The sequence below is a fragment of the uncultured Porphyromonas sp. genome (assembly GCF_902489635.1).
Lineage (GTDB): Bacteria > Bacteroidota > Bacteroidia > Bacteroidales > Porphyromonadaceae > Porphyromonas.
In genome coordinates this window covers 1-40,621 of record NZ_CABUAN010000019.1, presented here as the reverse complement: position 1 = coordinate 40,621, position 40,621 = coordinate 1, and the positions used below count along the sequence as shown (strand labels likewise).

32 protein-coding genes and 1 other RNA gene are annotated in these 40,621 nt (G+C 53.7%); 17 read left to right on the top strand and 16 right to left on the bottom strand.

Annotation, left to right across the window (positions count from 1 at the left end; genetic code table 11):
* Positions 1-202 precede the first annotated feature (202 nt).
* The 14 genes from tgt to pyrB form a co-directional block, all read right to left on the bottom strand.
* Complete coding sequence (gene tgt / locus RDM37_RS05155; RefSeq protein WP_308555590.1) at positions 203-1,333, bottom strand: tRNA guanosine(34) transglycosylase Tgt; 1,131 nt, start codon at positions 1,331-1,333, stop codon at positions 203-205.
* A gap of 12 nt (positions 1,334-1,345) precedes the next feature.
* On the bottom strand, positions 1,346-2,728 hold the full coding sequence (locus tag RDM37_RS05150; RefSeq protein WP_308555587.1) for a DUF3078 domain-containing protein: 1,383 nt from the start codon (positions 2,726-2,728) through the stop codon (positions 1,346-1,348).
* A gap of 90 nt (positions 2,729-2,818) precedes the next feature.
* The gene (gene priA, locus RDM37_RS05145) at positions 2,819-5,422 is read right to left on the bottom strand and encodes a primosomal protein N' (protein WP_308555585.1); all 2,604 of its coding nucleotides are present in this window, start codon (positions 5,420-5,422) and stop codon (positions 2,819-2,821) included.
* Positions 5,423-5,447: 25 nt separating this feature from the next.
* Complete coding sequence (gene gltA / locus RDM37_RS05140) at positions 5,448-6,923, bottom strand: NADPH-dependent glutamate synthase (protein ID WP_308555583.1); 1,476 nt, start codon at positions 6,921-6,923, stop codon at positions 5,448-5,450.
* A 31-nt stretch (positions 6,924-6,954) separates the two neighbouring features.
* Complete coding sequence (locus tag RDM37_RS05135; protein WP_308555580.1) at positions 6,955-7,740, bottom strand: sulfide/dihydroorotate dehydrogenase-like FAD/NAD-binding protein; 786 nt, start codon at positions 7,738-7,740, stop codon at positions 6,955-6,957.
* A 91-nt stretch (positions 7,741-7,831) separates the two neighbouring features.
* Positions 7,832-9,529, bottom strand: coding sequence for an alpha-amylase family protein (locus tag RDM37_RS05130; RefSeq protein WP_308555578.1), 1,698 nt, complete (start codon positions 9,527-9,529; stop codon positions 7,832-7,834).
* Positions 9,530-9,532: 3 nt separating this feature from the next.
* Positions 9,533-10,450, bottom strand: a complete 918-nt coding sequence (locus tag RDM37_RS05125) for a patatin-like phospholipase family protein (RefSeq protein ID WP_308555576.1) — start codon at positions 10,448-10,450, stop codon at positions 9,533-9,535.
* An 11-nt stretch (positions 10,451-10,461) separates the two neighbouring features.
* Positions 10,462-11,916: a YihY/virulence factor BrkB family protein gene (locus RDM37_RS05120; protein WP_308555574.1), complete on the bottom strand. Its 1,455-nt coding sequence runs from the start codon at positions 11,914-11,916 to the stop codon at positions 10,462-10,464.
* 92 nt (positions 11,917-12,008) lie between these two features.
* An RNA gene (gene rnpB, locus RDM37_RS05115) (RNase P RNA component class A) lies at positions 12,009-12,404 on the bottom strand.
* Positions 12,405-12,600: 196 nt separating this feature from the next.
* On the bottom strand, positions 12,601-13,623 hold the full coding sequence (locus tag RDM37_RS05110) for a calcium/sodium antiporter (RefSeq protein WP_308555572.1): 1,023 nt from the start codon (positions 13,621-13,623) through the stop codon (positions 12,601-12,603).
* 30 nt (positions 13,624-13,653) lie between these two features.
* Positions 13,654-14,943, bottom strand: a complete 1,290-nt coding sequence (locus RDM37_RS05105; protein ID WP_308555570.1) for a TPM domain-containing protein — start codon at positions 14,941-14,943, stop codon at positions 13,654-13,656.
* Positions 14,944-15,047: 104 nt separating this feature from the next.
* A complete protein-coding gene (locus RDM37_RS05100; protein ID WP_308555568.1) occupies positions 15,048-15,668 on the bottom strand; it encodes a LemA family protein in 621 nt (206 codons plus the stop codon).
* A 35-nt stretch (positions 15,669-15,703) separates the two neighbouring features.
* Positions 15,704-16,189, bottom strand: a complete 486-nt coding sequence (pyrI, locus tag RDM37_RS05095) for an aspartate carbamoyltransferase regulatory subunit (protein WP_293964089.1) — start codon at positions 16,187-16,189, stop codon at positions 15,704-15,706.
* A 13-nt stretch (positions 16,190-16,202) separates the two neighbouring features.
* On the bottom strand, positions 16,203-17,117 hold the full coding sequence (pyrB, locus tag RDM37_RS05090) for an aspartate carbamoyltransferase (RefSeq protein WP_308555592.1): 915 nt from the start codon (positions 17,115-17,117) through the stop codon (positions 16,203-16,205).
* A 1,003-nt stretch (positions 17,118-18,120) separates the two neighbouring features.
* On the opposite strand from pyrB, the gene lysS reads away from it, so the two are divergent.
* From lysS to RDM37_RS05005, 17 genes are all read left to right on the top strand, one after another.
* Positions 18,121-19,860 (top strand): lysine--tRNA ligase, encoded by a 1,740-nt coding sequence (gene lysS / locus RDM37_RS05085; RefSeq protein ID WP_308555565.1) that lies wholly within the window; start codon positions 18,121-18,123, stop codon positions 19,858-19,860.
* Positions 19,861-19,921: 61 nt separating this feature from the next.
* On the top strand, positions 19,922-20,929 hold the full coding sequence (locus tag RDM37_RS05080; RefSeq protein WP_308555563.1) for an NAD(P)H-dependent glycerol-3-phosphate dehydrogenase: 1,008 nt from the start codon (positions 19,922-19,924) through the stop codon (positions 20,927-20,929).
* 59 nt (positions 20,930-20,988) lie between these two features.
* Positions 20,989-22,356 (top strand): glucose-6-phosphate isomerase, encoded by a 1,368-nt coding sequence (locus tag RDM37_RS05075; RefSeq protein ID WP_308555561.1) that lies wholly within the window; start codon positions 20,989-20,991, stop codon positions 22,354-22,356.
* Positions 22,357-22,376: 20 nt separating this feature from the next.
* On the top strand, positions 22,377-23,063 hold the full coding sequence (locus RDM37_RS05070; protein WP_308555559.1) for a DUF4290 domain-containing protein: 687 nt from the start codon (positions 22,377-22,379) through the stop codon (positions 23,061-23,063).
* Positions 23,064-23,105: 42 nt separating this feature from the next.
* Positions 23,106-24,416, top strand: coding sequence for a UDP-N-acetylglucosamine 1-carboxyvinyltransferase (gene murA, locus RDM37_RS05065; RefSeq protein WP_299369826.1), 1,311 nt, complete (start codon positions 23,106-23,108; stop codon positions 24,414-24,416).
* Entirely contained in the window at positions 24,409-24,954 is a 546-nt protein-coding gene (gene rimM / locus RDM37_RS05060) for a ribosome maturation factor RimM (RefSeq protein WP_308555557.1), read from the top strand. The genes murA and rimM overlap by 8 nt, the downstream gene beginning before the upstream one ends.
* Positions 24,955-24,987: 33 nt before the next feature.
* A complete protein-coding gene (dxr, locus tag RDM37_RS05055; protein ID WP_308555555.1) occupies positions 24,988-26,133 on the top strand; it encodes a 1-deoxy-D-xylulose-5-phosphate reductoisomerase in 1,146 nt (381 codons plus the stop codon).
* A 288-nt stretch (positions 26,134-26,421) separates the two neighbouring features.
* Entirely contained in the window at positions 26,422-27,945 is a 1,524-nt protein-coding gene (locus RDM37_RS05050; protein WP_308555553.1) for a LysM peptidoglycan-binding domain-containing protein, read from the top strand.
* A 9-nt stretch (positions 27,946-27,954) separates the two neighbouring features.
* The gene (locus RDM37_RS05045; protein ID WP_308555551.1) at positions 27,955-28,632 is read left to right on the top strand and encodes a porin family protein; all 678 of its coding nucleotides are present in this window, start codon (positions 27,955-27,957) and stop codon (positions 28,630-28,632) included.
* Positions 28,632-29,321, top strand: coding sequence for a CPBP family intramembrane glutamic endopeptidase (locus tag RDM37_RS05040; protein ID WP_308555549.1), 690 nt, complete (start codon positions 28,632-28,634; stop codon positions 29,319-29,321). Before RDM37_RS05045 ends, RDM37_RS05040 begins: the two co-directional genes overlap by 1 nt.
* Positions 29,311-32,334, top strand: a complete 3,024-nt coding sequence (locus tag RDM37_RS05035) for a PD-(D/E)XK nuclease family protein (protein WP_308555546.1) — start codon at positions 29,311-29,313, stop codon at positions 32,332-32,334. The genes RDM37_RS05040 and RDM37_RS05035 overlap by 11 nt, the downstream gene beginning before the upstream one ends.
* 26 nt (positions 32,335-32,360) lie before the next feature.
* Positions 32,361-33,746, top strand: coding sequence for a gliding motility-associated C-terminal domain-containing protein (locus tag RDM37_RS05030; RefSeq protein WP_308555544.1), 1,386 nt, complete (start codon positions 32,361-32,363; stop codon positions 33,744-33,746).
* Between the two features lie 17 nt (positions 33,747-33,763).
* Positions 33,764-34,378, top strand: a complete 615-nt coding sequence (locus tag RDM37_RS05025; protein WP_308555542.1) for a YigZ family protein — start codon at positions 33,764-33,766, stop codon at positions 34,376-34,378.
* A gap of 137 nt (positions 34,379-34,515) precedes the next feature.
* On the top strand, positions 34,516-35,247 hold the full coding sequence (rsmI, locus tag RDM37_RS05020; protein WP_298886131.1) for a 16S rRNA (cytidine(1402)-2'-O)-methyltransferase: 732 nt from the start codon (positions 34,516-34,518) through the stop codon (positions 35,245-35,247).
* Positions 35,244-36,095 (top strand): hypothetical protein, encoded by an 852-nt coding sequence (locus RDM37_RS05015; RefSeq protein WP_308555540.1) that lies wholly within the window; start codon positions 35,244-35,246, stop codon positions 36,093-36,095. Before rsmI ends, RDM37_RS05015 begins: the two co-directional genes overlap by 4 nt.
* 100 nt (positions 36,096-36,195) lie before the next feature.
* Positions 36,196-36,924: a YjjG family noncanonical pyrimidine nucleotidase gene (locus tag RDM37_RS05010; RefSeq protein WP_308555538.1), complete on the top strand. Its 729-nt coding sequence runs from the start codon at positions 36,196-36,198 to the stop codon at positions 36,922-36,924.
* Positions 36,921-37,652, top strand: a complete 732-nt coding sequence (locus RDM37_RS05005) for a recombination protein O N-terminal domain-containing protein (RefSeq protein ID WP_308555536.1) — start codon at positions 36,921-36,923, stop codon at positions 37,650-37,652. The genes RDM37_RS05010 and RDM37_RS05005 overlap by 4 nt, the downstream gene beginning before the upstream one ends.
* A gap of 168 nt (positions 37,653-37,820) precedes the next feature.
* Here RDM37_RS05005 and RDM37_RS05000 read toward each other — a convergent pair whose 3' ends face one another.
* Positions 37,821-38,339, bottom strand: a complete 519-nt coding sequence (locus RDM37_RS05000) for a hypothetical protein (protein ID WP_308555534.1) — start codon at positions 38,337-38,339, stop codon at positions 37,821-37,823.
* Positions 38,340-38,438: 99 nt separating this feature from the next.
* Complete coding sequence (locus RDM37_RS04995; protein WP_308555532.1) at positions 38,439-39,950, bottom strand: hypothetical protein; 1,512 nt, start codon at positions 39,948-39,950, stop codon at positions 38,439-38,441.
* Positions 39,951-40,621 lie beyond the last annotated feature (671 nt).

Sequence of the window (40,621 nt, the reverse complement as noted above, 5' to 3'; positions counted from 1 at the left end):
CCCTTCAGACCTCACCCTCAGCGCCTTGCGCTTCATCCTTTCTGCAAAGTCTAGACAATCTTGCTTGCAAGATTGTGAGACTGTTGACTTTTGCAACAGTCTCTTCTTGCTGAACTATTCGGGATTTCCGGATAGTTCCCTCTTCGGACAATTCCCCCGAGAGAAAGATATTGCGTAAGTGATCATTGACTGTACGCACGGGCTAGAGCCGGCGGGTGAGGGCTGGCAGGACGCTGCGCATCCAATCAGTGTAGTCGCCTGCCACGATGTGGTCGTGCGCTTGGTTGACCAGGTCGAGGTAGAAGGCGATGTTGTGGATACTAGCCAGTGTGAGCCCCGTGATCTCCTGCGCCTTAAAGAGGTGGTAGAGGTAGGCGCGGGTGTAGCGGTGGTCGGTCGATGCGGTGCCCTCGGGGTCTATTGGCTCGTGACAGGTGCGCCACTTGGCATTGCGTATGTTGATGGTGCCTTGCCAGGTGAAGAGCTGACCATTGCGGGCGTTGCGTGTGGGCATGATGCAGTCAAACATGTCGACTCCACGTGCGATGCCCTCTAGTATGTTGGCTGGTGTACCGACGCCCATGAGGTAGCGTGGCTTATCCTTGGGAAGGATGCTATTGGTCAGCTCGATCATCTCGTACATCTTGTCGGTAGGCTCGCCGACAGCTAGTCCGCCGATGGCATTGCCGGGGGCGCCTAGCGAAGCTATATGCTCGGCCGCTCGACGTCTGAGGTCGGGGTAGACACATCCCTGCACGATTGGGAAGAGAGCCTGCTCGTAACCATAGAGAGGCGGGGTATGCTCGAGGTGCTTGATGCAGCGGTCGAGCCACTGCTCGGTGGTGTCTAGTGACTGCTTAGCATAGGCGTAGCTGGCATCTCCTGGGCAGCACTCGTCGAAGGCCATCATAATGTCTGCCCCTATGGCACGCTCTATCTCCATAACCCGCTCGGGGGTGAAGAGGTGCCTGGAGCCGTCGATGTGCGAAGCGAAGGTGACGCCTTCGGGTGTGATGCGTCGCATGGCTGCTAACGAGAAGACTTGGTAGCCTCCACTATCCGTCAGGATGGGCTTGCTCCAAGTGCCAAAGCGGTGCAGACCGCCTACCTCTTTGAGTATCTCTATGCCGGGACGCAGGTAGAGGTGGTAGGTATTGCCGAGGATGATCCGCGCATCGGTCTCCTGCTCCATCTGCTCCATCGTGACCGCCTTGATGGCTCCAGCGGTACCCACGGGCATGAAGACGGGGGTCTGTATATCTCCGTGGGCGGTCTTGATGACTCCAGTGCGTGCGTCGCTATGGGGACAGTTGTGGTCTATGGTAAACTGCATGAGGCCAGCTGGTTAAATCTTCAGGTCGAAGCCGATGGTCAGCATCTCGTAGATCTGTAGACGAGATCTATTCTCAGGGGTGAGCGGTACGGCATCGTCGTAGCGTAGCAAGACGTTGATACGGGTGGAGATGTAGCGACTGAAGGCGAAGACGAGTGAGTTCTCAAACTCGGTCTCGATACGCTTGTAGCTGGTATTGTAGTAGAGTCGCGACTCCCATGCAAAGGTGTCGGTGAAGTCCCAGATCATATTGGCGCGGAGCATAGAGCCGATGGCGCTGTAGATGTTTTTGCCCTCCTCAAAGCCATGTCGGGTCATATCTATATCCTTGCGTGCAGACCACTTGAAGTCATAGGCGAGGGGAGCGATATTGAGATCTAGTCGGAAACGACGCCCGTAGTAGGTCTTGGACTTGTTGTCTACGACCCACTTCATACCGAGACCCGCGGTGAGTGTGAGTGGTGAGGCGAAGGCGGAGTAGACCACGGTCTTATCTTCAGATCGCTGCTCGAAGGCTTGCGTGCGAGCCTCTACATCTAGTGAGTAGTACCACCCCTTGAAGGCTTTGATACCTAAGTTGCTACGTAGGCGGAGGAGGTCGTCAGAGACGTTGTACCCCTGGAGCGAGTCACGTATCTCAGCGTTGAGTCCGAGACGCCACTCTAGCTCGTTGAGCCAGTTGACCTTGTCCTTTTCGTAGCTCAGACGGAGGAGCTGCTTGCTATGGAGGGCGAGCGCGCTGTTACCACCCTTGTGCCAGTTGGGCGAGATGTAGGTCTGGCTAAACTGTATGCTACTCTCTAAGCCTGGGAACCAGTATTTTCGCCCGAGTGTTACCCCGTGGAGCTGGTCTGATGCATTAACGCCTGCAAAGGGAGTATCGACGGCTGCTGCGACGATGGGCTTCGAGCTCCCAACGGTGGTCATATCTATGCGGTGTGCTAGTAGGTCGCCCTCTCGACGTGTGATGAGTGTGGGGGTGGCAAGCTTGAGCTGGTTGACGCTTTGCAAGCTACGCTCGTAGTATTGCTGTAAGAGGGGGAGCTGTAGCTCCTCGTTTTGCAGTGCTGTGGCAATTGGACTGCTTTTGCTTACTAAGCTGATGGGTAAGTCTAGAGATAGCTCGGGAGCTTGGTCAGTAGAGATGACGCTCACGGCCGACGAGAGGGGAGCTTGCAGCAGTAGGGTGGTGGGGAGTACCTCTTTGGGTAGTGGTGCCACGGGGTTGGAGCGATTGAGGAGGTACTGCACCTTGAGGGTCGTGAGCTCGACGGGCGCCGTGACGCTGTCAGCCTCGCTCTGGAGGCTTGCCGAGTGATCTGCCTGTGCTGCTAAGGGGTATGCCCCGATAAGGGCGATGAGTGATAATAAGAAGGTAAAGCGATAGTAATGCATGGATACTACTTATATAGGACTCGAATGAGTATAATCTAAAAAAAGCTCACATCCCCACACAATAGGCTGAGCGTCTAGCTCTTTATGGTGCTAGAGTGGATCTACGTCGCAGTAGATCTGCACCCTCCGAGCTTGGATAGCACTCTTCTGTATCGTGGAGATAATATGAGAAATCTGCCTTCGCACCTCCCGCCAAGGGCTAGAGGGACGAATTTTCATGCAAATATAGCGAATATGGCGCATACGCACCCAAGAGACGTAGGGCGCGTTGGACTCAGAAGCCTGCCAGAGTGACTGAAACGGCTCCGTCTGCATCGTACGTGCTAGTGCTGCAGCGGTGTAGCAGACATCTCCCTCGGAGGCTCCTCGTATGTAAACGTAGATGAGGCGCACATAGGGAGGAAAGCGGAGGTACTCACGCTCTGCTAGCTCGCCTATGCCATAAGGCTCTGCCGTGTCACCGCCCTGCAGGCTCTCGAGGAGAGGTGTGTCGGTCTGGTAGCTCTGTATGTAGAGCTGCGCTGAGGGGTAGTTGCTCCCGAAGCGACTGAGTGCGGCATAGGCCCGCTCGTTGGCTCTGAAGTCATCGCCCACGATCAGCTGGTCTAGATTTGCCAAGCCAATGAGCCCTACATTGCGGATAGCATCTAGATAGATAAGACTTGAGGTGCCGACCAGTATGGCTGGCTCGTCGCTACGTATCAGCTGACGCATCCGTTGCTGCGCCTCCTTATTATAGTATTGCGAGGCACTGAGCTCTAGGATGGGAACCTCTGTCGGGATGAAGAGCGTGAGCTCCTCGGCGATACGCTCTACACCGTAGCCCTGTATGCTAAAGGCCCCCCGGCTGTTGTCTATCGCAACTTCACTCTTGTCTAGTGGAACCTGGTCACTCTGATGACAGTGAGGACAGATGCGAGGAGCAGGCGCTGTGAAGCAGCAGTAGCTACAGCTGACGCTCTGTGTGGACTTGTGGTAGACCAGTCCTACATCGCAGTTGGGACACTGGAGCGTCTTCTGACAATGTCTACAGACGAGGTGCGGAGCGTAGCCCCGACGATTGAGTAGGAGGATGCTTTTGTGTCCTGCTTGGCACTGCTCGAGGAGGGCTTTGCGTAGCTCGATGGAGAGCATTTGTCCCCATGGGAGCTTGCCCTGCTTGCGCTGAAGGGATAGGTCGATCAGCTCGAAGGGGCGTGGTGCTCTGGGGGTGGTAGTGGTCGATGTATCAAGCTGATTGAGCGAACGGTAGTATCCCCGCTCGACGTTGTATAGTGCCTCGGCAGAGGGGGCGACGGTAGTCAGTAGGAGAGGCGTCTGGCTGCTCTTGCAAGCGACGACAGTCAGGTCACGCGCATGATAGCGCGGGGCTGGCTCGGACTGCTTGTAGCGACTGCTCTCCTCGTCGGTAACGATGACGAGGTCACAGTGCGAGAGGGGTAGGAGGCTACCCATGCGAGAGGTGAGGACGATGAGTCCACGCTCTCGGTGTGTCAGCCCGAGGAGTCTAGCACGTAGCGCCATCCGCTCAGCGTCTGTCGTGGAGGAGCTGTAGAGGACGAGGTCAAAGGGCGTCGCTCGTCGTCTCTCTCCGCTGCCTCTGGCTAGCTGCTGCAGGGCACTGTAGAGCAGGCTTTGGTCAAAGAGGAAGAGCTGTGGCACATAGATAGTTACCTGTGTTGCGGGGTTGCGCTGGAGCATCTGCTCGACCATCGAGACGACCAGTTCTATTTGCTCTTCATTGCTTGTAGCTTGGTAGAGTACGGGTTTGGTCGTTTCGCCGATGAGACTCTCGAAGAGCTGACTCTGTCGCTGCTCTCCAGCTGCTGAGGCGGTGCGCTGTGCCGTGGGGCGTATGAGCGGGTCGGCGAGTGTCGCCGTCTCTCGTAGTATGCCTCGCTTGATGAGCGTACGGAGTGTGGCCTGCCGATTGGTGTCTCTCCCGACGAGTGTCTCTCGGAGTAGGGGCGTGTCGAGCGGTAGCTCATGCTGGTAGAGGAGGTCTATCAGCTGCTCTACCATAGCTCTCTGCGCCTTGGCGCGGGAGAGGCTCTCGACAAGTTCGCTGAGCGCCTCCTCAGAGCATAGCTCCTCGACAAACTGCACGGCTGGCGAGCCGACCTGCACAGAGCGGCTGTAACGTGGTATAGACTCACTACCGATGAGTACACCAGCCTGCAGGAGTCGGTCTATCTCGGGGTAAATACGGTCGCCAAGGATCTTCGCCAGCTTGCTCACCTTCGCCTGATGCCCTCGCATGGAGAGTAGCTCACAGCGTATCTCTTCCGATAGTTCGGTCGCTTTGTAGTCGGTCGCTTGATCGCCTTCGGCCGTTTCGTCTGGCTCTCGCCACGCTACCTGCGTCTCACTAGAGGGTAGGTAGCTACTCGGTATAGCGGCGGTGAGCCAGGCTCCCAGCGAACAGATGTAATAGGCGGCACCCCAGCGCCAGAGCTCTATCTCCCTAGAGGTCACGATCGCCTCACGATCGGGTAGGGCTATAATAGACTTCAGCTGACCGAGAGGTCTGTCCGACTCCTCGATCAGCTGAGATATGATAGCGTAATAGTAGCGCTTACTGCCAAACTGCACTAGCGCACGCATACCGACCCTCGCCTGTTCACACAGCGCCTCGGGTACACGATAAGTGTACTCCTCCTCGAGGGCTAGGGGTAGGATGATGCGCGCCAGCATAGGCAGAGCTACTGGCTGTGCTAAGTTACTGCTGGCTTAGAGCTGCGTGCATATTGGCAGCAGCCTTGCGTCCGTCACCCATAGCGAGGATGACTGTCGCACCTCCACGGACGATATCGCCACCGGCGTAGACCTCTTTGATAGAACTCTGGTTTTGCTCGTTGACGATGACAGTCCCCTTGGGCGAAACTTCCAGACCCTGGAAGGAGCGTGGTATGAGCGGGTTCGGCGAGACACCGATGCTCACGACGACGACATCTACATCTACCTCATCGATAGCTCCGGGTATGGGGACCGGCTTGCGACGACCATCGGGTGTGGGGTCGCCTAGCTCCATGCGCTGCAGCTTCATGCGGCGCACTTTGCCCTTTTCGTTGCCCTCGTACTCGATAGGGTTATGTAGGGTGAGGAACTCGACGCCCTCAGCCTTAGCATGCAGGATCTCCTCATGACGTGCGGGCATCTCCTCCTCACTACGACGATAGACGATCATAGCACGCTTAGCACCAAGGCGGAGTGCCGTACGGACTGAGTCCATAGCGGTGTTACCACCACCGATCACAGCGACCACGTCTCCCTTATAGATAGGTGTCTCAGCACCCTCGGTGCCAGCACCCATCAGGTTGACACGAGTGAGGTACTCGTTAGAACTCATGACGCCAGCGAGGTTTTCGCCAGGGATGTTCATAAAGTTGGGCAAACCAGCACCACTACCCACGAAAATGCCTACGAAGCCCATCTCCTGTAGCTGCTCGTAAGAGAGCGTACGCCCTACGACGACATTGGTCTCAAAGTGTACGCCCATCTGCTCCAAGATCTTGAGCTCGGCATTGACGACGCGTAGCGGGAGGCGGAACTCGGGGATACCATACTTCAGCACGCCACCGACCTCGTGCAGAGCTTCGAAGACGGTCACATCGTAACCCCAGCGCGCCATATCGCCAGCGAAAGAGAGTCCAGCAGGACCACTACCGATGACGGCAATCTTCTTGCCATTGGCGGGAGCCATCTCGGGTAGCTCGTACAGCCCATTCTCTCGCTCATAGTCTGCTACAAAGCGCTCTAGATAACCGATGGCGACGGCATCGCGCTTCATCTTCTCCGTGTAGATACAGTGCTTCTCACACTGCTTCTCCTGAGGGCATACACGACCGCACACAGCGGGCAGCGAACTACTCTCACGGATGATATGCGCAGCTGCGGCAAAGTCTCCACGCTCTACGTTTTTGATAAAAGAGGGTATGTTGATGGATACGGGGCAACCCTCCATACAAGAGGGATTGGCACAGTCGAGACAGCGAATAGCCTCTTGACGCGCCTCAGCCTCGGTGAGACCACAGTTGACCTCTTTCGTTAGACTGTGAGCACGCTCATGAGGGTCCACCTCAGTCATCTTGACTCGTGGTATAGCCATGCGCTCCTTGCCGGTATGTGCCTTGCGAAGCTCCTCGCGCCAAGGTTCGTTGCGACGAGCGGTGATCAGATCCTTTTGTTCTGACATTGTAATATGTGGTTAGCTCAGTGTGATACGGTTACTTCTTATAGGTATTCAGACGCATCAGTAGCTCGTCAAAGTCTACCTGGTGAGCGTCAAACTCAGGTCCATCGACGCATACGAAGCGCGTCTTGCCTCCGACGGTGATACGACAAGCACCGCACATGCCCGTGCCATCTACCATGATGGTATTGAGTGAGGCGGTGGTGGGGATGTTGTACTTCTTAGTAAGCAGGGCTACAAACTTCATCATGATGGCGGGACCAATGGTCACGCAGAGGTCTACTTTCTCACGCTTGATGACAGACTCGACACCATCAGTCACGAGACCCTTGGTGCCATAGGAGCCATCGTCGGTCATGATGATGACCTCGTCAGCAAACTCTCTGAACTCCTTCTCTAGTATGATGAGTTCCTTAGTACGTGCTGCAGCGACGACGATCACCTTATTGCCAGCAGCCTTGAGTGCTCGAGCGATCGGGTAGAGCGGTGCCATACCGACACCACCACCAGCACAGACTACGGTGCCAAAGTTCTCAATATGTGTGGCTTGTCCTAGGGGCCCCACGATATCGTGGATCATGTCTCCAGCGTTCAGAGCAACTAGTCGCTGAGAGGACTCGCCGACTGCCTGAACGATCAGCGTGATCGTGCCGGCATCTACATCAGCATCGGCAATAGTGTAGGGTACGCGCTCACTATGGTCGGTGACACGTACGATGACAAAGTGTCCAGCACGGCGTGACTTGGCAATCAGGGGTGCCTCGACAACCAGCTTGGCTACTTTTTCGGAGAGAAAAGTCTTACTGACTATACGATTCATAGCGTTGTGTGATATGATATATGCTAATCAAGAATGGTCTCGATAGGGTACCTAGAGATAGGTATTGCCAAAGGTACGACTTTTTCACCACCTAGCCACTAATTCTACCGGAATTTGCGTTTCGTAGCTCGACTATCTGTACACTATAAGGGGAAAGTTCGACGATCAGCGGAGCCCATGGCTGGAAGGCGTAGAGCTGCTCGTGGGGAGCTCCCAGAGAGTTGTGTGTCGTCACACGCAGCAGCTGCTGCGTCTCTCTGCGCTCCTCCGAGACTGGGAGGAAGAGTGGGTAACGCTGTGGGTCTGCCGTGAAGTTGCTGAGGACGGCGATACCGATTGTTTCGCCAGCCTCTTGCTCTGCGGGGTCTAGTAGTCGTAGGTAACCGTAGGTGCGCTCAGCATTGAAGCCTCCCCACTGACGAGCCTGCTCCTGTATCGAGTGAAAAGCTCCTCTCAGGATGACTGGATGCTGTGCCCACTGCATGAGGCGATGATAGCTTTGATAGATCGGGTCGGCAGGGTCACGCTGACTTAGAGCGGGAATGCTCCAGTAGTCAAAGATCGTGGTTCGTCCGTCAGGACCACTATACCCCTCGGCATCGACGCCTCTCTCTCCATACTCCTGACCAGCGTAGAGGAGTAGGGGGCTAGGGGTAGCGAGCGCAAGCAGCGTCATAGCGGTGAGTCCTCGCTGAGCCGTGTCGGCAAAGTAAGGCGAGGCAAGACGCACCTCGTCGTGGTTCTCTAGGAAGTAGAGTAGCTCATCGGGAGCGTACTCCTTATTATTGTAGATGAGTCGCTCTTCGATAGCAGAAACCGAGCGCTCCTGAGTGATCACTTGGTAGAGCGTGTCGTAGAGTCCGCTCTTGTCGTAGAGTAGGTCGAAGGCTCCCTCCTCTAAGTACTTGTGGTAGTTGTCTATCTGGTAGATCTCTGCGACAAAGGTGACGGGATACTGCTCCTGCACCTGCGGTATGACCCAGTGCCAAAACTCCACCGGCTCCATCTCGACCATATCACAGCGAAAGCCGTCTACCCCCTCGGCAGCCCAGTAGCAGAGTATGTCTCGCATCTGCAGCCACGTGGCAGGCGTCGGGTCAAAGTGTGAGATCCGAGAGCCATCGGGGCGGTAGTCCACGCCATAGTTCAGCTTGACCGTCTCGTACCAGTCGTTGGCTGAGGGAGTGGCAGACCAGCAGTCATTACCCGTGACACGAGCCGGCTCCTCGTGATAGCTAGAGGAGCGATTGGGTAACTGAAGCGAAGTGCCGGGTAGGTAGTAGAAGTTGTTGTTCGGATCAAACGCTTTGCTCCTATCATCTTTAGCTCCCAGCGGAGTAGCCCCCTGGGGCGTGTGAGTACCATCATACTGTCGTGATACATGGTTAGGGACAAAGTCTATGATCACCTTCAGCCCATGACGATGGCAGCGCTCTACAAAAGAGCGAAAAGCCGTTCGTCGCCTCATCGGCTCTCGCACGATGGTCGGGTGTACGTCGTAGTAGTCGGTGATAGCGTAGGGCGAGCCTGCCTGCCCCTTGACAATGTCGGGGTGCTGGTCAGGACAGTCAGTCCAACTATGCAAAGGTGTCTGGGTGGCGTGGCGTATGATCCCTATCGGCCACAGGTGAGAGACTCCTAGCGAAGCGAGGTAGTCAAGTGCTGCATCGTCAAAGTCTTCGAGCGTGCCTGTGCCGTTTTGCTCTAGAGTGCCATGAGGCGTCAGCTGAGCGTGCGCTTTCTTATTACCCCATAGACGTACTAGTGTGGAGTAGATTATGGTGCGCATAGCCTATGCTTTGCCCTCTTGTGAGAGTAGATCGATGATCTCTCTAAACTGCTCCTCCTCTTCGTATGCCTTGCTGATGAGCTGGTAGCCAATGTCTGAGATGATATCTACGGGAGATACATCGTAGGCACCAAAGTGCGAGAGCAGTGGCGACTGAAGTACGACATCGCATAGCTCTAGATCGATAGTCACATTAGCACGCATCATAATGCGAATGAGACGGTCCGAGAGGCGAAGTATGTTTTTCGTAGGCGTATTGTCCACCTCCGGGCTTAGGTTGATCCCGAGGAGGAAGTCGCACGACTCACGGATAGGACGTGCGGGGAGATTCATAAAGACCCCACCATCGACATACTGCTCGCCATCGATGATAACCGGCTCGAAGAGGATCGGTATCGAGCAGGAAGCCACCACGGTAGAGGCTAGGTCACCCTTTGTAAAGTCACGCGCCTCGGCTTTATTCAAGTTGGTCGCGATGATGTGCATGGGGATCGGTAGATCTTCAATGCGCTCATGGCGTAGGGTCTCTTTGAGAAATTGCCGATACTTATTGGTCTTGAGCAGTGAGAGCCTCGGAGCAGTCAGCGAGGTCATATTCATGAAGCCAAAGTGTGACGACAGATCATAGATCTCCTCACTGCTGTATCCGTCTGCATAGAGAGCACCCATGAGCGAGCCGACGCTAGTCCCGGCGATGATGTCAGGGCGTACGTTATGCTCCTCTAGAAAACGAAAGACACCTATGTAGGCTAGCCCACGAGCAGCTCCGCCACAGAGAGCGAGACCGAAGGTAGGTCGCTTGCCGTAAGTCCATGTGCGGACACGCTCTACCAGCTTATCGAGCGAAGTGGATATGAGGGCAGAGCTACGCTCTATGAGACGCTCTCCCTGAGCTTTTAGATCAGAAGTGTTGAGTGCCATATCAGGTTCATTTAGGTGGTTGAGGGTTTTCTGCCTAGAGGCAGGTCTGCGAGCAGCGTCGTCACTGGTGGCTCCGTAAAGGCACGACGTGAAGCGACCACCAGCTCCCACTCCTCGGCAAACTGCTGCTGCGTGAGCATGTGGTTACGATGTCCTGAGCGATCCATACGATCCAGGAGGTACCCCACGGTCAGTAGGTCGGGATCGACGGCTAGGTTGTAGTGTAGCTCCTTGTCACGAGAGCTATAGACGACCTCGATGATCAGTTCCTCCTCGAGTAGCTTGGCGATGATCTCACTGGTCTGATTGATCGGCAGGTGACAAGCCTCTGAGAGCGAAGGTATATCATGCGGCTCAGGCTCGGTGTGATCGAGGAAGCGCTGCACGATGTGAGCCATCACCAGAACCGTCAGGAAGTCGGAGTAGCGAGGGGAGACATTGGTCGCATCCTTGGCGTAAGTAAAGTTCACCACATTCTGTATGGAGAAGCATAGCTTAGCACTAAAGAGGGTGATCGACCAGACCACCTGCAGCCATAAGAGCAAGAGCGGTATAGCGGCAAATCCACCATAGATAGCATTGTACTTAGAGATCCATAGGATACCGCTGACGTAGAGTGCCTGCAGGATTTGGAAGGCACTACCAGCTATGGCACCAGCGATGAGTGCTGGGAGGAACTTGACACGGGTGTTAGGCAGTGCCATAAATATACCCGCAAACATAAAGATGAGGATGATGTACGGGAAGAGCTTGAGCATAAACTCCCACAGAGGCGTGAAGAGTATGTAGTCGTTGAACCACGTGTTCTTTATCGTCGCCATCATCACGGTCATTCCCGATGAGAGCGTCATCAAGATAGGCAGTAGCACGACCATCGTGATGTAGTCCGTCAGCTTACGTCCTATGGAGCGTCCTCGCGGCACCCCCCAGATGACGTTGAAGGTCTGCTCGATCGTGTCCAAAAGGAGGAAGATCGTGTAGAGAAACAGCACCAAGCCGACCCCTAAGAAGAGCCCTCCCTGTACCTGTCCTAGATAGTTCTCCACAAAGCCCATCATCGTGTCCAGTTCGTTCTGATGCCCTGGCATATAGGTCATCAGAAAGTCGTAGATCGTGTCTTGAAAACCAAAGCCCTTGGCAAAAGCTACAAGAAGTGCGAGCATCGGCACGATAGAAAGAAACGTCCGGTAGGTCAGTGCCGAGGCATGGCGACTCAACCGTTGATCCACATAGCCCTTGATGGCCATATAGAGAGCCTTGAGCGTATTGATGTAGAGCCGTCGGAAGCCTCGCACCTCCTGTGGCTGTATGTGCCACATGTCGCTCGTGAGGAAGCGAACCACCTTGTAGGCTCCCACCTTGAGCTTGCGCACCCAGGTGGAGGGCTTGCGAGCAGCGTGCTCTACAGTTGTAGCTTGCTTAGAGCTGGAACGCTTATGTCGTATAGAGTTGGTATGTTGTGGCATGAAGTTAGTGATACTATATTATATATGGTACGACAGGGAGGTGTGCTTTGCTGGGCATCACCTCGCCCGGCGCTGGCGAAGCGAATCACGGAGAGGACAGTAGGTCTATAAGCCGGGTTCTGTGCCACTCACGAGGAGTGGTGCTTGTCATTTATCTACGACACCCGTTGCCGAGTGCCTCTAGCAATCTACCCTCCGACTAGGACGAGCAGCCCTCATAGCGTCGGTATACTTGATCTTGCAACCCATAGTGTGTACAGCCAGTGGGTCACCCACACTGCTGGTGAGCTCTTACCTCACCTTCTCACCCTTACCTAGCGTGCCGAGGCACCTCTAGGCGGTCATTCTCTTCTACACGTCACCTACCCTCGCGGATAGCTCTCTGTTAGGGAGTATGGTACTCTGCGTTGCCCGGACTTTCCTCTCTCGCACGAGATGCAGAGCCGAGGCTCTCATCCAGTAGCGACAGCGACAAGCCGATCTACTGCCATATCCATGATACGTCACTGGGAGGCTCTCACCCTAGAGCGATGGCCTCCACAGGTGCAAAGATACAAAATGAAGCGATTAGCGGTGATCGCTCGACCTTCCCCAGAGACTCAAAGGCCCGTAAAAGTGCATCCTGCAGTTTGCTAAACCAGATGACTCTGTAAAACGAGTGCTGAAGGGGGAGCGGCTGAGTGGTTAGATGCCGACGCCTAGCGACTGGAGGATAAGGTAGGTCATATAGGCTACGTAGACGGCGAGCAGGGCAATGCCCTCCTTGCGGCTGATCATGGCTCGTCCGAGTACGTTGCTAAAGATAAAGAGGAGGAAGACAGCCACCAGCATCATCAGATAGTCCAGGAGCTGTATGCCAGCTGGTACTAGAGGCGTGATTGTGGCAGAGGCACCGAGGATGAAGAGGATGTTGAAGATGCTGCTTCCCACGACGTTGCCGATGGCTAAGTCGGGCTGACGCTTGACGGCTGCTACGATCGAGGTGGCCAGCTCTGGTAGTGAGGTGCCGATGGCAACGATGGTGAGTCCGATGATTGCTTCGCTCACACCCCACGAGCGTGCTATACTAGAGGCATTGTCTACGAATAGACGTCCACCGAAGACCAGTAGTGCGAGTCCCCCGATGACCTTAGCGATAGAGATTAGCAGTGTCCTGGTTGCATGCTTTGCCTTAGACTTATCTGCATCATCTTCTAGTGACGAGAGATCAGGCTCGGGTGCCTTTTCCTTGGCCGCAGACATGAAGGCTAGATAAAGGTAGAAGATGAGGAAGCAGAGGAGCACGATGCCGTCGCCACGATCGATGATGTTGCCCGAGAAGCCACCCGTGAGGAGATTATCGCTCGCCATAACTAGACAGATGGCTGTGACCAGCATGGCGATCGGGATGTCTCTCTTCATAGCGTCGTGCGTCACACGGATCGGGTAGATCATAGCACTGACGCCTAGGATGAGGAGGATATTGGCGATGTTACTTCCTACCACGTTGGCGATGGCTATGTCCGGCTTGTTGGCTAGCGCCGAGGTGATGCTCACGACTAACTCAGGGGCTGAGGTGCCAAAGCCTACGATCGTGAGACCGATCACCAGTTGCGACACGCCCAGTCGCTCAGCGATCGTCACAGATCCATTGGTGAGGAAGTTGGCCCCAGCCGTGATCATGACCAAGCCTAGTATGAGCAGTAAGAAGTAGAGTAGTATGGACATAATGCCTAAGATATAAGGTGTAGTACACGTTTACCAGCCTCCAGTGGCACCGCCGCCACCGCCTGAACCGCCACCGAAGCCTCCGCCGCCGAAGCCTCCGCCACCGAAACCACCACCGCCTCGTCCGAGGGAGCTACCGATGATACCGCCGAGTATAGCTCCGCCTAGAGCAGAGTTGCTCTCTTTGTAGACAGTCTCGTCTGTGTGATGGTCTTGATCGCAGTAGAGACAGTGATACTCCTGACGATGGATGTAGGCGATATGCCGATCAGTAGAGCGCAGTCGACGCGTACCGATGTGTTGTAGCGCATAGGTCCCGCAGTGCGGACAACGCTTGTAGGGGGAGTTACCGGCTACCTCGCCATAACGCTCCACGGCTCCACAATTATCACACTGCTTGACGAGGTAGTGCACACTGCCGAGTCGCTCCTCCAGCTGCTGTGCAGGCGTGAGTAGCGACAGCTTAGCCGTGTCTGAGAGAGTCTGTAGCTTGCTCTGGTGACATGTGCGACAGATGAGTGCCTCTAGAGAGAGACGGTGGCGCAGGATTGCATAGAGAGCAAGGAGTACTACGATGGCACCTGCTATCAAGAGGAAGCTCCCACCGATCATTAAGATCAAAGCTATGAATAGGAAGCCTAGGATCTGCCTGTTGAGTCGCTTGATGCGCTGCTCCGGAGCTGTCTGCTCGTCTTTGTAAGAGACCAGCATGACGACACAGAGGATCAGCACCAAGAGGACTACCAATCCATTGAATACGCCATCCGCCACTTGATCCTCCTCGGTACCATCGGTGCGCGTCGCCCCCTCGTAGTTTGCCGTGATCGTCTCTTGTATCGCCTGCACGCCAGAGAGGATACCTGTACTATAGTCTCCACGCTTGAAGTGTGGCACCATACGATGAGCGATGATCTGACTACAGAGGGCATCTGGTAGCACGCCCTCTAGTCCGTAGCCCGTCTCGATGCGTATCTGACGACTATCTAGCGAGATGAGCATGACGAAGCCACTATTGTCTATCTTAGAGCCTACGCCCCAGCCACGAAGTATCTCTCGTGCGAGATCTTCGATAGAGCCACTCTGACCGATGGTGGGGAGGGTGATGACGACCCCCTCCACGCCATGCGTCTGGCGCATGCTTAGGATCGCTTCGTTGATTCGTTGTCGCGCTTCGGGCTCGATGATGTGCGCTACGTCGGAGACAAACTGCGTGCTGTCCTGTAGCTGTACGTTCGGGATATCCTCCCACGAGACAGCCTTCTGAGCAGGCAGTGCCCAAAAGGATAGCAGTAGTCCGAGTAAGAGTAAGGTGCGCTTCATGGGGGAGTCTAGAGGTTAGAGATTAGAAGTTAGAGAGAGAGGAGGGCTAGGCTCACTAGTGCCACTAGAGCTCTAGTGAAGTCCTATCCCTCTACCTCTAACAACTAAAACTTTACTTGAGGAGCTTGCTCTGCACCAGCCTCTGCCTGGAAGTAAGGACGCTGGCGGAAGCCAAAGATACCAGCGCAGATATTCGTCGGGAAGTGACGTATCTTCGTATTGTACTGCTGTGTCTGGTTATTAAAGTCCATGCGGGCCGCCGTGATACGGTTTTCCGTACCCTCTAGCTGAGCCTGTAGCTGGCGGAAGTTTTCGTCTGCCTTGAGCTCGGGGTAACGCTCCACGACAACCATCAGTTTGCTAAGCGCACTGGTTAGGTCCCCCTGAGCTTGCTGGAATTGATTGAGTTGCTCTTGAGTCATCCCCTCGCCAGATGGGACGATGGGCTGTGAAGCCTTAGCGCGGGCATTGATCACTCCCTCTAGGGTCTCACGCTCATGAGAGGCGTAGCCCTTGACTGTCTCCACAAGATTGGGGATGAGGTCGGCACGGCGCTGGTATTGGTTCTCCACTTGGCTCCACGAGCTGTTGACCTGCTCGTCTAGCTTCACGAGCGAGTTGTACTGACCCACGCCCCAGAAGACAAGGAGCAGTACGACCGCCACGATGATAATTGTGATCGTCAGACCACGACGTGACTTGGTGGCTGTAGATTGATTTGTCATAGTATTAAGTCTTTGTTTGTTAGTGAGTTCGTTGACTAGAGTAGCTCGATACGCTCCTCCGATACTTTTCGTCCGCAGTAGTGACAGCGTAGCACCTCGTGCTCAGCATCGATGAGGTGAAAGTGCGTACGCACGGGCTCATTGTTCGTAATGCACTTAGCATTGGGGCACTTGACGAAGCCAATAATCTCCTCGGGCAGGTGTAGCGTCCGCTTTTCCACCACCTCATAGTCCTTAATTATATTGACATGCACATCTGGGGCGAGGAGTGCTATACGGCTTGCCTCCTCATCGGAGAGCATCCGTCCGGAGATCTTGATGATCCCCTTCTTGCCTAGGTAGCGACTATCTAAGTTGTTGCCTATCGTGATAGGCTCCTCCATACCTTCGAGCTGTAAGAGGTGGGCTATCTTAAAGAGCTTTCTGGGGGGAATATGATCTATCACGGTGCCATTGCAGATGGCTGTGACCATCATCCCCTCTTGCTGCTTGATTAGAGCTTTCTGAGACTTAGCATTCATAGTGTGTAGTGTGTTACTTATCAACTTCTATACCGAGTACCTCGCAGAGTATCGACTGACGTATGTAGAGTCCGTTCTGAGCTTGGCGAAAGTACTCCGCCTTAGGACTGCTATCCACATCGATCGCAATCTCATTGACACGGGGTAGGGGATGGAGGATGCGCAGATTGTCCTTAGTGCCTTGTAGCATCTCCTTATTAAGTATGTAGACATCCTTGACACGCTCATACTCCTCCATATCGGTAAAGCGCTCTCGCTGCACTCGAGTCATATAGAGTATGTCGGCATCGGCGATCACCTCAGGGGTAAAGAGCGAAGTCTCCTCATAGCGTAGATGATGCTCATCGCAATACTGTCGGTACTCCTCGGGGAGTCGTAGCTCAGGCGGTGCGACAAAGGTAAAGCGAGGTGAGAAGAAGCGCATCCCCTCTATGAGCGAGTGGATCGTACGTCCGAAGCGCAGGTCGCCCACCATCACGATGTGTAGATCCTTGAGCGATCCTTGTGTAGAGCGGATCGTGTAGAGATCGAGGAGCGTCTGCGAGGGGTGCTGATTGGCACCATCACCAGCGTTGACAATCGGCACGGGCGAGACCTCTGTAGCATAGAGCGCAGCACCCTCTAGGTAGTGCCGCATGATGATCACGTCGGCATAGTTAGAGACGATGAGTAGGGTGTCCTTGAGCGACTCGCCCTTTGTCGAGCTACTGGACTTAGGATCGGAGAAGCCGATGACTCGTCCGCCCAACCTATTGACCGCCGTCTCGAAGCTCAGTCGGGTACGCGTCGATGGTTCGAAAAATAAGGTGGCACCCACCATCCCATCCATTAGATGGCGATTAGGATTGGCCTCAAAGAGTGCAGCGCGATCCAAGATACGTAGTATATCTTGCTCATCACACTGCTCGATAGATACGATATGCTTCATCATAAGGCACAGGCTATATTCAATTCATCCGTAAAGGTACAAAAAAGGAAGAGACTACAGAGGAGCTAGCTCAGGTTGTGTGGCGAAAAAACAATCCCCACGTGGCTGTTTTTCATTTTCCACGTGGGGAAGAAAAAATTCCTCCGAAGTTTCATTTGATTCCTCCGAAGTTTCATTTCATTCTTCCGAAGTTTTATTTCTCGCCCACGTGGAGAATTTTTATTTCGCACGTGGGGATTTGCGATTTGCCACGTGGGTATACCCCCATGCCACAAATATCACGAGTCGCTAGCTACTGAGATTTTTGGAGTCTAGGGGGTGAGCTGACGCATTATGCACAATGAGATCATCTACCACTCCATTCCTCGCTTGTCGCTCATGTGTAGCTCCTAAAAAAACGATTATAATGCGTCAGCCCAGGTTGTGCAAATCCAGCGCAGGCTTGTAACAATAATTTAGACCCGACTACATATCGATACGGGGCTATGTCGGGGAAAAGTGATTTCCACGTGGATATTTCGAAATCTCCACGTGGAGAATTTTTATTTCCCAGGTAGGAAATAAAAAATTCCTCGGAGGAATCAAATGAAACTTCGGAGGAAATGAATGACGCCCACGTGGAAAATAAAAAATATCCACGTGGAGATTTGAGATTTTCCACGTGGATATTCGAGAAAGGAGGGAATCGGACAAATTTCTCCGTAAAGATATGTAAAGCGATTAGAGGTTAGGGGTGACACATTATATATATACTCCTCGCTTGTCGCTCATGTGTAGCTCCTGACAGAGCGATTATAAGGCGTCAACCTAGAGTCTAGGGGGGGAGCTTTTGGTAGTGAGGTCTAAAATGAGTACTTTTGCAGAGGGTGTATTGCAGATACGCCTCAGCTAGCTTGAGCCTGTCTTTCCTCCCCAGCCGATCTGAGGGGGACGGGATGGGTATTTACCACCTATTATTGCTGTATACTCAGCGGGTGGAGCGTTTTTATACTTAACTATAGTTATGGACTTACACTTACTAGAACTTAGTGACCAGGAGATAGCACGTCGCAACAGCCTAGACGAGATACGTCAGATGGGCATCAACCCTTATCCCGCAGCCGAGTATGTCGTGACGGCACATGCGCAGGAGATACAGGACCAATATCAAGATGAGGCACCTCGCATGGAGGTGAGCATCGCTGGCCGTGTCATGAGCCGACGTATCATGGGCAAGGCTTCCTTTATGGAGCTACAAGATGCCTCGGGGCGTATACAGGTCTATGTGACGCGTGATGACCTCTGCCCAGGAGAGGATAAGGATCTATACAACAAGCTCTTTAAGAAGCTTCTCGACATTGGCGACATCGTCGGTGTCAAGGGCTTTGTCTTCCGTACCCAGACGGGCGAGATCTCGGTGCATGCTGAGGAACTGACCTTGCTGAGCAAGGCACTGCGTCCGCTCCCTATCGTCAAGGCTAAGGATGATCAGGTCTTCGATGGTTTTACCGATCCTGAGCTGCGTTACCGTCGTCGCTACGTAGATTTGATAGTCAACGAGGAGGTGAAGGGCATCTTCATCAAGCGTACAAAGATCTTCCAGTCGATGCGCAACTTCTTCAATTCGCGTGGCTACCTAGAGGTGGATACACCTGTCCTGCAGTCTATCCCTGGCGGTGCTGCGGCCCGTCCCTTCGTGACGCACCACAATGCGCTTGACATACCGCTCTACCTACGCATCGCCAATGAGCTTTACCTCAAGAGGCTGATTGTGGGTGGCTTCGAGGGGGTCTACGAGTTTAGCCGTAACTTCCGCAATGAGGGTATGGACCGGACGCACAATCCTGAGTTTACCTGTATGGAGATCTATGTCGCCTACAAGGACTACCGATGGATGATGCAGATGACGGAGCAGATGATCGAGCATATCTGTCAAGAGGTGCTAGGCTCTACGACCATTCAGGTAGGGGAGCACACGATAGAGTTTAAGCCTCCCTATCGTCGCCTTACTATGATTGACGCTATCCAAGAGTATGGCGGGGTCAATATCGATGGTATGGACGAGGCTGAGCTACGCAAAGTGTGCCAAGATAAGGGCGTAGAGATCGACGACACGATGGGTGTCGGCAAGCTGATCGACGAACTCTTTGGTGCCGTTGCTGAGCCACACTTGGTGCAGCCTACCTTCATCATAGACTATCCTAAGGCGATGTCTCCGCTCACTAAGGAGCACCGCGATAGAAGCGATCTGACAGAGCGCTTCGAGCTATTTGTCAATGGTAAGGAGCTGGCTAATGCTTACTCAGAGCTCAATGATCCGATAGATCAGCGTCACCGCTTTGAGGATCAGCTACGTCTGAGCGAGCGTGGAGACGATGAGGCGATGTATATCGATCACGACTTCCTACGCGCTCTAGAGTTTGGCATGCCCCCCACGTCTGGTATGGGTATCGGTATGGACCGCCTTGTGATGCTCTTGACTGGTCAGGAGAGTATTCAGGAGGTATTGCTCTTCCCACAGATGCGTCCTGAGATACAGCCTAAGCGTGACAAGGAGGAGGCTTATGTAGCCGCTGGCATTGACAAGACATGGGTGCCACTCCTGCAGAAAGCGGGCTATCTCACTGTCGCAGACCTTGCGGGCAAAGCTCCGGGCAAGGTGATGCAGCAGATGATGGATATCAATAAGAAGTATAAGCTAGGCTTGCAGATCCCCGCACTGGAGGAAATATCCAAGTGGGTGGGCGAGGAGTCTACGAAATAATCAAAGTTCACGCATGTCCCTCTCTCGCTAGAGGGCATGGCGTGTATACGATACAGTCAATATGGATATTGGTCGCATAGGCATACTAGGTAGTGGTAGCTGGGCTACTGCACTGGCTAAGATATCTCTAGAGTCTACGCCTGAGATAAATTGGTTTGTGCGTCGTGATGATCAGGTGCAGCGCTTTAAGGCTACGGGACACAACCCCGACTACCTCTCGAGTGCAGCCTTTGATCCAGAGAGGATAACCTTCTACACCGAGGGATCGATCAACCCCTTCTTTCGCAATAGTGACACCATCATCTTGGTGACCCCTTCGCCCTACATCAAGCACTACCTCAAGAAGGTGAAGCGTAGTAGCATGCGGGGCAAGCAGGTCATCAATGCGATCAAGGGCATTGTGCCTGACGAAAACCTTTTGGTCTCGGAGTTCCTTATTAAAGAGTTCTCCCTGCCAAAGGAGCAGATCGGCGTGGTGAGTGGTCCTTGTCACGCTGAGGAGGTAGCGCAGGAGCGTCGTAGCTACTTGACCACAGGGTCTTACAGCAATGAGCTGGCGCATCTGATGGCTGACACGCTCTCGTGTGACTACATCACCTGTACCACGTCGGACGATGTGGTCGGCATTGAGTTTGCCTCGGTACTAAAGAACATCTACGCCATCGCTGCGGGTATCTGCAACGGACTCAACTATGGAGACAACTTCCAGAGCGTCCTCATCAGCAACGCCATTGCTGAGATGAATAGCTTTGTCAATACGGTACACTTGCTCAACCATCGTGTCATCACCAACTCGGTCTATCTAGGCGACCTGCTCGTGACTGCTTACTCCAATTATAGTCGCAACCGTACCTTCGGCACGATGATCGGCAAGGGGTACAGCGTCAAGGCAGCGCAGGTGGAGATGGAGATGGTGGCGGAGGGCTACTACGGTGCTAAGTGTGTGCGCGAACTCAACACGACACGCTACCGAGTCAATATGCCGATCATGGACGCTGTCTACGAGATACTCTATAATAAGCAGTCGGCCAAGGAGACTATTGAGCGGCTCTCGCTCAAGTTCCGCTAAACACTGGCTCAAGACCCTGCTGACGGACAAAACCTTCTAACCTAACACACGATACAACCATGAAGACAGCCGCATCGCTCATCCAGATCGACACAACACATGCGCAAGCTCATCTATCGGCAGAGACCATCCGCCAGGCGAAGCAAGATGCGCTCGCAGCGATTGAGACGCTACATACAGGCTCAGGCGCTGGTAACGACTTCTTAGGCTGGCTCACGCTCCCCGAGGAGATGCTCGAGCGTGACCTTTGCAAGCGAGTACAGACGGTAGCCGACAGGCTTCGCCATGAGTGCCTATATATAATATGTATAGGCATCGGGGGCAGTTACCTAGGCGGCAAAGCGGTCATGGAGGCACTCGGAGACCATTTCTCCGCACATCGTCAGCCGGAGCTGGAACGCCCGCAAGTACTCTTCGCTGGAAATAATATCAGCAGTGACTATCTGCACGATCTGATGGATCTGGTTGTGGACAAGCCTTTTGGCATTGTCAATATCTCTAAGAGTGGCACGACGACCGAGCCGGCCATTGCCTTCCGCATGCTGAGCCAATACTTAGTGGCTCGTGATGGGCAGGAGGTGGCTAAGCGACGTATCGTAGCCATTACCGACAAGAAGCGGGGTGCTCTGCGTCGCCTAGCAGACGAGCAGGGGTACGATACCTTCGTCATACCAGATAATGTGGGCGGTCGCTTCTCCGTGCTGACTCCTGTGGGGTTGTTGCCGATTGCTCTGGCAGGCTTTGACATTGAGGCTTTGCTCCAAGGCGCGAGTGACACGGCACTCCTATATCGTAGTACGGAGCATCCGCTAGAGACCCCAGCCGTGCAGTATGCCGTGACAAGACAAGCCGCCTATCGAGAGCGCGCTGTGAGCGAAGTGCTGGTCGCCTTCGAGCCTCGGCTGAGTGCCATGGGGCAGTGGTGGATGCAGCTCTTTGGCGAGAGCGAAGGCAAGGAGGGCAAGGGACTACTCCCGCTCTCTCTGACCTACACGACCGATCTGCACTCCATGGGGCAGTGGATACAGCAGGGTCCCCACAACATCCTCGAGACGATGATTGTCGTCGACACGCCGCGAGACACCATCTCCATCCCGACAGATGAGCAAAACCTAGACGGGCTCAACTACCTAGCAGGCGAAACGATGCACCATGTCAATGAGCAGGCGCATCTAGGCACGCTCTTAGCACACGAAGATGGCGGTGTGCCAGTCTTGCAGTTGCAGTTGCCGCAGATCGATGCTAGGACGATTGGTGCCTTCATCTATACGATGGAGTATGCGGTCGCCGTCAGTGGCTATATGATGGGGATCAACCCCTTTGACCAGCCAGGCGTGGAGGACTACAAGCGCAATATGTTTGCCCTCCTCGCTAAGCCAGGCTTCGAGAGCGAGACAAAAGCGATGCGCCAGCGGCTCAACAAATGAACTTACGACAGATTACAACAATGACAGATACGATACAAACACCCCCCCAAAAAAGCTACCACGAGGCCATCCCTCTCCCTGAGTATGGACACCATATCCAGCACATGGTAGACCACTGCTTGACCATTGAGGATCGCGACGAGCGGACTCGATGCGCGCACGCTATTGTCAAGGCGATGGCGATCATACAGCCCGAGCAGGCTAAGAAGTCGGAGGATCACAAAGTCCTCTGGGATCACCTCGCCGTTATGTCGCACTTCGCGCTAGACATTGACTACCCCGTAGAGCCCATTCACGAGGAGGCGCTCCGTGGTGCGCCCGAACCCTTGTCCTATCCCGAGGACGACATCATCTACCGCCACTATGGTCACCTCATTCAGGAGCTGATCAAGAAAGCGTGCGAGATGCCCGAGGGTGACGAGCGCGAGGCTTTGGCACTCTCCATTGCCAACCGCATGAAGCAGGCTTATATCTTGTGGAATAAGCGTGCCGTCGACGATTACACCATCTTTAAGGATCTCTACGAACTCTCCGGCGGTAAGCTCGTGCTGACCGAAGAGGAGCACCAGCTAGACGCTGCCACACGACGCACGCCTCAGGGACGGGGAGGCAACCGCTCTAGACGACAGTTCAGGCGTCCAGCACGGGGAGGCAACAACTCCAGAGGAGGTCGCCGTGGTGGCCGCCCCAACCGTTCTAGACGTTAGCCGATACAGACACTCACTATCTTACTCTTACGATACTAGCTTATGGCATCTTACATCATCGAGGGAGGTCACAGACTTCATGGCGAGGTAACCATACAGGGAGCTAAAAACGAAGCGCTCCAAGTCATCGCCGCCACCTTACTAACCAGCGAAGAGGTCATCCTAGAGAATGTCCCAGACATCCTCGATGTCAACAACCTCATCAAGCTCGTAGAGCTGCTCGGTGTCGAGGTGACACGACTCAGCCACGACAGCTATCGCTTCAAAGCTCAGGAGATAGATCTAGACTTCGTCGACTCCCCGCAGTTCCTCCATGAGAGCAAGATATTGCGTGGCTCCGTCCTACTCGTCGGTCCTCTCGTTGGTCGTTGTCGCCATGCGGTCTTCCCTAAGCCCGGTGGTGATCAGATAGGACGTCGTCGACTAGACACCCACCTGATCGGCATTGCCACCCTAGGGGCGGAGTGCGAGTATGATCAGGATCGTAGAGCCTTTCGCATAGAGGTGCCACACCTGCGAGGAGCTTATATGCACCTCGAGGAGGCCTCCGTGACAGGTACCGCCAATGTGATCATGTCGGCTGTTCTAGCCGAGGGCAAGACCACTATATATAATGCTGCTTGCGAACCGTACATACAGCAGCTCTGCCGTATGCTCGTCTCCATGGGAGCTCGCATCTCAGGCATCGGCTCTAACCTGCTCACCATCGAGGGTGTCGAGCGACTACACGGCACGACGCATCGTATCCTGCCCGATATGATCGAGGTGGGCAGCTTCATCGGCATCGCAGCCATGACGCAGAGCGAGCTAACGCTCAAGAACGTCGGTCTGCCCGACCTAGGACTCATTCCGCAGATGTTTCGCAAGCTCGGCATCGAGATTATAGAGCGAGGCGATGACCTCATCATACCCGCTAGAGAGAGCTACGAGATAGAGACCTTTATGGATGGCTCTATCCTCACCATCGCCGATGCGCCGTGGCCAGGACTCACGCCAGACCTGCTGAGCGTCTTCCTTGTCGTAGCGACACAAGCTAAGGGTACCGTCCTCATTCATCAGAAGATGTTTGAGAGTCGTCTCTTCTTTGTGGATAAGCTCATCGATATGGGTGCACAGATCATCCTTTGCGACCCACACCGAGCAGTGGTCGTTGGCAAAGACCACCAGACCCGTTTGCGTCCTGCCGTGATGGCTTCGCCAGATATACGCGCTGGTATCGCGCTCTTGATAGCCGCTATGAGTGCCGATGGCACCAGTGTGGTCAACAATGCGGAGCAGATAGACCGTGGCTACCAGCATCTACACGAGCGGCTCAACGCTCTAGGCGCTCACATCGAGAGACGCGATGAGTAGCACGACCGCTTTTACCGTACCGGAGCTCACGCCCGTTGGCCACCTAGGCAAGCCACACGGCGTGCGTGGTGAGCTAACCGCTTACCTGACCATCGAGCTGGAGACTCTCTGTAGCGACCCCAGTCGCGAAGCCTTTTACCTCTTTGCCGAGATCGATGCGCTACCTGTGCCGTACCAGCTCCTGAGCTATCGCAGCAAAGGAGACAGCTACCTGCTCACCCTGGCTCATGTCGCTGACCGATCGATTGCTGAGAAGATGACTGGGTGGCGGCTCTTCGTTCCCACAGAGCTACTGGCAGAGAGCGAGGTCGCTTATAGCTGGGATCACTTCGCAGGCTACCGAGTAGTCACCCCCGAGGAGGAACCTGTCGGCACGATCCTAGAGGTCAATGACCAAACGGAAAACATCCTCCTTACGATCGAAACCTCCGACGGCACTCAGCACTTGATCCCCATTCACGAGGAGCTTGTCGAGGCGATAGACCCTGAGAGCAGGACCATCCAGCTACACATACCCCAAGGACTACTAGACTTGTAAGCCCAACCCTTTTCCCAAAGCAGACTACACACTATGCGACGCATCGCACTCTTTGGCTCGACAGGCAGTATCGGCACCCAGGCACTGGAGGTCATCTCCTTTCACCCCGAGCTGCTCTCCGTCTATGCCCTCACCACTCATCGCAACGTACCCCTCCTCGTAGAGCAGGCGGAGAAATACCATCCGGCCGTCGTGGTCGTAGCTGACGAAAAAGCAGCCACAGAGCATGCCGCACTCCTCAAAGGGCTAACCTGTACCGTGCTAGTTGGTGCCGAGGGACTCTGCGAACTGGCGCAGCATAGCGACTACGACGTCATGCTCTCCGCCCTCGTCGGCTTCGCCGGTCTGCGACCCACACTCCTCGCTATAGAGAGCGGTCATGAGATTGCTTTGGCCAATAAGGAGACCCTCGTGGTGGCAGGGCAACTCATCATGCGCTCTGCACGGGAGCACGGCGTACGCATCCTTCCTGTGGACTCTGAGCACTCTGCCATCTACCAATGCTTGATGGGCGAGGAGACCCCTCTGGAGCGTATCTGGCTCACGGCCAGTGGAGGTCCCTTCTGGCAGATGCCTCTCGACCAGCTAAGCCAAGTCACCATAGCAGATGCACTGCATCACCCACGCTGGTCGATGGGCGCTAAGGTGACGATCGACTCGGCGACGATGATGAACAAAGGCTTTGAGATGATGGAGGCGTGCCACCTCTTTGCCGTTGCAGCAGATCAGATCTCTATCTTGATACACCCTGAGAGTGTCGTGCACTCGATGGTGCAGTTTGCCGATGGCTCGGTCAAGGCGCAGCTAGCCGTCCCCGACATGCGTCTCCCGATCAGCCTAGCGCTCCATGGTGGTGTGCGTGAGCCGCTACCCATAGCTCGTCAGCCGTTTGTCGGCACGACGCTCCACTTTGAGGAGCCAGACGCTGCCCACTTCCCCTGCTTGGGACTAGCCTTCGAAGCGTTCCGACAGGGCGGCAATATCCCCTGCTTGCTCAATGCGGCCAACGAGGTCGCTGTGCGCGCCTTTCTCGATGGGCGGATCGGCTTCACCGAGATAGCGCGACTCATTGAGCCAATTATGACGGCCGTACCCTACGACGCCACCCCGACGCTCGACGCTCTGCTGCACTACCACGACCGGGCGACCGCCTTAGCCACGGAGCAGCTCCCCCGATAGCCCCCTCGTCAAACGAACATCTGTGAGTCCTCGTAGTCCTGCTACGGGGACTTTTTGTTGCCTTAGGGCTTGAAGATGTAAGTTCCATCGGGTGAAACTGGAGTTTCAGCCCCCCTTGGCACTACATTTTCACCCGTATGAAAATCCATTTTCACCCGTATGAAAATCCATTTTCTCCCGCATGAAAATCCATTTTCCTCGGTAGGAAACTAAAATCTCTTGGGGAGAACGGTTGACCAAGAGTGCTATTTATGCTACCTTTGTCTAAGTAAAAAGAGAGATAAACCGATGAAACAGATATTACAGCGTCTCCTCTTGCTCTCCGTGAGCCTGCTTCTAGTCACGACAACGCTCATGGCACAGGCACCTCTGCGGCATGTGGTCAAGAAGTCGGAGACCGTCTACTCGATCTCCAAGCACTACGGAGTCTCCGAGGAGGAGATCTACCGGCTTAACGAGGGCAGTCAGTGGGGCATTCGTGAGGGGCAGACGCTCCTGATACCCCAGCGCAAGCCTGACACGATCTATGTCGAGGCACCAGCCGTCGTGCAGGCAGAGCCAGGCATTCACGTGGTGCAGTCTGGTGAGACGCTCTACAGCATCAGTCGTAAGTATGGTTTGACCGTGAGCAAGCTTCTCGAGCTAAATCCGCAGAAGCATGATGCGCAGATCGCAGTAGGGGAGCGGATCGTGGTGGTCTCTGGAGCTAAGCTTACGCAGGAACCCAGTCCGCTGAATGGTACTCAGATAGCGCAGGTGCGGGTGGCTCTGATACTTCCCCTTCGAGAGAGTGGGCAGCCTAGTCGCTATCTGCACTTTTACGAGGGTGTGCTCCTAGGTATCGAGCAGTTGCAGCGTCAGGGCGTGAGCATTGATCTACAGGTCGATGCAGCCGTCAATCGCTCAGCACTTGAGCGGCTCCTCAAGAGCAAGGCGGGAGAGCAGTACGACCTAATCATCGGTGGAGACTCAGAGCAGAGCGTGGAGTTATTGGCACAGCGCGCCAAGGATCAGCAGGCGGTCTACCTCTCGCCCTTCGTATGGCAGAGCGGTAAGGGGCAGCTATACGACCACTTTTTCCAGCTCAACCCCGCACAATATCGTGTCACACAGAGACTGCAGCAAGCCTTTGTAGAGCGTTATGCGGACTACGAAGTGCTACTCGTGCGCTGTGGCGAGGGCGATCAGGCGGACAAGTTCAAGGCGATCGAGACAGCCTGCCGAGAGGCGGGCATCTCCACGCAGAGTCGCTCTCTACGGGAGCTAGCTGTCGGGCAGTGGCCTCGCCAGAGTGCCAAGAAGTGTGTGATCCTGCTCAACTCAAGCAAGCAACAGGATCTCACAGCTGTACTAGATGCGATGCGTGATGCGCAGCTCTCGACGAGTGACTATCAGCTCTTTGGATATCCGCAGTGGCAGACCTATGGCAAGAATATGGATGAACGTCTGCAAGCGGTAGGGGCTACGATCTTCTCCACCTTTTATTGGGATCGGGAGCTACCCGAGAGTCAGCAAGTCAGGGAGGCTTACAAGCATTGGTACGGACGTGATATAGAGGAGGGCTATCCAAGCTATGCCTTGCTGGGGTACGACGTGGTGCGCTACTTTATATCGGCTCTCTCATCGTATGGACGAGGCTTCCAGCAGTATCAGCATCAGCTGCCAAAAGATGGTCTGCAGTCAGGCTTCCTCTTTGCACCAGCCATTACGGGACGCAGCTCTGGTAGAGGGGGCTACACGAACTTGAACCTCTTCTTCATCACTTATAGTCCACGGGGGGTGAAGCGTCAGCAGATTCCTCTGTCAGAGTAGGTCAGCACTATGCTAAGCTTGATGAAATGGTGGAGCGCATTGCTCCTCACACTCCTCTGCACCGTACTCCCAGCACAGGCTCAGCGCTCACAGCTGAAGCCTCTAGAGGTGCGCATAGGAGGAGGTGGTGGTGTGAGTGGATCGATGCTCGATCTGGTGCCACGCGTCGAGATGCTACCTCACCTAGGCACTATGGGCTACGTGGGGGTGCTGCTGACCAATCAGAAATATACGGGCATGACGATGCGTCTCTCTTACGAGCAGCGCGGATGGCGAGAGGAGTATACGAAGCCGATTGCCTACAGTTTCTCAAGAGATATGGACTTCATCGACTTGACGCTGATGGCACACCTCTACTATCCCTTTGGTGCGTTTCAGCTGGGACTAGAGGTGGGACCAAGTGTGGGCTACATCATACGAGATGTGAGCAGCCCCACGCCGAGCGAAGAGACGCGAGCCGTCGTCAAGAGACGACATGTCTATCCGCTCTTTAGCAAGTTCTCGTGGGGTCTCAAAGGCGGTCCCGTCATGAGCCTAGACATAGCTCAGAGGCATAGGATCACGCTGAGCGGACACTTCTACTACGGCCTGAGCGACATCTTTGCCACGACCGTGCGCGACGACTATGGCCGTGCAGGCGAGCTGGGCGTCACGGTGGGGCTGGGCTATTACTTTAAGGTGCGCTGATGCTGGTCTTACTGCTCCTATACTCCTTAATCCTCTTTGTGCTGGCTTACCCACTGCTCCCAGTCTCCTGGGTGGGGGTCATCGCCTTCGGAGGCAGTGCACTACTTGCTACATGGACCTACCTATGGGGCTACCGACGGCTCTACCATCAGCCAGCCCCGCAGGAGCCTTATGAACTGCTAGCCCTGCCACTCGAACCGCTCAGGCAATACTTAAGGGGGGTGAGGCTGCCACGCTTCCTCCTCTACGCAACCCTTGCTGTGGCTATCTATATGTTCTTCACGTGGGGCAACGAAGCACTCGTCAACGTATGGCCAGAGGGGTGGGGCGGAGCGTGGCTACGCAACTGGAGCAAGATGGTCGAGGAGACGCAGACGACGCTCATAGAGGAGTCGAATATAGGGTGGTCTCTCCTCATCGTCGGGGTGCTGACACCGATTGCCGAGGAACTCTTCTTCCGAGGGGCACTCATGGGGTGGATGATGCTGAGAGGCTTCCCACGTTGGAGTGTTATCCTCCTTCCTGCACTACTCTTTGCCGTGATGCACCTCAACCCCGTGGGCATGCTGCCGATCTTCTTTCTTGCGCTCCTGCTGGGTTACCTGAGCTGGGCTACGGGTTCACTCTGGCCATCGGTCGCGCTACACATGTGTAATAACCTTTTAGTCTTGGGTATCTATGGACTCTAGTGACAACTTCCTCTCGCAGGTCGTCAGGCGACTGCGCAGTAGTGACACACCGCTGAGAGAGCAGCTGGTGGTGGTGCCGACGAAGCGTGCTGGCACATTCTTACAGCGTGAGCTCATCGCGCAACTGACCGATGCTGCCACTATCCTGCCTCGCATAGTCACCATCGACGAGTGGATCACTGAGATGAGTGGGCGGGTCATCCTAGACAATACGGCACTCATATCGATACTCTATGAGGTCTACGCAGCTTATCTAGCAGAGCAGGGCGAGGCGCAGGCGGAGACAGATCAGATGCTCCGCCTGAGTCAGACGGAGCGCATGCTGCGAGACTTCCAAGATATGGATCTTGCCCTGGCACATGTGGAGATGCTCTTGGGAAACCTCGAGGAGCTAGATGCTTTTGATGACTACGAGTTCCTGACAGAAGAGGAGCGCGACGCAATCCAAAAGTTTTGGACCGCACTGCCTAAAGACTTTTTCAAAAAAGCGCACGGCGCAGAGTATCTCCACTTCTCCGTCGTCTGGAGAGAGATTTATAAGCGGTTTAATGCGCGTTTGACCGAGCTCGGCGTGGCATACCGAGCTGCCGCTTATAGGCTCGTTGCGGAGCGAGACTTTACGGACGATGATCTGCTCAATGAGCTACGTCGTCATAGTGGTTCGAAGATCAGCTTGGTCTCCTTCGTGGGGCTTTACAACCTGACGCCAGCGGAGCAGGAGATCATCAAGAAGCTACGGACAGCCGATGCTGATGCGCTCAAGGTGCAGTTTTACTGGCAGAAGGTCTCGCTAAAAGCTACGGACGAATTTACAGATCATCTCTATCGTACGATCGAGCAAAACGTCGATCTCCTCGGGGGCGAGGTCATAGACGGGGGCGAGGTCATAGACGGAGAAGAGGCTCGTGTACATTCGCCAGAGATCCATCTCCTCTCGCTCAACTCAACCATTCTCCAGCCACAAGTGGTCAATAGTCTCATCGACGAGATCATCGAGCGCGATCCTAAGGCACTCGAGGAGCTACGCATAGCGATCGTCCTCAACGATGAGAAAACGCTCATCCCTCTGATGAAGTCGCTCAAGCAGCCGACCTGCACATCGCTCAACGTGACGATGGGCTACCCCCTCCAGTACACCTCTGTGGCGACTTGGATACGTAGATACCTAAACATCTTCGGGCTCGTTAGCCCCTCGGATAGCGAGCTAGCGCGTGTCAAGCTCACCTGCTCACGCTTGCAACTTTGGCTGGCAGCCCCCTTGACGCGCAAGCTCTTTGGTGAGCTGACGACTCCTCTGATGGAGCAGATAGCTCTCCATCACTATGCCATCAAAGCATCGGAGCTTCGTGAGATCATCGAGGAGCTTACAAAAGATGCTGATGAGGCGATACGACAGCCTCTCCTAGAGATACTCACACCTAGCTTTACTGGTAAAGAGCTACTCGGTCGTGTTGGTCAACTGCTAGAGCTGATCAAAGAGAGCTCGTCAGCACCTGAAGAAGAAGAGGAGGACGAGGCTGCTGAGGAGCCGATAGATCAGGTAATCCTCTCGGAGGCACGCGACCAGATAGTCTGCTATGCCACACAGGTGTCTAACCTGCTAACAGCGCGCGACGGTGTTCGGCATCTGCTAGACACACCGATGCATGTCGCCTACCTCTTGGAGCAACTGTTGGCTGTGGGGAGTATACCCTTCGAGGGAGCTCCGCTAGAGGGCTTGCAGGTGATGGGCTTCTTGGAGACCCGTACGCTCACCTTTGACTATGTGATCATGCTCAATGTGCAGGAGGGCGATCTGCCTAAGTCGAGCAATACGACGACGCTCATCCCCGATATGCTACGTAGAGCCTTCGGTATGACCACTTACCGTACGGAAGACGATACCAATGCTTACCACTTCTATCGCCTCATACAGGGTGCTAAGGAAGTTTATCTACTCCAAGACACTCGTCCTAAGAGCATCTCCTCGATGGAGCCTTCGCGCTATGTGGATCAGATACGCTACTTGACAAAATTACGGCTCCATGAGTCTGCTTATGCTGACCCACTGGAGGCGAGAGACGAGACGGTATCCCAGATCACAGGCCAAGATGAGGAGGTGCGTCGCTACATAGCGCAGTTGGCTTCAGGCAAGAGGACCTTCTCTCCATCTGATCTGATCACTTACTACAAGTGCCCCTACCAGTTTTACCTTAAGAAGATAAAGGGTGTCGGTGAGCCACGCCCCGAGCCAGGAGTGGTGACGCAGATAGAGCAGGGCTCGATAGTGCATGAGTATCTAGAGCTGTTTTACAAAGGACTGGTGCAGAAGCATGGAGACATCATCACGAAGGATCATCTTGAGCACAAGGTCTCTCGCCAGATGCTGACAGACATCTATAAAGAGATCGTCTCTGACAAGAGTGCCCCCGACGAGATCCTCCTGACAGACCTGGAGCGATACATCTACAAGGCTCTAGAGATAGACCGCCTCTTGCTCGGGGAGAGTGGTACGCTCCAGCTGCTGGCCAGTGAGGAGAAGATGCAAAACGTCACCTTCGAGTGGAACGGGCATACGATACACATGACTGGTCAGCTCGACCGAGTGGACAAAGTCTGTGGAGGTGTTTGTCGCATCGTAGACTATAAGACAGGGATCATCAAGCAGCTTAAGAAGCTAAAGACACTAGACTCCGATACGCTAACAAGCTGGCGCTTTCATAAAAGCAACTACAAGCTGGGTGGCTACATGCTACAGTCTTATCTCTACGCCTTGCTCTATGCTCAGGAGGTAAATGGCGGAATCCAGGAGGTGCAGCCTACACTCTACTCGTTGGCTCCCACTGTGCCGGCTAGCGAAGGAGCGATATACTTTGAAGGTCCTCAAAATCTAAAGGAAATCAAAGGGATGGTATGCAAATACTTGGACGAGCTAGTAAACCCTGAGAACCCCTTTTACCAAACCTCCGTACAGAAGATTTGCAATGAATGCAACTACAGGACAATCTGTGGACGCAAGAAGCTTGATTTCTAGAGACACCATATATAGTAGCACGCCACATGAAGACTAGAAGCTTGATCCTATCACTCCTCATACTCGTCAGCTCTGCCGTGACACTCTCGGCGCAGAGTGTCACAGCTAGTCCGGGCAAACTCAGCCAGCCCTACACCCCGACGGGGCAGCAGGTCCAGCTCTTGGCTTATCATCCCGCTAGTGGAGAGGGGAGTGGTGCGGTTACCTTGACCTTTCCCATAGCTACGGGAGAGCAGCTCTACATCTACACCACCTCGATACAGGAGGCGCAGCCCGTCGCTACGGCGCAGTATGCGGGCACGACCGTCACCGTGCCAAATGCGCAGCTGGAGTGCGGGTACTTCACCGCTCAGCCTAGTCAGATCATGATGACGCGGGCCTACTACTGGGTCTTTGACTACAGCCGTGTCTCTCTGAGTAACCTCACACTGACGGCGGACTACGATGCTGCGGAGCCTTGCCAGCAGGTGACGCTCGCCCTCTCTCGTCCGCTTGCTCCCATATCCTATCACACGCTACAGGGTGCCTCCATGCAGGCGGATCGTGGCTTAGTAGTGCGCTACCAAGACTTAGTCTACAAAGAGGAGACTCACACCTTCACCGCAGAGCAAAAGGAAGAGCAGCTCCCCGAGACCAATGGTGGGGCGTGGCATCTGATCGCTCCGCTGACGGACACCTCTTTTGCTATCATCGGCGACCGCTTTACCGAGGGCGTCTCCAGTCAGTACGGCTTGCCCATAGAGAGTCCCGTGCTACAGGCTCGTCGTGTCGAGTTGCACGCTCGCTATCGGCTGCTTAGCGCGGGTCAGTCGCAGGCGGCAGACTCGACCGCAACCAATGCGGGGCAACTCCCCTCCAGTCTCTCGGCTCCCGCGACGGTGGAGATCGATTTGGTCGCTAATGAGCCTGCGGCAGTGCTTTACCAGATCATCATTGCTGAGGGAGCCACCATCTCTAAGGACGCTCCCGTGGTGATGCAGTTCAACGGACGCCAAGCTCAGTACACCTTTGACAAGATGGGTACCTACACCCTCTACGGCATAGTGAGCGACCGCACAGCTAGTTGCACAGCTACCTCTCAGCCCGTGGTGGTAACGGTACAAAGCTCGAGGCTCGAGGTGCCAAACGTCTTTACGCCCTTTAGCAGTCCAGGAGTCAATGACCTCTTTCAGGTGGTGCATCAGTCGCTTATCTCTTTCGAAGGGCGCATCTACGACTCTTGGGGCGGACTGATCTATAGCTGGAGCGATCCCAATGGCGGCTGGGACGGCACCTACCGAGGCAAGCCCGTACCGAGTGGAGTCTACTACTACGTCATCACCGCTGAGGGTGCCGATGGCGTGCAGTACCACAAGAGTGGAGACGTCAACATCCTAGAGAGCGATTTCTCGCAGCAGCCCAACTTTAACTAATCGAGAAAGCCTGACCGATGAAAGACTTTTACCACACCATCCAGTCGCCAGCCATTGACGAGCAAAACATTCAGCGGAGCCGCTTCATCGGTTACTGCTATCCGGTCTCTAGTGCTGAGGAAGCCCTGGAGCGCATCTCGGAGCTTCGCAAGGAGCATTACAGTGCGACGCACGTCTGCTGGGCTTACTCGATCTATGGAGCTGAGGAGTACGAGACACGCTCCAACGATGACGGAGAGCCCTCAGGCACTGCCGGCAAGCCTATCCTAGGACGCTTGCTCTCTCGTGACTTAACCAACGTAGCTGTGGCGGTGGTCCGTTACTTCGGCGGTGTCAAGCTCGGCACCAGTGGCCTGATCGATGCCTACCGCTCTACGACCGAGCTAGTCCTAGACAAGGCAACAGTCAGAGAGGTGATCCTATACAGCTGTGTCACGCTCAGCTTCCAGATGGATCTGATGGGACCCGTGATGCTCTTAGTCAAGAACTATGGTGCCGAGATCGTCGCTCAGGACTACACCTCTCAGTACCATCTCACGGTACAGCTACGACAAGGCGATATGCCTACGTTTGTCGCAGCGGCAGGGGAGATCTACGGAGTTACACTGCAGGAAGAGCAAGATATCGAATAAGTCTGCACGCTCGTAAAAGCTTTGTAGACAACCGCTTTCTCCGTTTAGATCGGAGCGGTAATGCTAGATTCCACGAGTTTTTCGTAAGTTTGCATTGTAATTGTCTCTTGACTGGTCAAGAACGCAGTATAACTACAATGGCTCAACTAACGGTCGTACCGACCCCTATAGGTAATCTGGGAGACATCACCCTACGTGGATTAGAGGCTCTACGTGAGGCTGATCTGATCCTTGCCGAGGACACACGTACCTCCTCCGTATTGCTACGGCACTACGAGATAGCGAAGCCTATGGAGAGCCACCATAAGTTCAACGAATACAAGACCTCCGAGCGACTAGCTCAGCGCATTGCCGAGGGCACTTCCGTCGCGCTCATCAGCGACGCCGGTACGCCAGGCATCAATGATCCAGGAGCTATGCTCATACGAGCTTGCATAGATGCTGGCGTGACGGTCACCTGCCTGCCAGGTGCCACCGCTTTCGTTCCAGCTCTAGTTGCTAGCGGACTGGACACGTCTCGCTTTTGCTATGAGGGCTTTCTCCCCGTCAAGAAGGGGCGGCAGACACTCCTCACGGCACTAGCCACCGAGACACGCACCATCATCATCTATGAGTCGCCATACCGGGTCTGTCGCACGCTCGCTGACCTGATCACATACTTTGGTGCAGAGCGGCAAGCAGCCACTTGCCGTGAGCTATCTAAGCTACACGAAGAGGTACGGCGAGGCACGCTCCAGGAGCTGAGCGACCACTTTGCAGAGACCGCTCCTCGCGGGGAGTTTGTCATCGTCGTAGCTGGCGCTACACCCGTCAAGGCCTCTAAAAACAACAATAGACACATAACAGAAGATACAACTATACAATTATGAAACAGTCACTATCTCTCACTTTATCAGCATTGGTAGTAGTGCTACTAATGCTCACCGCTTGCGGTAAAAACAGTAAGCAGGAGGAAGAGCGACAGAAGGAGCTCACCGAACTGCAGTCTCTCCGCACGCAAGTTGCAGAGCAGGATTCACTAATCAATATGGTGATCCAGAACTTTGCTCAGATACAGCAGCTAGAAGGCATGATAACGCTAGACAGCAATAGCGAGGTGCCCCAGTCTCAGCGTGGTAAGATCGAGGACAATCTACGCTTGATCAATGAAAAGCTGGAGTCCAACCGTCAGACCATCGACCTCCTCAACAAGAAGCTCGCTCAGTCTGGAAACAAAAACAGCTCTCTACAGCGCACCATCGGCACGCTACAAGAGCAGCTCAATGCTAAGAATGCTGAGATCCTAGATCTCACCGAGGAGCTCAAGCGCAAGAACTACGCTATCGGTGTCCTCGACTCTATGGTCACAGACTTGAGCAGCAATGTGGAGAATCTAAGCAAGACCTCTGCAGCTCAGCAAGCCGAGCTAGATCGCCAGGACGCTGCGCTCAACACCGTACGCTACTGTATCGGTACCTCACGCGACCTCAAGGATATGAACATCATCCGCAATGGCGAGGTTGTCACAGAGGGCTATCAGTCAGACTACTTCACACAGATCGATCTACGCAAGGTTACCTCCATACCTCTCTATGCCAAGAAGGCTGAGCTCAAGACGAAGCACCCTGGGTCTAGCTACAAGCTGGTCAAGGGAGAGGACAAGATGCTAACCCTTGAGATCACTAATCCTAAAGAGTTCTGGAGCCTCTCTAAGATACTTGTCATACAGATCTACTAATCTGTCTCCTGACACATTACATTAATGCAAAAGGGGAGGTGCCTCAAGACACCTCCCCTTTGAAGTTTATGAGACTCATCTTTAGTTTGCCAGCAAACCTATGAAGTACAAAGCACTACTCTTCGACCTCGATGATACGCTCTGGGCTACCTTTGACAATAATAAGGCTAGCCTGCACAGACTTTACGATGAGGAGGGGTGGAACGTTTACTACGCTACCTTTGAGGAGTACTTTGCCGTCTACTTCCCTCATCAGGAGCAGCTCTGGGACGATTATCGCAAGGGGTATATCAGCAAGGAGCAACTGCTCTTAGATCGTCTGCGCTATCCACTGCGAGGACAAGTCTCGTGGAGCGATCAGCAGGTCAAGGAGCTCAATCATAGGTTTATGCAGTACGTCCAGCAGCAGACGGGTCTCATACCGCATGCCCTAGAGGTACTCGCAGAGCTACATAGAGACTACACGATCTGTATCGTGAGTAATGGATTTGAAGAGACGCAGTATGGGAAGATCAACGGCTCGGGCCTGGCGCCCTACATTGACAAAGTGGTTCTCGTCGACCATGTTGGTGTGCCTAAGCCTGCGCCTGAGTTTCTAGACTACGCCTTGAAGGCAGTAGGCTGTAGCCGCCAGGAGGCACTCGTCATTGGGGACAGTTGGCCGAGCGACATCATTTGTGCCTTCAACAGTGGCATCGACTCCATCTGGTACAATCTATGGCAAGTGCCGATGCCCGAATATGACCAGCAGAGCCACTCCGTGCTTGAGATCAGAGATCTACGGGAGCTGCTGCCCCTGCTCACACCGAGTGCCGCTACACGCCTATGATCACCACCGTCGAGGGCATCGTGCTGCGTGTCATCCCGTACTCAGACCGCTCACTCATAGCTACGCTCTACACCGACCTGTGGGGGGCTACAGCTTTCTCCGTCCCCATCGGTGGCAGGAGCCGAGCAACGAGCAACCTCTTCCAGCCACTACGAGGTCTGCAGATTACGACCCCCTCGCCGGCCAGTCAGCCCGTCAAGCTCATTCGTCAGGTACAGCTCGTCCGTGGTGCGCTCCCCTTAGCTCAGCGACCCGTCGCTAGCGGTTACTTCCTCTATCTATCCCAGCTCCTCAGAGAGCTGCTCGCACAGGAGCCTGAGGATCTGCAGCTCTATACTATCGTCGTGCAAGCCTTAGACCAGCTAGACCGCACCGAGAGCCTTGAGGAGCTACAAGGCTTCGACCTAGCTCTGCTCATCTCCATACTGCGTGCCAAAGGATACCTCCCCGAGGGTCTAGAGATGCGAAGCCTGGACTCAGAAAGCTACAGGACATACTGGCTAGACCTCGAGCAGTGGACGATACTCCCGCTCCAGACTGACTACTCCGTACTGCTTACGCCAGAGCTACAGAGTGCCTTGCCGAGGCTCCTGCGATACGACCTAGAGCACTTTGCTCCGAATAGCTTCTCGCCCGCAGAGTACGAGACCCTGCGCAGGCTACTGCTCCACTTCACCGAGCTTCACTCGCCCTCCTTCCGTATCAAGCACATCACGCCGCTCCCCTGAGCTGGGGGAGAGGGGGCATTTCCTTTCGCTCAAGTATAACTACTTCCCATTTCAAACAGTAGTCTCAGATCTGTTGCTGCTGCTCTGTCTTCTCAGCTATTATTGGGCTGGAAGCTAGAGCAGAGTCAACTAGATCTGAGACTGCTATTTTGAAGCGGTAAGTACTAGTTATAGAATTCGATCTCCATCAACTGGTATGAATTGGGACATGTCTTCGATAATCCACTCCCCATCTTTGATGATCATGAAGAGCGTAATGGTCTCAGGGTTGAGAGTCGCTTTTAAAGTGCAGTCGACTCGTGCCAAATTACCTTCGATGATTTGATCCGACACAGATACAGCGTTTGAGATATCTATGGTTTCATTTGTTTGAAAGGTCTCATGAAAGTCAGCAGCAAAAGCTGCTACACCATTGACTCCTTCCATAAACTTTTTATCACGGATGTAATCCCAGACCTGATTAGTACAATGCTGCTTGACTCCCATCTTATCACCCAGATAGATGCTTAAGAAAAAGTCTTCAGCCACCATTGATGGATCAACGAATGGTAGGTCCTCTTCACTGACTTGTTGCTCTTCTTCGCTGACTTGTTGGTTTTCGGCCTTTTGTTTTTTGTCGGAGCCGCATGCTGATAGAGCAAAGAGCAAAAGGAGCATAGTGATTATTTTGCTTGTTATCGTGTTCATATCTATTGCTTGTTTTGTTTTTAGATGATTGTTTTTGGCCACAGATCTCATAGTATCGTTATTCTCTATGACTATGACCTTTTAGTCTGTTTAAGCTTATTAGCCGTTGTAATTCCAGTTCCTCTCTTCTAGGATCTTCCTAGCCTCAGATTCTATATCTTGGTTATAGAGACTCTCTGTACCGGACATCTGCCCTTGATCTTTGCCAGTTCGATTTGGGAGTGTTTTAATCAGCTGTACCATAAGCTCTAAGGACATAGGGTTTCTGCTTAAAGAGATATCAGAGAGGTTAGGGCAAGCACTGATATTTATGCTTGATAGGTTATTACCACTTACGCTCAAATACGTGAGTTTTGGCACCTTAGAGAGGTTGATTTCTTGAAGATCATTATCAGATGCACTCAAATACTCTAGCTCTGGCACGTTAGAGAGGTTAATCTTCTGAAGTTTATTATCGTAGATTTCAAGTTTCTTAAGGCTTCTACAATCAGAGAGATCTAGTTCTGTCAAGTTGCAAGAATAAGCTGTTAGTGTCTCTAAAGAGGAATTACCCTTGAGTATTAGACCAGATAAGCGCGTACCTGCGTCCAGTTCTTTCAGTTGATCTAGTCCGCTTACATCTAACTTGGGTTCGATGCCCTCATCATCAGCTGTAATGTAAAGCTTAAACCACTCTAGGGACTTCAGAGCTGTAAGATCTAAGACATCTGCACCCTGACCTCCCGCAGATTGAGGAATGAAGGAGCCAGTGATGGACATATACTTCACCCCACAATTGTTTAGAGTGAGTCCTGCTGCCACGTCTGTTTTGTCACATATAATAGCTTCGAGTCCAGTACATCCACTAAGGTTTAGGGTGCGTAACTCTCTAGCCTCATAGAGAGACACTGTCTTGAGATTTGTTTGATTAGACAGATCTAGCTCTTTGAGAGATAGTGAGTGGTACATATTCAGCACCTTGAGATTAGAGTTGGCCTTAGGGAGCTTCAAGTCGGTTAGACTTGATGAGGAGGCATACAGAGTCTCTATCGACTCGCACTGCGACAGATCTAGCTGAGTCATGTCTGTCTTAGAGACATTGAGAAACTGTAGGGAGTTATTGTCTCCTACCTTGAGAGACTTCAGCTCACTTCTCGAGCAGTCTAGTGCTTGGATAGAGGAGCTCTCAGAGATGTCTATACTCTCCAGTCTGGTGCCTCTCACGGAGAGCTGAGATACCGCACCGTAGATTACCAAGGTGTCAGAGTTGAGCCTGACATCTATAGTTTCGCTGTTTGCCAGCTTCTGGGCGTCACTAAATGAATAGGGATCTAGAGAATTATATTCACTGAGTATCTCTTTTGATTCGGTGTAGTGATCCTGGAAATTGGTGAATAGTGTCACCTGCTCTCCTTCGTCACAGGTCCCATTCATGTTTTTGTCAATCCAGATGTTCGCCTGCTCTGAGGGATCTGCGTTGATAGCGAGAGCCATTCTTTTAGTAGACTTGTCGGCAACTAAAGTAATCTTAGAGACTCCGTCTGTTTGACCTTTATGGCCAGATTTGCCACAAGAAGGAAGAATCGCTAAGACTAGGGCCAGTAGTGTAACTGCTTTGATGATAGTCTTCATATAAGTTAGTGAGTTTAAGTTATAGTCTAGGTAGTGCTATTTGCTTAGTAGTATGTAGCCCAAAGGCACAGCTGTATAGTGTATGTATTAATCGAAAAGAGGCCTATACTGGTAGCTACTGCGTACTGCTAATAAAGACTTCGATCGAGTAGTACTATGCGCAAAGTTAAACCTTTATTTTGACTTTCGCAATAAGCTATAAAACTCTCTAAACTCAGCAAGCGAATGCCCCCTTGCTAGATGCTCTCCGTGCGCCCTTGCTAATACTCAGTTGTTGCACTTTTTGCAACAACTGAATTACTATACGGCTTTACTCCCCTCAGATTGACCTTGTAAGACCCTGTTGCTCCAACCAAGCAGAAAAGAGGACTGGAGTCTCTTGGGATTGCCGCTACAGCTGTTTTATTTTAGTCGACATTTGTACGCTGTTTCGCCTACAGATATACGAAAAAACAAACCGGAGACAAAGAAATAAGGGTCGTTTGACAGGGCTGATGCATTATAATTGTCAGGAGCTATACATTAGCGACAAGCGAGGCACAGATGAGCTCATTATAATATAATGTGTCAGTCCTAATCTCTAACCCCTAATCTCTATTTACATATCTTTACGGGGAAATTCGTCCGATTCCCTCCTTTCTCGAATATCCACGTGGAAAATCTCAAATCTC

Bases quoted from the DNA above. Each gene is read 5' to 3' on its own strand.
- tgt (WP_308555590.1), bottom strand. From the start codon at position 1,333: ATGCAGTTTACCATAGACCACAACTGTCCCCATAGCGACGCACGCACT.
- RDM37_RS05150 (WP_308555587.1), bottom strand. From the start codon at position 2,728: ATGCATTACTATCGCTTTACCTTCTTATTATCACTCATCGCCCTTATC.
- priA (WP_308555585.1), bottom strand. From the start codon at position 5,422: ATGCTGGCGCGCATCATCCTACCCCTAGCCCTCGAGGAGGAGTACACT.
- gltA (WP_308555583.1), bottom strand. From the start codon at position 6,923: ATGTCAGAACAAAAGGATCTGATCACCGCTCGTCGCAACGAACCTTGG.
- RDM37_RS05135 (WP_308555580.1), bottom strand. From the start codon at position 7,740: ATGAATCGTATAGTCAGTAAGACTTTTCTCTCCGAAAAAGTAGCCAAG.
- RDM37_RS05130 (WP_308555578.1), bottom strand. From the start codon at position 9,529: ATGCGCACCATAATCTACTCCACACTAGTACGTCTATGGGGTAATAAG.
- RDM37_RS05125 (WP_308555576.1), bottom strand. From the start codon at position 10,450: ATGGCACTCAACACTTCTGATCTAAAAGCTCAGGGAGAGCGTCTCATA.
- RDM37_RS05120 (WP_308555574.1), bottom strand. From the start codon at position 11,916: ATGCCACAACATACCAACTCTATACGACATAAGCGTTCCAGCTCTAAG.
- RDM37_RS05110 (WP_308555572.1), bottom strand. From the start codon at position 13,623: ATGTCCATACTACTCTACTTCTTACTGCTCATACTAGGCTTGGTCATG.
- RDM37_RS05105 (WP_308555570.1), bottom strand. From the start codon at position 14,943: ATGAAGCGCACCTTACTCTTACTCGGACTACTGCTATCCTTTTGGGCA.
- RDM37_RS05100 (WP_308555568.1), bottom strand. From the start codon at position 15,668: ATGACAAATCAATCTACAGCCACCAAGTCACGTCGTGGTCTGACGATC.
- pyrI (WP_293964089.1), bottom strand. From the start codon at position 16,189: ATGAATGCTAAGTCTCAGAAAGCTCTAATCAAGCAGCAAGAGGGGATG.
- pyrB (WP_308555592.1), bottom strand. From the start codon at position 17,117: ATGAAGCATATCGTATCTATCGAGCAGTGTGATGAGCAAGATATACTA.
- lysS (WP_308555565.1), top strand. From the start codon at position 18,121: ATGGACTTACACTTACTAGAACTTAGTGACCAGGAGATAGCACGTCGC.
- RDM37_RS05080 (WP_308555563.1), top strand. From the start codon at position 19,922: ATGGATATTGGTCGCATAGGCATACTAGGTAGTGGTAGCTGGGCTACT.
- RDM37_RS05075 (WP_308555561.1), top strand. From the start codon at position 20,989: ATGAAGACAGCCGCATCGCTCATCCAGATCGACACAACACATGCGCAA.
- RDM37_RS05070 (WP_308555559.1), top strand. From the start codon at position 22,377: ATGACAGATACGATACAAACACCCCCCCAAAAAAGCTACCACGAGGCC.
- murA (WP_299369826.1), top strand. From the start codon at position 23,106: ATGGCATCTTACATCATCGAGGGAGGTCACAGACTTCATGGCGAGGTA.
- rimM (WP_308555557.1), top strand. From the start codon at position 24,409: ATGAGTAGCACGACCGCTTTTACCGTACCGGAGCTCACGCCCGTTGGC.
- dxr (WP_308555555.1), top strand. From the start codon at position 24,988: ATGCGACGCATCGCACTCTTTGGCTCGACAGGCAGTATCGGCACCCAG.
- RDM37_RS05050 (WP_308555553.1), top strand. From the start codon at position 26,422: ATGAAACAGATATTACAGCGTCTCCTCTTGCTCTCCGTGAGCCTGCTT.
- RDM37_RS05045 (WP_308555551.1), top strand. From the start codon at position 27,955: ATGCTAAGCTTGATGAAATGGTGGAGCGCATTGCTCCTCACACTCCTC.
- RDM37_RS05040 (WP_308555549.1), top strand. From the start codon at position 28,632: ATGCTGGTCTTACTGCTCCTATACTCCTTAATCCTCTTTGTGCTGGCT.
- RDM37_RS05035 (WP_308555546.1), top strand. From the start codon at position 29,311: ATGGACTCTAGTGACAACTTCCTCTCGCAGGTCGTCAGGCGACTGCGC.
- RDM37_RS05030 (WP_308555544.1), top strand. From the start codon at position 32,361: ATGAAGACTAGAAGCTTGATCCTATCACTCCTCATACTCGTCAGCTCT.
- RDM37_RS05025 (WP_308555542.1), top strand. From the start codon at position 33,764: ATGAAAGACTTTTACCACACCATCCAGTCGCCAGCCATTGACGAGCAA.
- rsmI (WP_298886131.1), top strand. From the start codon at position 34,516: ATGGCTCAACTAACGGTCGTACCGACCCCTATAGGTAATCTGGGAGAC.
- RDM37_RS05015 (WP_308555540.1), top strand. From the start codon at position 35,244: ATGAAACAGTCACTATCTCTCACTTTATCAGCATTGGTAGTAGTGCTA.
- RDM37_RS05010 (WP_308555538.1), top strand. From the start codon at position 36,196: ATGAAGTACAAAGCACTACTCTTCGACCTCGATGATACGCTCTGGGCT.
- RDM37_RS05005 (WP_308555536.1), top strand. From the start codon at position 36,921: ATGATCACCACCGTCGAGGGCATCGTGCTGCGTGTCATCCCGTACTCA.
- RDM37_RS05000 (WP_308555534.1), bottom strand. From the start codon at position 38,339: ATGAACACGATAACAAGCAAAATAATCACTATGCTCCTTTTGCTCTTT.
- RDM37_RS04995 (WP_308555532.1), bottom strand. From the start codon at position 39,950: ATGAAGACTATCATCAAAGCAGTTACACTACTGGCCCTAGTCTTAGCG.